Here is a 55300-nt window from a genome sequence, read left to right as displayed (position 1 = left end):
GTTCGGCAAGCTTCTCCGTGCCGCCGGTGAGATCGAGGGCCTCGAGCGCATCCGCTTCACGAGCCCGCACCCCGCTGCCTTCACCGACGACGTGATCGACGCGATGGCGGAGACCCCCGCGGTCATGCCGCAGCTCCACATGCCGCTGCAGTCCGGAAGCGATCGGATCCTCAAGGCGATGCGGCGCTCGTACCGCAGCGAGCGCTTCCTCGGCATCCTGGACCGCGTTCGGGAACGCATCCCGCACGCGGCCATCACGACCGACATCATCGTGGGCTTCCCCGGCGAGACCGAGGAGGACTTCGAGGACACGATGCGCGTCGTCGAGCAGTCCCGATTCTCCGGAGCCTTCACCTTCCAGTACTCGATCCGCGAAGGGACCCCCGCGGCCACCATGCCGGATCAGGTGCCCAAGGAGGTCGTGCAGGCCCGCTACGACCGGCTGATCGCGCTCCAGGAGCACATCTCGCTGGAGGAGAACCAGAAGCAGGTCGGCCGGGAGGTCGAGGTGCTCGTCTCCACGGGTGAAGGCAAGAAGGACACGGCGACCCGTCGACTGACCGGACGGGCTCAGGACAACCGGCTCGTGCACTTCGAGGTGACCCCGGGTTCGGAGCTGCCGCGTCCGGGTGACGTCGTCACCGTGAGGGTGACCCACGCCGCACCGTTCCACCTCCTCGCCGACGATCCGACCGGCGCGCCGCTGCGCATCCGCCGTACGCGCGGTGGAGATGCCTGGGATCGGGGACAGGCGGAGTCGTGCGCCGTGCCGGCTCCGAGCGACGGGGCACCGCGCGCCGTCTCCCTCGGCCTGCCGACTCTCCGCGTCGGAGTGTGACCACACCTCGGCTCTGGGCCGTCGTCGGCGCGACAGGTACCGGGAAGAGCGATCTGGCGCTCGATCTCGCCGAGGAGCTCCGGCGTCGCGGCAACCCGGCGGAGATCGTCAACGCGGATGCGATGCAGCTCTACCGCGGCATGGACATCGGAACGGCCAAGCTGCCCGTCTCCGAACGACGCGGCATTCCGCACCATCTCTTCGACGTGCGAGAGGTGACGCAGGATGCCGCTGTGGCCTGGTATCAGCCGCTCGCACGCGAGGCCGTGCAGAGGATTCACGCGGGGGGCGGCGACGCCATCCTCGTCGGCGGATCCGGACTCTACGTGTCCAGTGTCGTCTACGAGTTCCACTTCCCGCCTCGAGACCCCGTGATCCGCGAGCGTCTGGAGCAGGAGCTGGATCGGGATGGCGTCGATGCCCTCCTCCAGCGGCTGCGTGTGCGCGATCCGGAAGCCGCAGCCCGGGTGGACCCGCGCAACGGCAGACGAGTGATCCGTGCTCTCGAAGTCGTCGAACAGGGGAGCGCGACGCACGGCGCGACACTGCCCGAGAAGCCGACGCTCTGGCATCCGCGCACCCGGCTGATCGGTCTGCACGTGGATCGCTCCGATCTCGTCGCCCGACTGGATGCTCGTGTCCGGCGGATGTGGGAGCACGGCCTCGTGGCCGAGGTCGCGCGGCTGCGCGACGAGGGTCTGGAGCGCGGGACGACGGCTCCCCGGGCCATCGGGTACGCGCAGGCGCTCGCACAGCTGGAGGGACGCTCCACCGCCGAGGAGGCGATCGCGGAGACGCAGGCACTCACCCGGCGCTACGCGCGTCGTCAGGTGTCGTGGTTCAAGCGCTACCCGGAGCTCGAATGGATGGCGCCGCCGGTGGCCGTCGCCGACCTGCTGGCAGCCTGACCTGATGTCGGTGGCCCGTGCGACGATGCGCACATGGCTACTCATTACTTCACCGCGTCCAGCCTTGACGGGTACATCGCCACGACGGAGCATTCATTGGATTGGCTTCTGACGCAGGACATCGACATGGAAGGTCCCATGGCGTATCCGGCGTTCGAGAAGAGTATCGGGGCGCTCGTGATGGGGTCATCGACGTACGAATGGGTCATGCGCCACGAGGAGGGCCGGTGGGCGTATGAGCAGCCCACGTGGGTGCTCTCGCATCGTGAGCTCGCCGTGCCGACCGGGGCGGACGTCCGTGTGACGAGCGCGGCAATCGCCGACGTCCATGCCGCGATGCACGATGCGGCGGAAGGAAAGGACCTCTGGGTCGTCGGCGGGGGAGACGTGGCAGGACAGTTTGCAGACGCGGGCCTCCTGGACGAGGTCTGGGTGCAATACGCCCCGGTGACCCTCGGGGGCGGTGCCCCACTGTTGCCCCGGCGTCTCGACCTGGATCTGATCGAGGTGGCCCGCAACCGCAGCTTCCTCTGCGGGCGTTACCGCGTCGCGGGGCGGAGCGCCGGCTCGACGGCTCCCTAGACTGGTCCCATGGTCGCATTCACCAAGGGGCACGGTACCGGCAACGACTTCATCATCATCGCCGACCCCGACGGCCAGCTGGAGCTGACCGCGGAGCAGGTCGCGGTGCTCTGCGATCGCCATTTCGGCATCGGGGCCGACGGCGTTCTCCGAGTCGTGCGTTCGTCCGCGATCGCGGAGGGGGCAGCGGCCCTGGCGGAGGAGCCGGATGCCGAGTGGTTCATGGACTACCGCAACGCGGACGGCTCGGTCGCCGAGATGTGCGGCAACGGGATCCGGGTCTTCGCGCACTACCTCGTGCGCTCCGGTCTCGCCGACATCGAGGCCGGCAGTACGCTCTCCATCGGCACCAGGGCTGGCGTCCGTGACGTCACGCGCAGCGTGAGCGGTTACCAGGTCGACCTGGGCGCGTGGCGCCTGTCTCGCGTCGACCCGCTGGTGCGCGCGGACGGGCTGACCGTGACCCGGCCCGGACTGGGCATCGACGTCGGGAACCCGCACGTCGTGGTGGCGCTCGCCTCCGACGCGGAGCTCGGCCTGCTGGAACTCACCCGCACGCCTGAGCTGGAACCGGCTCCGGCCGCCGGGGCGAACGTCGAGTTCGTGGTGCCCGGCGAGCCCCTCGTGCGCGACGGCGTCGGCCACGTGCGGATGCGTGTGTTCGAACGGGGCGTCGGCGAGACCCTGAGCTGCGGCACGGGCGTGGCCGCCACCGCACTCGCGGTGCGCTACTGGGCCGGTGCCGAGGCCCCTGACAACTGGAAGGTCGAGGTCCCGGGTGGCACGCTCGGAGTCCGGATGTTCCCCGCCGAGGATGGGGAGCACGTCGCGCTGTCCGGACCTGCTCAGCTCGTCTACCAGGGCGAAGTCGATCTGGTCTGAGGCGGCGAGGGGGAGTCTCAGACGACGTCGATCGGTTCCGTCGGCGGCGTCCCGTGCTTCCTCACCTTGAGGATGCGGTAGCCCTTGCCTGTCGCCGTGCGGAAGACGCTGAAACCGGGGTGGAAGGTCGCCGCGATCCAGCGCTGCAGAGAGTCGGCGCCGAGGTTGCGCTGGACGACGAGCCACGCGTCACTGCGTTCGTCGAGCCGCGGGATCCACTTCTCCAGCAGGCCGTGCAGTTCGTTCTTCCCGACGCGGATCGGCGGATTGGACCGGATCGTGCGGAAGGTCACGTCGTCGGGAACATCTTCGGGCAGGGAGGCGTTGATATTGGTGAGGCCGAGGGCAGCCGCGTTGCGACGTACGAGATCCAAGGCCCGCTCGTTCACGTCCACCGCCCAGACGGTCGCGTGCGGCGAGGCCAGTGCCATCGACAGGGAGATCGGCCCCCACCCGCTCCCGAGGTCGAGAAGATGACCTCCGGGAGGAACGGGAGGCATGTTGGCGAGGAGCACTGCGGTGCCGGCGTCGAGTCGATCCGGGCTGAAGACACCACTCGCGGTGGTCACTTCGAGCTCACGGCCTGCAAGGGATACGCGGATCTTGCGCAGGTTCTCGGGGCTAGCCGGGGCCGCAGTGAAATAGTGGTCGGACCCCATACGGTGAGCGTACCGGACAGCGCGGGCTAAGGTTAAGGCTCGCGAGGAAACCAGAGACAGGAACGGATGACGGAGACGAAGACACCCTCCACCGACGACCAGACGGTCGACCGCGTGCTGGCGAACGCAGAGAAGCGCTCCGAGGTGCGCACGTTCGGCGCCGCGCAGGCACTCCAGGACGAAGCGACGGCCGCGCATTCGACGGCCGACGGCGAACAGTGGGACCTCGAAGATCGGCACGCGCTGCGGCGCGTGGGTGGTCTGTCCACGGAACTCGAGGACGTCACCGAGGTCGAGTACCGCCAGCTCCGGCTGGAGAACGTCGTGCTCGTCGGGGTGTACCCGCAGGGTGCCCAGGAGGACGCGGAGAATTCGCTGCGCGAACTCGCGGCGCTCGCGGAGACAGCGGGCGCGGTCGTGCTCGACGGCGTGCTGCAGCGCCGCCCGCACCCGGATGCCGCCACCTACCTCGGGCGAGGCAAGGCCCAGGAGCTGAAGGACATCGTCGCGGCGGTCGGCGCCGACACCGTCATCGCCGACACCGAGCTGGCGCCCAGCCAGCGTCGAGCGCTCGAGGACGTCGTGAAGGTCAAGGTGATCGACCGGACCACCGTGATCCTCGACATCTTCAGCCAGCATGCCAAAAGCCGGGAGGGCAAGGCCCAGGTCGAGCTCGCACAGCTCGAGTACCTGCTGCCGCGCCTGCGTGGCTGGGGTGAATCGATGAGCCGTCAGGCCGGTGGACAGGTCGGCGCCGGCGGCGCCGGTATGGGTTCGCGCGGTCCTGGTGAGACGAAGATCGAGCTCGACCGTCGACGCATCCGGACGAAGATGGCGCTGCTGCGCAAGCAGATCCGCGACTTCGCCCCGGCGCGCGAGGCGAAGCGCGCCGAGCGCAAGCGGAACACGATCCCGTCTGTCGCCATCGCCGGATACACGAACGCCGGAAAGTCCAGTCTGCTCAATGCGCTGACGAGCGCGGGCGTCCTCGTGGAGAACGCGCTGTTCGCCACCCTCGACGCGACCGTGCGGCGCTCGGAGACCGAGGACGGCCGCGTGTACACGCTGACCGACACCGTCGGCTTCGTGCGCAACCTGCCGCACCAGCTCGTCGAAGCCTTCCGTTCGACGCTGGAGGAGGTCGGGGACGCAGACGTCGTCCTCCACGTGGTCGACGGCTCGCACCCCGATCCGGCCGGACAGCTGCAGACCGTGCGTGACGTGATGGGCGACGTCGGTGTGCGTGACATGCCGGAGCTCGTCGTCTTCAACAAGGCCGATCTGATCCCCGAAGACGAGCGGCTGGTTCTCCGCGGCCTGGAGCCGCGGGCGCACTTCGTGTCGTCGCGGTCGGGTGAGGGCATCGCCGAACTCCGTGCAGCGATCGAGGAGGCCCTGCCGAAGCCCGCGGTCGAGCTCCACGCCGTGATCCCTTACGACCGTGGAGACCTTGTCGCCGCGATCCACGAGACCGGGATGCTGCTGTCGGTCGAGCACGAGGAGGCGGGTACCGCCGTCCACGCGCACGTGTCGGAGCGCCTCGCCGCCGACCTCGCCCCCTTCGTCGTCGCCGACTGAGGGCGCGGGTCAGCGAGCGAGGAACCGCGCCTCGACGGTTGCCGTGAGCACGATATCCTGCGGCTCGTACTCCATGGCCGGGGCGGCATCGGCCGCGAAGGCGACGGCGTCGCGTGCCTTCCCGAGCGGAGCGCCCGGCGCCGGCGTCGTGGAGGAGAGCAGGCCGGTGTCAGCGATCTCCACGGGAGTCACCTGGGCGAGACCGAGAGCAGCGGCGTAGGCCTCGGCCCTCGTCACGGCCACGCCGACGGCCTGTGCGGCGACCTCTCGTTCCACGCGGACGCGGGTCTCCGGGGTGAGATGCCAGTCGACCCAACCGATCTCGACACCGTCCCACGCGGAGATGTCGGAGATCCAGAGGGAAAGCTCCGAGGCCTCCGCGAAGGTCGCGGTCACGTCGATGCTCGCGTAGTACACCGGGGCGAGACGCTTCCCCTCGGCGTTCCACGGGCGCTCGGCACGCACCGAGAGTCGCGTGCTGCTCCAGTCGAGGGCGGTGCCGGCATCCACACGTCCCACGATGCTGCTGCGGACGGGTTCGGTCAGACGCAGGACGTGGTCGACGACGGTCGCGCGCTCCGGACCCTCTGCGCGCACCGTGACGCGGATGGTCGCCCGTTCCGGCGACAGACGCGCCTCGTGTTCGCCGCGGACGGTGACTGTCACATCGCTCATGGGCCGACTCTACGCGACGGGCATCGGCGGCGGGGAATGGCGGCCGAGGCGCGAACGTTGTAGTCTGAGATGCTCGGGTGCTCGTCGCCCGGGAGTGACAATTCCACAGTGTGACAGCGGCTCCTTCGAGAGAAGGACCACGGGGCTGATCGGTTTCGACAGCGCCTGTGAATCCACGAGAAGCGGGCCGAGGATGCAGAGTTATCTCGTAAACGCTCTCTGCAAAACAATAGTTGCCGAAACCAAGCGCAACGACTTCGCCCTCGCTGCCTAAGCGAGCCCGATAGTCCGTCAGACCGTATGTGATTCCGATACGGATCCTGGCGTCATCTAGGAATCTTGCTGCGTGACGGCGTCTGGACGTCACGTGGGACTCTTCCCAGGCTGGGCTCGTCGACTTAGGTGTCTGTGACAAAGGTCGGAGCCGAGCAGAACGCTTCCACAGACTGCGCCCGGAGAAGGCGTGGAGACTCAGCGTTGGACGGGGGTTCGATTCCCCCCAGCTCCACCAGGTCGCTGTCACCAGAAAGAAGCCCCGGTGGCTCGGACTCTCGTCCGGGACACCGGGGCTTCTCCTATGAGGTCACCCAGCGGACGCCGTCGGCGTCCGGAGGGAAGCGGTGTGCGGCGTCCGTCTCCAGCTCCTCCATGAGGGGGACGATGACGCTCCACAGCGCCCAGTGCTCTGATGTCCCCTCTCCGCCCTGGACACGACCCTCCCACCGCGCGGCATTCGGAAGCGCCACGCGCATGCCGAATCGCGAGCCGGCGGGGTCGGCCACCTGAGCAGTCAACGATCCGGCATCGACCGTCACCTCCGTCAGCTGGAATCCCGAGGGCACGAGGATCGTTCCCCGCGCCCTGGCCCACGCCTCGCGGACTGCTGCCACCAGCGGCTCCGCAACGACATCGATCGTCATGAGAAGTCCTTCCGATCATGAGCGCCGGGCGATGATCGGCGTGACCGGCCATCGACGCTCGCACCTCTCGCATCTCGCACGAGTCCCCTGATCCGGCCAGAGTATCGACGTATGCCAGGAGCCGTCTGTCCCCTCTTCGGGGGACGTCACTCAGCGGTGGGCGCTCATACAGACATGCTCGCGCTCAGATCTCGGCGGCCATGAACCCCCAGAGGACCTGACTGCCTCTGGTGAGGGATGGAGCACGGGCCTACCATTCGCACATGGGGTTCATCATGTACGACGGCACGAGCCAGCTCCACATCGAAGACCGAGCGCTCGCGCACCTCAAGGTCGTGATCGCGACGAAGCTCCGACGCAACGAGAGCTTCACGGTGTCCTGGACCCACCCCGAGGGAGAGTCCTACGGTCGCTCCACGATCTGGCTGCATCCGGCGATCCCGCTGCGCTTCACGTTCGAAGGGCGGGAGCCGCCGAAACTGAATCCGCAGTGGATCGAGGATCTGATGCAGTCGGCCAACTCGACCGGGGGGATCCACCTCGTCGACGAGATCGTCCAGGGGTCGACGCCCGGACGAGACGACAGGAGCCCCGCCTCGTCATGAGGCGGGGCTCCTGTGTTCGACAGGCTCAGTGCGAGCGGTCCGGATCCTCCGCGAGGACGTCGTCCCCGTCATCGTCGGACCCATCCATGGGCGGAACCGTGCGCGGCTCGCCCTTGTTGTCCTCGGCGCCGAGGTTGTCGTTCTCCTCCGGGCCGGGGGAGGGCTCGGTGCTGATGTCGTTGCGGTCGCTGTCGTTAGCCATGCGCGTTCCTTTCCTCGACGAATACCTCCAGCATGCTCTCTTGGCAGCGCCGATCCCAGACGCTTGACAACGTCGTCGGGATGGTGCGCTGCTCAGTCCCGGCCTTCGACCAGGAGCAGCCCCTGTTTGGTGTCGGCGACCTTCACCCAGCCGTCGCCGAAGAGGTAGGTCATGCCATAGCCGTCCTCGTCGGTGCTCATCGCGTACTGAGGGTCCTCCGTGACGTAGACGCCCTGGGCGCTCTCCTCGCTCCGCCACCCCTCGTCCTCGAGGCCCTCCCGCGCCCGTTCGGCGTCGGCGGGGGAGAGCGCAGACCAGCCGTACATCTGACCGTGATCGGACGGGACGGTGAAGTCCGCCCAGAAGCACAGGAGTCCCTCGGAGAGCTCGACGCCGCCGACGCGGAATTCCCGCGGCTCGGCGGTCCATCCGGCTTCGGTGAGGGCGGCGACCGTGCCCTCCGAGATCATCGACTCGCACGTCAGCTCATCCGTGGCCGCCGGCGTCGCCCCGGCGTCACCCGCGGCGGACGTGGGCTCCTGCGAGGGCGACGGGTCGGGTGTGCCGTCGTCGGTACACGCCGTGAGGAGCGCCCCGATCAGTACGAAGCCGGTCAGAGCCGCGAGTCGTCGGGGGTTCATGGTGCCTCGGGGTATCAGTCGTGCAGAAGACGGAGGAAGTCGTCGTGAAGGATGCCGTTGGTGGCGAGTGTCGAGCGCGCCGAGATCGTCTCGGAACCGTCGAAAGCCGTCATGCGCCCACCCGCCTCGTTCACGATGGCCACGGCGGCGGCGATGTCGTATTCCTTCACATCGAACTCGGCGACGGCTTCCAATCGCCCCTCGGCCAGGAGCATGTACGCATAGACATCGCCGTACGCCCGATCGCGCCAGACGTGCTCGCTCAGACGCAGCAGGGCGTCCAGCTGCCCGGCGTCGCGCCACTGTGCGATGCTCTGGAAACTCACGCTGGCCTCATCCAGCGCCGAGACGGAGGAGGTGGCGAGACGTCGCTCCGTGCGGTCATCGACGGTCCAGGCGCCGTGTCCCGTCGCCGCCCACCACCGTCGACCGAGCGCCGGCATGCTGACCACGCCGACCCGCGGCACACCGTCGATCGCGAGAGCGATCATCGTGCCCCACAGCGGGACGCCCCGGAGGAAGTTCGCCGTACCGTCGATCGGGTCGATGATCCACTGCCGCGCGGTGCTGCCCTGGGCGCCGAACTCCTCGCCGAAGATGCCGTCGTCGGGTCGTTCGTCTTCGAGGACTCGGCGGATAGCGCGTTCCGTGGCGAGGTCGGCGTCGGTCACGTGCGAGTGATCCGCCTTCGTGGAGATCTCCAGATCGGCAGCGTCGAACCGGGGGAGCGACTGCGCGTCTGCGGCGTCGGCAAGGCGAAGGGCGAGCTGGAGATCGGCGCGCAGGTCAGCGGCGTCGGAAGTGGCGGTCACGCTCTCAGAATAGTCGCCGTCATCGACGCAGCCGCAGAGACCATCGGCCAGGATCGGCGGGCGAAACGCCCGAGCCACGCCCGGGTCGCCGTGGATTTCGTCTCAACGCCAACCGCTGGTAATGTAATTCCTCGGTCGGGGTTATCCCGGGCCACGCACCTCTAGCTCAATCGGCAGAGCAACTGACTCTTAATCAGTGGGTTCAGGGTTCAAGTCCCTGGGGGTGCACGGAATAAGCCTCAGAGATCTCGCCATCTCCGAGGCTTTTTCTTTTGCCTGTACGAACGAGACGCTCGCCGCATCCACGGTCGCGTCCATGCCGGCCGCCAGGGCGCTCTTAGCGGGATCGAAACCGCACCTCTGCGGGCTCGGGCAGGAGCATTTTCGAGCCCGCACGGAGCGTGCGGGTCGACCTGCGCGACGCGGGATCGTAGACGTGCGCTCGGGTGGGCGGGTCGCGCGTCAGGCGCGGCGGACCGACAGCAACTGCCAGCCCTCGGGCACTTTGGCCTCGATGCCTGCCATGTCGTCGGCCTCGATTTGCTCGACGCCGTCGATGCGATGGAACGTTCCCGTCGCCTCCATCTTCGCCTCGCCCTTGAGCATGCGCACCGGGGCGGACGTGAGCGCGTACCCCGGCTCACGATGAGCATCGAGCTGGGTGTGGACGTCTTCGAGGGATGTCCCGGTGACGTCGACGGTCATGGATCCTCGGGGGCGGATGAGAGCGACGAGCATCGGTCCAGTCTACGAGCGGGCCGTTCTCCTCAGAGATCCCAGTCGAGCGTCGAACGGACGTCGATGGGGGCATCCTGCCCCGTGTCCTCGCGGATCAGGTAGACGATCACCCGGGATTGGGCGGTGATGAGCACGCTCGTCAGCGCATCGCCCGTCGCCAAGTCGACGAAGGTCGGTTGCGAGCGGGCGGCCGCTTCGATCCGAGACATGAGGTCCGCGACGTCCGTGCTGCGAGGCAGGAGGAAGTCGTGCCCATCGATCTCGATGTGCGTCGTCGTCATTCCCGTATGGTTCCCCATGGCTCCACGGTACGAAGGGACAGGACCGATACGAAGGGGGGTTGAACCCGCTCCGTCGGCGTGTTAGGAGCGCGTGAGAGCGCTCTCGCGCTCGTCCGGCTGCTGCTGATCCGCGGGCTCGGGGACGAGATACAGCCCGCTCGGGGCGTTCGCTGTGAATGCGAGAGCCTCGATCCAGGCGCGGTTCACGCTGGGCTGCCGGCTGCCGTGGTACTTGTACACGAGTGAGCTGCCGGCATGGATCCAGACCGTCGTCCGGCCGCCGCCCATGCTGACGTCGTCCTTCCACGTGAAGCCGAAAGGCTCGCCACGGCGGAGCTTCGCGGTCATGACCAGCTGGATGTGAGTGAGAGCGCGGTCTTCGATATCGACCTTGACGCTGTTCTCGTAGATGAACTTGCCCATTGCAAGATTCCCTTCTCGCCACGGGAACCTGTGCCAAGAGGCGCGGACGCGATGACCGCTGGTGTGGGGTGTGCTCAGCGTTTCACACTTCTGCCCATTCTCCTACCGGACCGGGGTGTCGTGCGTCGTCGCGTGTCTCCTCGTTTCAGGCCACCGGATCGAGAAGCGTGGGATCGGACGGGTCGACGGTGCGGGTGTTGCTCACCTTGCGGTCCACGACGTGGCCGCGGAGCGTCGCCGCGACGTCGGCGGAGGTGTGATCGAGCATTGCCAGCGTGTCCAACTTGGTCTGCCCGGTGAGCTTCTCCGGCGTGAGCCAGGCGTCCCAGGTGTCGGGGGTCAGGAAGGCGGGCATCCGGTCGTGGACCTCGCCGCCGGCGTCGCGCGCCTCCCTGGTGACGACGACGAAGCAGCGCACCTTCTCGCCCTCGTGCTCCATCGACCAGGTGAGGCCGGCAGCGGCGAGCAAGCCGTCCCCGTGCAGGAAGTGCGGCGTCTTGTGGCCCTTCTCGCCCGTCCACTCGAAGTACCCGCGCATGGGCACGAGGCAGCGAGCTGCGGAGAACGCCGGCGCCCAGAATCCGGCGGCGAGCTTCTCCATCCGTGCATTGATCAGCGGGGCGCGCTGGGGACGGTTGGGGGGACTCTGCCAGTCCCACCGCACGAGTTCGAGGATGCGGCCCTCACCCCGGTCCCGGACGATGGGGGCGCTCTCGGTGGGCGCGATCGAGTAGGCGCCGTGCCAGGACTTCCACCAGTCCTCCGGTCGGCCGCCCTCGGCGACGAACTCCCGGATCAGCTCGTCCGTCGTCGCGTCGTTCGCGAATCGCCCGCACATGTCATCGCCTCCCTGTCGCCGGTCACCCGACGGCGGCCGGTATCGCCTCCATCATGGGGCATGGCGCGGACATCCGGGATCAGTCGACTTCGATCACCGTGCCGGCGGTGAGGCTCGACAGCTGGGCGAAGGTCAGCGGCATGACGGTGTGCGGATGGCCCGCCGCCGCCCAGATCGCGTCGTGCTGCTGCAGGGCGCTGTCGATGAAGGTGGGGAGGGGTGCGGGATGGCCGACGGGCGCCACTCCGCCGATCGCCTGTCCCGTGGCCTCACGGACGTCGGCGGGCGGCGCCATGGCCACCGCACGCGCCCCGATGCTCCGCGCGAGAACGGCGAGATCCGCCCGGTGCCCGCCGCTGGTCATGACGAGGACGGGGCGGCCGTCGGCGAGGAAGACGAGACTGTTGGCGATCGCGGCGACGTCGCAGTCGATGGCGGCGGCCGCCTCCGCAGCGGTGCGTGCCGAGTCCGGCAGGACCCGGATCTCGGTCTCGACACCGGCCGCAAGGAGGTGCTCCTGCACCCGTCGGCTGCGCTCGGGGAGGGGAGAGGGGTCGCTCATGCCCCCCACGGTAGTCGAGCGTGTCAGCCGGCGTCACCGACGAGGATCGCCGCCGCGTCCTCCGCGGTCGCGTCGGTAGGTTCGTCGTCGATGTGCGCGAGGACCTTCCGGCCGAGGAGGATCGTCAGCGCTGCCAGAAGGACGGCGGCGGCGGCGAAGAGGTACGGCACGGTCGCGCTGAACAGGTGCCACAGGAGCGCCGCGATCGGCGGGGCCATCGCGCCGCCGAGGAAGCGGACCGCGGAGTAGGCCGAGGAGGCGACGGAGCGGGGGAGGTCGGTCGCCTCCATCACGGCTTCGGTCAGCACGGTGTTCATGACGCCGAGGAGCAGGCCGCCCACGATGATGCACACGACGAGAGCGGCAGGTTCGGCGACCACCAGCCCCGCGACGACGAGGTCGACGGCGAGCAGCGGCAACACGGTGAGGATGACGTGGGTCCTCGGCATCCGGCGCATCAGCACGGGCGCGACCCACACGCTGGTGACCGCGAGGGCGACGCCCCAGCCGAAGAACGTCAGGCCGATGCCCATGGCCCCGAAGCCCAGGGGGAACGGCGAGAACGCCAGCAGCACGAAGAAGCCGATGTTGTAGAACAGGGCGGCCACGGCGAGGATCGCGAGAGCGGGACGGCGCAGGGCGGTGAAGGGGGCGGAGAACTTCACGGGGGTGCGCTTCTCGCCCGGCCCTCGCAGCAGCACCAGGACGGCGATGAACGCGATGGCCATCAGGGCGACGACGCCGAAGAACGGTCCGCGCCAGCTCTGCTCGCCGAGGATGCCGCCGAGCAGCGGGCCCACGGCGATGCCGAGGCCGAGAGCAGCCTCGTACAGCACGATCGCCGCACTGCTGCCGCCGGATGCCGCGCCGACGATGGTGGCCAGCGCAGTCGAGATGAACAGCGCGTTGCCCAGACCCCAGCCGGCCCGGAATCCGATGACGGCGTCGACGCTGCCGCTGATCGCACAGAGGAAGGCGAACACCACGATCAGTCCGAGTCCGACCAGGAGCGTGGCCTTCGCGCCGATCCGGCTGGAGATCCAGCTCGTGACGAGCATCGCGAGGCCGGTGACCAGGAGGTAGCTGGTGAACAGGAGCTCCGTCTCGACCGGCGTCGCTTCGAGGGACTCTGCGATCGCCGGGAGGATCGGATCGACGAGGCCGATCCCCATGAAGGCGACGACGCACGCGAAGGCGACGGCCCACACCTGGGCGGGCTGCTTCCAGACCGATGGGGTGCGGGATGCGGGGGCGGTGTTCAACGGATCTCTCCTGTCCGGTCTGCGGAGGTGCGGGCGGCGAGGATCTCTGCCGCACGGGTGAGGGCGTGCCAGTCATCGTCGTCGAGGTCGGCGAACCGCGGCGCGATCGTCTCCCGGAACTCGGAGCGCCAGGCAGTCAGGGCCGCCGTCCCGTCCCGGGTCACGGCGACGACGGTGGCACGGGAGTCGTCGGCATCGGGGGAGCGATGCACGAGACCCTCGCGTTCGAGCGTGCCGAGCAGCCGGGTCATCCCGGGCTGCGTGGTGCGAGCTGCTGCGGCGAGCTCGCCGACACGGCGGGGACCGGACTGATCGAGCAGGCTGAGCACCCGCCACTGCGCCGCGGGGGCGTCGTTCCCCGCGTCCTGGGCGGCGATGCGACCCAGCGCGTACCCCGACAGGACGAGCGACGGGATGACCTCCGAGCGATTCATACCAGAAAGTATATACCTATTGATATGTATCGAGGTCACCGCCGGGCGTGGGCGATCCTCGCCGAGAGCTGATGGGCGTGGGCGAGGAGGATTCGGCCCAGCTCGGCCTGACGCTCCGGGCCGAAGCGGAAGGCGACGCCGGTGAGGCTGAGCGCCCATTCCGGGCGCCCTGCACGGTCGAACACCGCCGCGCCGAGGCCCCAGCTCCCCTCGACGATCAGGCCGGGGTTGACGGCGAACCCGCGTTCCTTCGTCTCGGCGAGGCGCTTCCGCAGCGGGCGCTCGCCATGAGCACGCCCCCAGTTCTCGACGAGCTCAGGATGGCGCTCCAGATAGGCATCCACATCATGGTCGGGGAGGAAGGCGAGGATCGCGAGGCCGGCGCTCGCCACGCCGAGCGGGAAGCGCACCCCCTCGCTCAGCACGAACGAGCGGATGGGGAACGAGCCCTCTTCCCGCAGCAGGCAGACCGTCTCGTCGGCGCGCCGGACGGAGAAGAATGCGCTCTCCTCGGTCTTCACGGCGAGCGACCGCACGATGTCCCGGGCCAGGGCCGTCACGTCGTACCGGGCCGCGGCCGCGGATCCCATGAGGAACAGTTCGGGTCCCGGCATCCAGCGGGTGCTGTCGGCGTCCCGGTCCACGAGCCCCTCCACGCGCAGAGCACTGAGCAGGCGATGCGTCGTGGGGCGGGAGAGACCGGCGCTGCCGGCGAGTTCCTGCAGGGTGGCGCCGTCGGTGCCGGCGGCCGTCACCAGTCGCAGGAGCCGCGCCGCCCGCGCGACAGCCTGAGTGCCGGGGACGGGGTTCGTCGCAGTGTCCACATCGTGGACGCTAGTGGCGCGGGCGTCCACATCGCAAGAGGGCGCTGGCCGTGACTCCGCCGGGGCGGGAGGCTGGAGAGGACACGGAACCGAAGGAGCAGACGTGATCGACAAGCAATGGGAGTCCGCTGCCGCCGCAGTCGCCGATATCCCGGACGGCGCCTCACTCGCGGTCGGAGGCTTCGGGCTCTCCGGCAACCCGATCGCCCTCATCGAAGCGCTTCTCGCGCAGGGCACGACCGACCTCAGCGTGGTGAGCAACAACTGCGGGGTGGACGACTGGGGGCTCGGCGTGCTGCTCGCCGCGCAACGCATCCGCAAGATGACCTCGTCGTACGTGGGGGAGAACAAGGAGTTCGAGCGGCAGTTCCTGTCCGGGGAGCTCGAGCTGGAGCTGACGCCGCAGGGCACGCTCGCCGAGAAGCTGCGAGCGGGAGGATCCGGGATCGCCGCGTTCTACACCCAGACGGGCGTCGGCACCCAGGTGGCCGACGGGGGCCTGCCTCGCCGGTATCACCCCGACGGATCGATCGCGGTGGGCTCACCGCCCAAGGACGTGCGCACGTTCGCGGTGCACGGCGAGCCCCGCGAGTTCGTGCTGGAGGAGGCCATCACCACCGACTTCGCCCTGGTGCATGCGGCGCGCGGCGACCGGCACGGCAACCTCGTGTTCCGGAAGGCAGCCCGGAACTTCAACCCGCTCGCCGCGATGGCCGGACGCGTGTGCATCGCGCAGGTGGAACGGCTCGTGGGACCGGGGGAGCTGGATCCGGACACGATCCACCTGCCCGGGGTCTTCGTGCACCGGATCGTCGAGGTCGGCGAGGACATCCCCAAGCGCATCGAGCGGCGGACCGTCGCCGCGGAAGGAGCCTGACATGGCGCTCACCAGAGATCAGATGGCCGCGCGCGCTGCGGTCGAGCTCCCGGACGGCGCGTACGTGAACCTCGGCATCGGCCTGCCCACGCTCGTCCCGAACCACGTCCCGTCCGACGTGACCGTGGTGCTGCAGTCGGAGAACGGCATCCTCGGGGTCGGGCCCTACCCGCGGGAGGACGAGGTCGACCCGGATCTCATCAACGCGGGGAAGGAGACGGTGACCACGCTCCCCGGAGCGGCGTTCTTCGACTCCGCCCTCAGCTTCGGCATGATCCGCGGCGGGAAGATCGATGCCGCCATCCTCGGGGCGATGCAGGTCTCCGCCTCCGGCGACCTCGCGAACTGGATGATCCCGGGCAAGATGGTCAAGGGCCCCGGGGGCGCCATGGACCTCGTGCACGGCGCCGGACGGGTGATCGTGCTGATGGAGCACGTCGCCAAGGACGGCTCGGCGAAGATCGTCGACGCCTGCACGCTGCCGCTGACCGGTCGCGGCGTCGTGGACCGGATCATCACGGACCTCGCGGTGATCGACGTGACGCGGGAGGGCCTCGTGCTGGTCGAGGTTGCGCCCGATGTCACTGTGCAGCAGGTACGGGAGGCCACCGAGCCGCCCCTCCGCCTCGCCCCGGAACTGGAGAACGGAAGGACCGAGAGCAATGAGTGAGAACGATGTCGTCATCGTCGCCGCGGCGCGCACCCCGCAGGGCCGGCTGAAAGGACAGCTCGCCGCCTTCACCGCGCCGCAGCTCGGATCGTTCGCGATCCGCGGCGTGCTGGAGCAGGGGGGAGTGGATCCGGCAGACGTCGACGCGGTGATCGTGGGACAGGTGCTCGCCGCCGGATCCGGGCAGAACGCCGCCCGTCAGGCGGCGATCGGCGCAGGGATCGGCTGGGACGTGCCCGCGCACTCCGTGAACAAGGTGTGCCTGTCCGGGCTCACCGCGGTGATCGACGCGGCGCGCATGATCCGGACCGGGGACGCCGAGGTGGTCGTCGCCGCCGGCATGGAGTCCATGACCCGCGCGCCGCACCTGCTCATGGGATCGCGCGACGGCTGGACCTACGGCACCGTCGAGGTCCTCGACCACATGGCCTACGACGGGCTGACGGACGCCTACGACCGGGAGAGCATGGGCGCGTCGACGGAACGGCACAACGCGCGATACGAGCTCACCAGAGAGATGCAGGACCAGGTGGCGGCGCTCTCGCATCAGCGGGCCGCCGCCGCCCAGGAGAGCGGGGTGCTGGATGCCGAGATCGTCGCCGTCGAGGTGCCGCAGCGTCGGGGCGAGCCCGTGCGGGTGACCCGAGACGAGGGGGTGCGCCCCGAGACCACGGTGGAGACCCTCGCGGGACTGCGTGCCGCCTTCGCCGAGGGTGGGTCGATCACCGCAGGCAACTCGTCCCAGATCTCGGACGGCGCCTCCGCCGTGGTCGTCACGACGCGCGGGACGGCCGAGGCCAAAGGCTGGCCGGTGCTCGTGACCGTCGGGGCGAGCGGCCAGACCGCCGGCCCGGACAACTCGCTCCAGGCGCAGCCGGCGCGGGCGATCGAGCAGGCGTGCCGGAAACAGGGGATCACCCCGCAGGACCTCGATCTCGTGGAGATCAACGAGGCGTTCGGGGCCGTGGTCGCCCGCTCGCAGACCGAGCTCGGGCTGCACGGCGACATCGTCAACGTGCACGGCGGCGGCATCGCGATCGGTCATCCGATCGGCGCCTCCGGCAACCGTCTCGTGGTGCACGTCGCGCACGAGCTGGCCCGCCGGGGTGGCGGAACCGCGGCGGTCGGCCTGTGCGGCGGCGGCGGTCAGGGCGAGGCGCTGATCCTCACCCGTTGACGCGGGAGGCGCGGGGGTGCGTCAGGACCGCTTGTCCTGGGCGTGCCCCTGCGCATCGGCGAGGGCCTTCTGCGAACGGAACTGCAGACGCTGCGCCTTCTTGGACTTCTTCACCGACTGCGGGGAGTCGGCGTCCACCGGCACGCCGTGGCGTTCGCGGCGCATGTCGACGACCGCGCCGACCGCGAGCGCCATCGTGATGCCCCAGCTCACCCACGACAGGAGCGAGCGCCAGGTGATGGGTTCATTGCGGGTGCCGCGCAGCAGCGAGATCCCAGCCGAGATCGCGGCGACGAGTCCGGTGCTGAAGAGGTAGCGCATGCCCCTACGGTACCCGCAGCCGGGGCGCGGGGGCCGGAGCCTTGACAAGCCGGGGGAGAGGCTGGCAGGGCGTCCGTCCAGGGCCACCGGATATCATGGGAGGGTCGCGGTTCACCCGCGGCCGCAGAAACCGTGTATCTACCGGCCGTCGGCGTCTCCGGCGGACAGCGGCGGCACCCGACACGCGTCATCGACGCGCGAGAGCCATGACACACACCAGCACCACGCCTGACACCGCCGAGCCGAGCCTCTTCCGCCTCGCCGGGCTGCCGTACTTCCTCATCGCGTTCATCGCGCGACTGCCGTTCGCCATGATGGTGGTCGGCGTCCTCACCGTCGTCGTGTCGGCGCGGGGGTCGCTCTCCCTCGGCGGACTCACTTCGGCTGCGGTCGGTCTCGGTACCGCCTGCTTCGGACCGCTCCTGGGCGCCGCCGCCGACCGCTTCGGTCAGCGCACGGTCCTCCTCGCGCTCGCCGTGGGCAACGCGGCGATGCTCCTGCTCTTCACGGCGGTCGTCTACGGCCCGGCCGCTGACGGGTTCGTGCTCCTCGCCGCGATCGGCATCGGCGCGACCGCGCCCCAGGTGGCGCCGCTCTCGCGCTCCCGGCTGGTGACGATCATCGGCGAGCGGATGCCCGCGGAGCGCCGCGCGCGCACCGTCTCCGGCACGATGGCGTACGAGTCGGCCGCGGACGAGACCGTCTTCGTCTTCGGGCCCTTCCTCGTGGGTGTGCTCGCCTCGGCGCTCGCGCCGTGGGCCCCGCTGGTCGGGGCCGCCGCGCTGACCCTGGTGTTCGTCGGAGCCTTCGCCCTGCACCCGAGCGGGCGGCACGTCTCCCAGGACCGCACCGACGACGGTCGGGCACCGTCCGCCGTGTCCGAGCTGTTCCGTCCGCAGCTCCTCATCGTCGTCCTCGGCATCCTCGGCGTCGGGATCTTCTTCGGCACCATGCTCACCTCGCTCACCTCGTTCATGGCCGACCTCGGAGCCCCGGAGCAGGCGGGGCTGCTGTACGGCGTGATGGGCGTCGGCTCCGCGGTGCTCGCCCTCGGCGTCGCCTGGCTCCCCGTCCGGTTCTCCCTGCGCGCGCGCTGGCTCGTGTTCTCGGGGATCCTGCTCGCCGGATCGCTGCTCCTCGGCATCGTCGACTCCCCGGGGGGCATGATGCTGGCCCTGGCCATCATGGGCATCGGCATCGGTCCGACCCTCGTCACCCAGTACAGCTTCGGAGCCGCTCGAAGCCCGCGTGGCCGGTCGGCGACGGTGATGACGATGCTCGGCTCCGGCGTGATCGTCGGTCAGTCGATCGGCGCCGCGGTGGCGGGGGAGATCGCGGAGAGCCTCGGCACCTCCGCTGCGCTCGTCCTCCCGATGATCGCGGCCGGCATCGCGTTCGCGGCGGGCCTCGGGAACTGGGCTCTCAGCGGTGTGCACCGCGCGGCGTCCGCTGTCAAGGCCTGAGGGAGGACCGGCGGTCGGCGCGCATCCTCGATAGGTTGGAAGCTACTGGACCGAGGAGTGCCCCTGTGACCGCTGCTGATTTCGTCGTCGTCGCCAACCGCCTCCCGGTGGACCGGGTCGTGGGCCCCGACGGCGAGGAGACGTGGCGGACGTCGCCCGGCGGCCTCGTCGCCGCGCTCGAGCCCATGATGCGCCGTGTACACGGTGCCTGGGTCGGCTGGCCGGGCCAGCCCGACGTGGAGCTCGAGGCCTTCGATGCCGACGGCATCCACCTGATCCCGGTGGCGTTGAGCTCCGACGAGGTCGCCGACTACTACGAGGGCTTCGCCAACGACACGATCTGGCCGCTGTACCACGACGTCATCGCGCCGCCGCAGTATCACCGCGAGTGGTGGGACGCCTACGTGCGGGTGAACCGTCGCTTCGCGGAGGCGGCAGCGGCCGCGGCGGCGCAGGACGGCACCGTCTGGGTGCACGACTATCAACTCCAGCTGGTGCCGCAGATGGTCCGCGAGCTGCGCCCCGACGTCACGATCGGCTACTTCCACCACATCCCCTTCCCGGCCCACGGCCTCTATGCCCAGCTTCCCTGGCGGGACCAGGTGCTGCGCGGACTGCTCGGCGCCGACGTCATCGGCTTCCAGCGGGCGCAGGACGCGACCTACTTCCTCACCGCGGTCCGGCGCCGGCTGCGCTACGAGGTGAAGGGGTCGAGCATCGCGGTCCCGGATGAGGGGGGCTCGCGGACGGCCATCGCCAAGGCCTTCCCGATCTCCATCGACACCGCCCCGTACCTCGAACTCGCCGCCCGCGAAGACGTCAGGGCGCGGGCCGCGGAGATCCGCGCCAGCCTCGGCAACCCCAAGCGCATCCTCCTCGGCGTCGACCGCCTGGACTACACCAAGGGCATCGGGCACCGGATCAAGGCATACGGCGAGCTCCTCGAAGACGGTCGCCTGGACGTGGAGGACGTCACCCTCATCCAGGTGGCGAGCCCGAGCCGGGAGCGGGTGGACGCCTACGCGCACCTCCGGGACGAGATCGAGCTCGCGGTGGCCCGCATCAACGGCGACCACGACACGGTCGGTCACTCCGCCATCCGCTACCTCCACCAGGGGTACCCGCGCGAGGAGATGGTCGCTCTGTACCTCGCGGCCGACGTCATGCTCGTGACAGCGCTGCGTGACGGCATGAACCTGGTGGCGAAGGAGTACGTGGCCACCCGGACCGACAACCGCGGCGTCCTCGTGCTCAGCGAGTTCACCGGCGCGGCGGACGAGCTCCGCCAGGCCGTGCGCGTCAACCCGCACGACATCGCGGGCCTCAAGGACGCGATCATGGAGGCGGTGGAGATGTCCCCCGCCGAGCAGGCGCGGCGCATGCGCTCCCTCCGCCGCCGGGTGCTGGACAACGATGTGAACGCCTGGTCGTCATCCTTCCTCGACGCTCTGGCCGACGTCCGCCGCCGCTGACCGCACTCCCTGCACACCCTTCTTCTTCTCGATCGGAGACACCGTGACGCGCCCCTGGATCCCCGGAACCGCCGACGCCGACCTCACCGCCCTCGCGACGACGCCGCGCTTGGTCGTGGCCCTCGACTTCGACGGCACCGCGTCCCCGCTCGTCGTGGACCCGATGGCCGCGCGGGCGCTGCCGGAGGTCGCCGTGCAGATGGCCCGTCTCGCGGCGATGCCCGACACGCTCGTCGCCTACGTCTCCGGTCGCAGCATGCACGACCTCAGAGAGATCACCGAGCACACCGAGGACTCCGTGGTCGTCCTCGCCGGCTCCCACGGCGCTCAGTACTGGTTCCCCGGAGAGGGTGCCGCCGACGCCCCGGGGGACACGACCGAGCCCGGGGCGCGCGAGGAGCTGTGGGCCGCCGCGCAGCCGATCATCGACCGCTACGAGGGCGCGGAACTGGAGCCGAAGACCTTCGGCATGGGCGTGCACACCCGGCGCGCGGACCGGGAGACGGAGGAGAGGGTCTTCGCCGAGATCGACGCCCTCGTCGCCGAGCGCTTCCCACAGTGGCGCCGGCGCGCCGGCCACCGGGTGCTGGAGTTCTCGTCGCGGAACGAGGGCAAGGACGCCGCGATGATCGCCCTTCGGGAGCGCTTCGACGCGACGGGCATCCTCTTCGCCGGTGACGACGTGACCGACGAGGATGCGATGCGTGTGCTGCAGGAGGGCGACCTCGGTGTGCGCGTCGGACCGGGGGAGAGCGCCGCGACCCTCCGTGTGGACTCTCCACAACAGATCGCCGCGCTTCTGGAGACGCTCGCGAACGAGAGGGCCGTCGCGCAGGAATAGACTCTCGTCATGTCCTCGCATGATCCCTCCACCAGCGCGCCCATCGACATCAAGCCCCGCAGTCGCGTCGTCACCGACGGCATCGAGGCCACGACCTCCCGCGGCATGCTCCGCGCGGTCGGGATGGGGGACGCCGACTGGGACAAGCCGCAGATCGGCATCGCGTCCAGCTGGAACGAGATCACACCCTGCAACCTGAGCCTCGACCGGTTGGCGCAGGGGGCGAAGGAGGGCGTGCACTCCGGCGGCGGCTACCCGCTGCAGTTCGGCACCATCTCCGTCTCGGACGGCATCTCGATGGGCCACGAGGGGATGCACTTCTCGCTCGTGTCGCGCGAGGTCATCGCCGACTCGGTCGAGACCGTGATGATGGCCGAGCGCCTCGACGGCTCCGTCCTGCTCGCGGGCTGCGACAAGTCGATCCCCGGCATGCTCATGGCCAGCGCGCGCCTCGACCTCTCCAGCGTCTTCCTCTACGCCGGGTCGATCGCGCCGGGCTGGGTCAAGCTCTCCGACGGCACCGAGAAGGACGTCACGATCATCGACTCGTTCGAGGCGGTCGGCGCCTGCCGCGCTGGCCTCATGAGCGAGGAGGACCTCAAGCGCATCGAGTGCGCCATCGCTCCCGGTGAGGGCGCGTGCGGCGGCATGTACACGGCCAACACGATGGCCTCCGTCGCCGAGGCGCTCGGGCTCAGCCTGCCGGGCTCCGCCGCGCCGCCCGCTGCCGACCGCCGCCGCGACTACTTCGCGCACCGGTCGGGCGAGGCCGTCGTCAACCTGCTCCGTCAGGGCATCACGACGCGCGACATCCTGACCAAGGAGGCGTTCGAGAACGCGATCGCTCTCGCGATGGCCCTCGGCGGCTCGACCAACGTCGTGCTCCACCTCCTCGCGATCGCCCGGGAGGCCGAGGTCGAGCTGAGCCTGCACGACTTCAACCGCATCGGCGACAAGGTCCCGCATGTGGCCGACATGAAGCCGTTCGGCAAGTACGTCATGAACGACGTCGACCGGCACGGCGGCATCCCCGTCATCATGAAGGCGATGCTCGACGAAGGGCTGCTGCACGGCGACGCGCTCACCGTCACCGGCAAGACGCTCGCCGAGAACCTCGCCGAGCTCGACCCGCAGCCGATCGACGGCGAGGTCATCCACACGTTCGACAACCCCATCCACGCCACGGGCGGCCTGACGATCCTGCACGGGTCGCTCGCTCCGGAGGGTGCCGTGGTCAAGACCGCCGGCTTCGACGCGGCCGTCTTCGAGGGTCCCGCGCGGGTCTTCGAGCGCGAGCGCGCCGCCATGGACGCGGTCGCCGAGGGGACCATCGAGCCGGGGACGGTCATCGTCATCCGGTACGAGGGCCCCAAGGGCGGACCGGGTATGCGCGAGATGCTCGCCATCACCGCGGCCATCAAGGGCGCGGGGCTCGGAAAAGATGTACTACTCTTGACGGACGGACGATTCTCAGGCGGCACAACCGGCCTGTGCATCGGACATATAGCACCCGAAGCGGTGGACGCAGGTCCCATCGCCTTCGTGCGCGATGGTGATCTGATACGGGTCGATATCGCAGCTCGCTCTCTCGACCTACTCGTCGACGAGGCGGAGCTCGCCTCCCGCCGCTCTGGCTGGGAGCCGCTTCCCCCGCGCTACACCCGAGGCGTTCTTGCCAAGTACTCGCGCCTCGTGCGGTCCGCCGCCGAGGGAGCGACGACCGGCTGATCCATCGACCGGCTCAGGAACCGCTCGATCGGAGCGCCGGTGTCCCGCACAGTTCATCAGAAGGAAAGTCATGACTGCTGACTCCGTCTCGGCCGTGCCGAGGCCGCCCGCCCGTCCATCCGCTCCGGAGATCACCGGTGCGGAGGCCGTCGTCCGCTCGCTCGAGCTTCTCGGTGTCACGGACGTCTTCGGCCTTCCCGGTGGAGCGATCCTCCCGGTCTACGACCCGCTGATGGATGCGTCGCAGCTGCGTCACATCCTCGTGCGGCACGAGCAGGGCGCGGGCCACGCGGCCGAGGGATACGCCTCCGCATCCGGCAAGGTCGGCGTGTGCATCGCCACCTCGGGCCCCGGGGCGACCAACCTCGTCACGGCGATCGCGGACGCCTACATGGACTCGGTGCCGCTGCTCGCGATCACCGGTCAGGTGTTCTCGACGCTGATGGGCACGGATGCGTTCCAGGAGGCCGACATCGTGGGGATCACGATGCCGATCACGAAGCACTCGTTCCTCGTGAAGGACGCCGCGGACATCCCCGGCGCCATCGCGGCTGCCTATGAGATCGCCGGCACCGGTCGCCCCGGTCCCGTACTGGTGGACATCACCAAGGATGCGCAGCAGGCGACCGCGCCCTTCGTGTGGCCGCCGAAGATCGAGCTCCCCGGGTACCGCCCGGTGACGAAGGCGCACGGCAAGCAGATCCAGGCGGCGGCCGCGCTCCTCGCGGAGGCGAAGAAGCCGGTGCTGTACGTGGGCGGCGGTGTCGTCCGCGGCCGGGCCGCGGCCGAGCTGCTCGAACTGGCCGAGTCGACCGGTGCGCCCGTCGTCACGACGCTGATGGCGCGAGGCGCTTTCCCCGACTCGCATCCGCAGCACCTGGGAATGCCGGGCATGCACGGCACGGTCCCCGCCGTGCTGGCGCTGCAGGAGGCCGACCTCCTCGTCTCGCTGGGCGCACGGTTCGACGACCGCGTCACGGGCAAGGCGGCACTGTTCGCGCCGCACGCGAAGGTGGTGCACGTCGACATCGACCCGGCGGAGATCTCCAAGATCCGCACGGCCGACGTGCCGATCGTCGGAGACGTGCGCGACGTGCTCACCGATCTCGACGCGGCCTTCCGCGGAGCGACGGCCGACACCAAGCCCGACATCGAGGAGTGGTGGTCGTACCTCGACGGCCTCCGGAACGAGTTCCCCCTCGGGTACGCGCCGACGACCGACGGCCTGCTCGCGCCCCAGTACGTGATCCAGCGCATCGGCGAGCTCACCGGACCGGAGGGCATCTTCGCCTCCGGTGTGGGGCAGCACCAGATGTGGGCCGCGCAGTTCATCAAATACGAGCGTCCGAACGCCTGGCTGAACTCCGGCGGTGCGGGCACGATGGGCTACTCGGTGCCGGCGGCCATGGGAGCGAAGGTCGCCGAGCCGGAGCGCCAGGTCTGGGCGATCGACGGCGACGGCTGCTTCCAGATGACCAATCAGGAGCTCGCCACCTGCGCGATCAACAACATCCCGATCAAGGTCGCGATCATCAACAACTCGTCGCTGGGCATGGTCCGGCAGTGGCAGACGCTGTTCTACGACGGCCGCCACTCCAACACCGACCTGAACACCGGACACGGCACGATCCGCATCCCCGACTTCGTGAAGCTCGCGGAGGCATACGGGTGCCTCGCGATCCGCGTGGAGAAGGAGGAGGAGGTCGACGCCGCCATCCAGCTCGCGCTGGAGACGAACGACCGCCCCGTGGTGATCGACTTCGTGGTGAGCGCCGACTCCATGGTGTGGCCGATGGTGCCGCAGGGGGTCAGCAACAGCTATGTCCAGTACGCGCGCGACCACGCGCCCGCGTTCGACGAGGAGGACTGAGCCATGTCGACCCACGTCCTGAGCCTGCTGGTGGAGAACACCCCCGGCCTTCTGACCCGCGTCGCCGGCCTGTTCGCGCGCCGCGGCTTCAACATCGACTCCCTCGCCGTCGGCGTGACCGAGGTGCCGGGGATCTCCCGCATCACGGTCGTCGTCGACGTGGAGGAACTGCCGCTCGAGCAGGTGACCAAGCAGCTCAACAAGCTGATCAACGTCATCAAGATCGTCGAGCTCGACCCGGCGTCGTCCGTGCAGCGCGAGCACATGCTCGTGAAGGTGCGCACGGACAACGCCAGCCGCTCGAACGTGATTGAGGTCGTCAACCTCTTCCGCGCGTCGGTCGTCGACTACGCCGCCGACGCCCTCGTCATCGAGGTCACCGGCGACAAGGGCAAGGTCGAGGCGCTGCTGCGCGCTCTGGAGCCCTTCGGCATCAAGGAGATCGCCCAGTCCGGCCTCCTCGCGATCGGCCGCGGCGGCAAGAGCATCACCGAGCGCGTCCTGCGCGGCTGACCCTTCGACAGACTCTGGGACCGCGCGTCCCGCACAACCACAACCAAGGAGAGAAACCAGTGAGCACCGAGATCTTCTACGACGACGACGCCGACCTGTCCCTGATCCAGGGCAAGAAGGTCGCGATCGTCGGCTACGGCTCGCAGGGCCACGCCCACGCCCAGAACCTGCGCGACTCGGGTGTCGAGGTCGCGATCGCCCTCAAGGAGGGCTCGAAGTCCGCCGCGAAGGCCGAGGAGGCCGGCTTCCCCGTGAAGACCGTCGCCGAGGCGACCGAGTGGGCCGACGTCATCATGATCCTCGCGCCGGACCAGCACCAGCGCACGATCTACAGCGAGTCCATCGCCCCGAACCTGACGGCGGGCAAGACCCTGGCCTTCGCGCACGGCTTCAACATCCGCTTCGGCTACATCGACGCGCCCGAGGGCGTCGACGTGATCCTCGTCGCGCCGAAGGCTCCCGGCCACACCGTGCGTCGCGAGTTCGTCGCCGGCCGCGGCATCCCCGACATCATCGCCGTCGAGCGTGACGCCTCCGGCCAGGCCTGGGACCTCGCGCTGTCGTACGCGAAGGCCATCGGCGGCACCCGTGCCGGCGTCATCAAGACGACCTTCACCGAGGAGACCGAGACCGACCTCTTCGGCGAGCAGGCCGTGCTCTGCGGTGGCATGAGCCACCTGGTGCAGGCCGGCTTCGAGACCCTCGTCGAGGCGGGCTACCAGCCGCAGATCGCCTACTTCGAGGTGCTGCACGAGCTCAAGCTCATCGTCGACCTCATGTGGGAGGGCGGCATCGCCAAGCAGCGCTGGTCGATCTCCGACACCGCCGAGTTCGGCGACTACGTGTCCGGCCCGCGCGTGATCGACGAGCGCGTCAAGGAGAGCATGAAGGGCGTCCTGTCCGACATCCAGTCCGGCGCGTTCGCGAAGCGCTTCATCGAGGACCAGGACAACGGGGCCGAGGAGTTCCTCGCTCTCCGCGCCAAGGAGGAGCAGCACCCCATCGAGGCGACCGGCAAGGAGCTGCGTTCGCTCTTCGCCTGGAAGCAGCAGGACGAGGACTACGTCGACGGCAGCGCCGCGCGCTGATTCGACTCGCGAACGAACGGGCGTCCCTCCGGGGGCGCCCGTTCGGCGTTCCGTACGGCATTCAGCGGCGCAGACATCCGATGTCTGTGCCAGGATGGACGCATGCGACAGGAATGGTTTGATGACGCCCGCTTCGGCATGTTCGTCCACTTCGGCCTCTACAGCGGGGCCGCGCGGCACGAGTGGGTGCAGAACTACGAACGCCTCACCGACGAGGAGTACCGCCCGTACTTCGACAACTTCGATCCCGACCTCTTCGATGCCGCGGCGCTGGCGAAGACCGCCAAGGAGACGGGGATGGGCTACGTCGTGCTCACGACGAAGCACCACGACGGCTTCTGCCTCTGGGACTCGAAGCTGACCGACTTCACCTCCGTCGCGGCGGTCGGGCGCGACCTGGTGCGCGAGTACGTCGACGCCCTCCGTGCCGAGGGGATCCGGGTCGGCCTCTACCACTCGGTCATCGACTGGCATCACCCCGACTTCACGGTGGACTGGAACCACCCGCGACGCGACGACGAGAACGCGCACGCCCTGAACGAGGGGCGCGACATGGCCCGCTACCGTGAGTACCTGCACGGTCAGGTCCGCGAGCTGCTCACCGGGTACGGCGACATCGACTACCTGTTCTTCGACTTCACCTATCCCGAGTCCAAGGACGGCTGGGAGGGGAAGGGGCCGCAGGACTGGGACGCCGAGGCGCTGCTCGCGCTGTGTCGGGAGCTGCAGCCGGAGATGCTCGTCAACGACCGGCTCGGCATCCCCGCGGACTTCGTGACGCCCGAGCAGTATCAGCCGACGGCTCCCATCGTCCGCGACGGCGTGCCCCTCGTGTGGGAGGCATGCCAGACCCTCAACGGCTCCTGGGGGTACCACCGGGACAACACCGACCAGAAGTCGCCGGTGCTGCTCGCGCAGATGCTCGTCGACTCGGTGTCGATGGGCGGCAACATGCTCCTGAACATCGGCCCGGACGGGCGTGGGGCGATCGCGCCCCGGGATGCGGAGACCCTCGCCGAGATCGGGGAGTGGATGCGCCTGCACGACCGCGCCGTGATCGGGGCCGGTCACGCGCCGTTCACGCCGCCCCGTGAGGGCGTGTACACGCTCCGCGGCGACCGGCTCTACCTGAGCCTGTTCAGCTGGCCGCTGGGCTTCGTGCATCTGCCCGGTCTTGCGGGCAAGGTCTCGTATGCGCGCCTGCTGAACGACGGCTCCTGGCTGCGTACGAGCGTCAGCGACCCGGACCAGCAGGCCGACCTGATGACGCCGGCGGGCGAGGCCGAGGGGACGCTCACGGTGCACCTCCCGGTGCGGCGTCCCGACGTGCTGATGCCGGTCATCGAACTGCGCCTCACGGGGGAGTGAGGCTGACGGTGGCGGCGGCTCAGGCCGTCGCCACCGGGATGTCCATGCCCTCGAGCGCGAGGCGGGCGGCGCCGTGCAGGATCGCGTCCGCGCCGGTGGCCGCGGCCTCGATCCGCAGGCGCTGGGTCGCGAGCGGGTGGCAGGCCTCGTAGACCCGGCTGCGCACCGCGGCGATGAACGGCTCGGAGGCGCTCATGCTCCCGGTGAGGAACAGGGCGTGCGGGTTGAAGAAGTTCACGACCCCGGACAGTGCCTGACCCAGGTGGGTCCCGGCGGTGCGGACGAGCGTCGTCGCCAGCGGGTCCGCGTCCCGTGCCAGTGTCAGCACGTCGGCCGTGGTGCGGACGTCGGTGTTGCCCCGCTCGCGCATCTGGCGGACGAGGCTCGCGCCGCTGGCCACGGTCTCCAGGCAGCCGGTGTTGCCGCAGGAGCAGGGGATGTCGCCGCTGCCGTCGATCCGCGTGTGCGTGATGTCGCCGGCTGCGGCGGTCGCTCCCCGATGGATGTGCCCGTCCACGATGATCCCGCTGCCGATCGCGGTGCCCGCCTTGACGGTGATGCTGTGCTGGGTGTGCCCGAGCTGGCGACGGTGCTCGCCGAGGGCGGCGAGGTTGGCGTCGTTGTCGACGACGACGGGGACGCCGTGGCGCTCCGCGAGGTGCTCGCCGACGCGGAACCCGGGCCACCCCGGCATCCGCGAGGGCTGATCCACGGAGCCGGTCGCGACGTCGACGGGGCCGGGCAGGCTCACGCCGATCGCGTGGACCCGTGTCTCGGCGAGCAGGCGCTCGAAGACCTCCGACACTCTCTCGAGCGTCGCTTCCGGGCCGTCCGCGACGTCGATCGCGATGGTCTCCGAGCGGAGCAGGCCGCCGCTGAGGTCGTGCCGGCCGATGCGGGCATGGCGTCCGCCGAGATCGGCGGACAGCACGATGCCGTCGCCCGCGATCCGCAGCACGCGCGGCCGTCGTCCGCCGCGGGAGGTGCCGGCCCCCGCCTCCTCCAGCACGCCGGCATCGAGGAGCGCCTGTACGCGCAGGCCGACCGTCGACGCGGCCACGCCGAGGGCGGAGGCGAGTTCGGAGCGGGAGCGCGCCTGTCCGCGGGCGACGAAGTCGAGGATGCGCCGCGTGTGCGGGTCGTCGACGGTGGTGTCGGCGGGGTTCGTCATGAAGGCCCTTCGTCTCGAGGCATCGTCAGCGTAGCGGGGGTGCCGCGTGTTTCAGGCGAGTGACGAATTATCACCACCCTATAAACATCGGATGTTCAGCTTGCGGCACCTTGCGAACTATGACAGCGTAACTTCATACGAAATCCTAATTGGTTAGTTCGAGTCTCGAAATAACCTATCCCTTCTCAGGAGGCATTCAATGAAGAAGTTGCGTGTGGGGGCTGTCGCCGCTGTCGCGGGCGTGGCCGTGGCGATGACCGGCTGTGCGAGCAGCGGGGGATCCGGGGGCTCGGCCGACGGCGACACCATCGTGGTGGACATGTGGGCCGGCAGCGAGTCGGACGTCGATGCGCTGGAGGCGCAGATCGAGTTCGCGCAGAAGCAGAACCCGGACATCAAGATCAAGCTGCAGACGTCGCCGTGGAGCGACTTCTTCACCAAGCTCACGACCAACATGGCCAGCGGCAACATGGCGTGCATCACCGGCATGAGCGGCGCGCAGCTCGGCGGCTACACGGCCGGCTTCCGCGAGCTCAGCGACGAGGATCTCAAGACCGCGGGCATCGACTGGTCGGAGTTCAACCCGAGCGCCGACGGCATCCTCAGCTTCGAGGGCAAGGTCTACGGCGTGCCGTTCGACGTCGCCACGATGCTCGTCTACTACAACCAGGACATGCTCAGCGCCGCCGGTGCCGCCACGCCGGAGATCGGCTGGACGTTCGACGACTTCGACACGATCGCCGCCGACGCCACGAAGGACGGCAAGTACGGGTTCGGCATGGGCATGGGCGGCTACCAGTGGATGTCGATGCCGATCGCGTACTCCGCCACGCAGCCCGCCTCCGAGGACGGCACGCTGCACATCGACGACGAGGACTTCGTCGACGCCGCGTCCTGGTACGCCGGCCTGGTCACGGAGAAGAAGGTCGCGGCTCCGGTCGCCTCCGCCTCCGACACCGGCTGGGGCGAGAACCAGTACACGGGTGGCAACGCGGCCATGGCCGTCGACGGCACCTGGAACGCCGTCAGCTACCTCAACAACGAGTCCGGCTTCGCCGCCGGGATGGTGCCGCTGCCCGCGGGCGTGGACGGCAACCCCGGTCCCATCCTCGGCTCCGGCTACGGCATCGCCGAGAACTGCAAGAACCCGGAGGCCGCGCTGAAGGTGCTCGGCTCCCTCGTCGGCGAGGACGCGCAGGACTACATCGCGTCGTCCGGCCGCTCCTACCCGGCCCGCATCTCGTCGCAGCCGCTGTACTTCGAGTCGATCGACGAGCAGTACCGCGACCAGGTCCAGTCGGTGTTCGAGGCCGCGTTCGGTGACACGGTGCCGCTGTACATGACCAAGAACTGGCAGAAGCTCGACAGCTACATCCAGCCCAACCTCGTCAGCGTCTACAACGGCCAGATGACGATGGAGGAGCTGCTGTCGAACGCCCAGGCGCAGTTCGGCGAGTGAGCCGGATCCGGCCCGCACAGCAGTAACAGAGAAAGACAACGAGATGACGATCACGACGAGACGTCGAGGATCGCTCGCCAAGGTCGAGGGCCGCCAGGCGCTGGGTTTCGCAAGCCCAGCCCTGGTGGGCCTCGCCCTGTTCACGATCGTGCCCGTGGGGCTCTCGATCGTGATGAGCGTCTTCGACTGGCCGACCTTCGGCGAACGCACCTTCAACGGGGTGGACAACTACGTCAAGCTGTTCACCAGCAGCCCGGACTTCTGGCCTGCGCTGCGCAACTCGGCCGTGTACACGCTGCTGTACGTGCCGTTGAGCGTCGCTCTCTCGCTCGTGCTCGCCCTCGGCCTCGGTCCCCGCATCCGCGGCCGGGGTGCCCTGCGCGTCCTCTTCTTCATCCCCGTCGTGACCCCGATGGTCGCGAACGTCCTGGTGTGGAAGATGATGCTGCAGCCGCAGGGGCTCTTCAACGGCCTCTCGGTCACCTGGTTCGGCATCGAGCTGCCGAACTTCCTCGCCGACCCCAACTGGGCGATGATCATGGTCGTCGTGATGAGCGTCTGGCAGGGACTCGGCTACAACATGCTGATCTTCTCCGCCGCCCTCGAACAGCTCCCGGAGAGCGTCCTGGAAGCGGCCAGTATCGATGGCGCACAGGGCATCCGGCGTGTGTGGAGCATCATCGTCCCGATGATCTCGCCGTCGATCTTCTTCGCGACGATCATGACGATGATCACCTCGCTCCAGGTCTTCGTCCAGCCGCAGATGCTCACCGGAGGCGGCCCCGGCAACGCCACCAAGCCCCTCGTGATGTACATCTGGGAGCAGGGCTTCACCTTCGGCGATCTCGGACTCGCCGCCGCCGCCGCGTGGATCCTGTTCGCGATCATCATCGCGATCACGGGCATCCAGTTCGCCGCACAGAAGAAGTGGGTGCACTATGAGCACTGAGACCCTCGTCCGGCCCACCGGCACCGCCCCGCGGCGTCAGCGCGAGCGGGAGAAGGCGCGCGGTGCGGCGACCACGCCGGGCGCGCGCGCACGACTGATCCTCGCGCACGTCACCATCTACGTCGCGGCGCTCATCTTCATCGCGCCGCTCGTCTACGCCTTCTTCTCGGCCCTCAAGCCGAACTCCGAGATGTTCTCGATGCCGCCGACGCTCGTGGGCTCCGAGCTCCGCTGGAGCAACTTCGTCGACGTCTTCGCCTACGGACCGTTCCTCACGTACATCATGAACTCGTTCATCGTGGCGATCGGCGGCACCCTGGTCGTGCTCGTGGTGTCCACGACCGCCGGATACGCGTTCGGGCGCCTGCGGTGGAAGGGCCGCGACGCGGTCTTCGTCCTCTTCCTGGCCACGCTCATGGTGCCCGCCGAGGTGCTCGTCATCCCCATGTTCCAGGTCATGCAGTGGTTCAACTGGGTCGACACCTATCAGGCGCTCATCCTGCCCTTCGCGTTCGGCGCCTTCGGCACGTTCCTGATGCGGCAGTTCTTCCGCGGCATCCCCTACGAGCTGGAGGAGGCGGCCCGTGTCGACGGCGCCGGCCCTGTCCGGTCCTTCCTGCAGATCATCCTGCCGCTGTCGAAGTCCGCGGTCGCGGTACTCGCGGTCTTCACGTTCCTGTCCTTCTGGAACAGCTACCTCTGGCCCCTCATCGTCACGGTCGACTACAACGCGCACGGCACGCTGCCGGTCGGTCTGGCGAGCTTCGCCGGTCTCACCGGCACCCGGTGGGACCTGCAGATGGCCGCCGCGATCATCTCGATGATCCCGACCACCCTGCTCGTGATCGTGCTGCAGAAGCACCTGGTCAAGGGCATCGCGATGGCCGGACTGGGCGGACGATGAGCGCGGTCGGGCAGCAGACGGACGACCCTCGACGAACGACCACGAGCCCCGAGTCCGACTTCGCGCTGGCGGGGGTGGACATCGGGGGCACGAAGATCGCGGCCCTCGTCGTGGACGCCTTCGGAGACGTCCTCGCACGCGGAAGCGTCCCGGCGCCCGCGAGCGTCGGCGGCTCGGCCATGGCGGACGCCGCGGCCGGCCTCGTCGCGCGGCTGGCGGCCGAGGCCGGTGTCGCCGTCGCCGCGGTAGGGGTGGGTGCCGCAGGCGTCATCGACCATGAGAGCGGAACCATCCGTGCCGCATCCGCCCTGTTCGCAGACTGGGCGGGCTTCCCGCTCGGCCCGGAGCTGGCGCAGCGCGTCGGCGTCCCGGTGCGGGTCGAGAACGACGTGAACGCCTTCCTCCTCGGAGAAGCCGCCGCGGCGGGTCCGAGCGTTCCCGATGTGCTCGGTGTGATGCTCGGCACGGGCGTCGGCGGCGCGCTGGTCATCGGCGGGGAGCTGCACCACGGCCCCCACGGCGCGGCCGGCGAGATCGGGCACACGCCCGGTTACAGCGACCTCGTCTGCACCTGCGGGCAGACCGGTCACCTGGAGACCCTGGCGTCCGGGACGTCGATCGCCCGGCGGTTCGAGGAGCGCACCGGTCGTCCGGTGCACGATGCCAGGGAGGTCGCGGAGGCCGCCCGGGACGGCGACGCCGACGCCCGCGCCGTGTTCGACGCCGCCGGACGGGCGCTCGCTCTCGCCTGCGCCAGTGCCGCGACGCTCCTCGACCTGCCGATCGCCATCGTCGGCGGCGGGGTCACGGCCGCCTGGGACCTCCTGGAGCCGTCGATCGAGCGGACGCTCGGTACCGATGCCCCGGTGTCGGGCATCGCGCTGCGCGTCGTCCCCGCCGTCCTCGGAGCCGACGCCGTCGCGCTCGGCGCCATCGAGAGCGCACGACGCGCCCTCGCCCCCGTTTCCTGACCACGACTGCGACCGCAGAGGAGAACACCACCGTGACCGCACGCCCGGAAGCCCACGAGATCTGGATGGGTCCGCTGCCGCCGCTCGCCGAGGGCGGGCTCTCGCGGCCCCGGATCGGCATCGGCGGCATCTCCATCGAGTCGAGCACCTTCTCCCCGCATATCTCCGGGGACGAGGCCTTCACGATCCGCACCGGCGATGCACTGCGGGCGTACTACCCGTTCCTCGACGCCCGACGCGAGCTCGCCGAGGCGGCGGAGTGGGTCCCGCTCACGCACGGCCGTTCGCTGCCCGGCGGTGCCGTGGACCCGGACACCTACCGCCGGATGAAGGACGCGATCGTCGAGGGAATCCGCACGCAGGGGCCGTTCGACGGATTCTTCTTCGACATCCACGGCGCGATGAGCGTCGTCGGGATGGACGATGCCGAGGGGGATCTGGCCCTCGCGGTGCGCGAGGCCCTCGGCCCGGACACCCTCGTCTCCACATCGATGGATCTGCACGGGAACGTCTCGGAGACCCTGCGCGATGCGGTCGATCTGCTCACCTGCTATCGGATGGCGCCGCATGAGGACTGGCTGAACACGAAGGAGCGGGCGGTGTGGAACCTGCTCGATCGTCTCCGGGGACCGCACGGCGGCGACGTGCAGGCGCGGCGGCCCTTCACCGCCTGGGTGCCCGTACCGGTGCTGCTGCCGGGGGAGAAGACCAGCACGCGGTTGGAGCCCGCGCGGAGCATCTATGCCGAGCTCCCCGAGATCGAGGCGCTGCCGGGCGTCGTGGACGCGTCGGTGTGGATCGGCTACGCATGGGCCGACGAGCCGCGCTGCCAGGCGTACGTCGTGGTCACCGGGGACGACAGGGAGGTCATCGCCCGTGAGGCGGAGCGCGTGGCCCGGATGTTCTGGGAGGCACGGAAGGACTTCGTCTTCGTCGCGAAGACGGGAAGCCTCGACGACACGCTGGAGGAGGCGCTGGCCCCCGGTGCCCCGCATCCGTACGTGATCTCCGACTCCGGGGACAACCCGACGGCCGGGGGAGCGGGCGATGTGACCTGGACCCTCGCCCACCTGCTGCAGCGACCCGAGCTCACCGACGGCACGCACACGACGCTGGTCGCCTCGATCTTCGATCCGCGGGCCGTCGCCGAAGCCGTGGAGGCGGGCGTCGGTGCGACGGTCACGCTGTCAGCCGGAGCTGCGGTCGATTCCGGGCCCCACGGACCGGTCGAGATCACCGGCACGGTGTTCTCCGTCACCGACGGCGACCCGGACGCCGGCACCCAGGTGGTGCTCGCGGTCGGCGGGCTGCACGCCATCCTGACCGAGCGCCGCAAGCCCTTCCACCACCTCTCCGACTTCCGGATGCTGGGGCTCGAGCCGACGACGGCCGACATCGTGGTCGTGAAGATCGGCTACCTGGAGCCGGAGCTGTACGAGCTGGCAGCGGGATGGACGCTGGCGCTCACCCCGGGCGGGGTGGACCAGGACCTGCTCCGCCTCGGACACCATCGCCTGCGCCCCGGGGTGTTCCCGTTCGACACGACAGGCGACCCCGATCTGACCGCGGTGGTCGTGCGCCGCGGGGCCGACGAGGAGGACACGGCATCATGATGAACTTCGAGAAGCGCACCGGCCCCGACTTCGGTGCGGCGTCCCCGGTCTACCCCGCGAACGGCGTGCCGGACTGGTACCGCGACGCCAAGCTCGGCTTCTTCGTGCACTGGGGGCTGTACTCCGTGCCGGCGTGGGCCGTGCAGCACGGGGAGGGCGTGAACATCCCCACCGAGGATGCCTATGCGTGGCACCAGTACGCGGAGTGGTACGGCAACACGGTGCGCATCCCGGGCAGCCCGACGTGGGAGCGCCACCAGCGCACCTACGGTCCTGGGACCTCGTACGAGGACCTCGCCGACCAGTGGGACGCCGACGCCTTCGATGCCGAGGCCTTCGTCGGTGAACTCGTCGCGGCCGGAGCGCGCTATGTCGTGCCCACGACCAAGCACCACGAGGGGTTCTGTCTGTGGGACACCGCCACGACCGGATTCAACGCCGTCGCGCGCGGCCCTCGCCGTGACCTCATCTCCGAGTTCCACGACGCCACGCGGCGGGCGGGAGCCAAGTTCGGCGTGTACTACTCCGGAGCGCTCGACTGGCACGTCAGCGACTTCCCGCCGATCGAGTCGGACACCGACCTGTTCCGGTTCCGTCGTAACGACGCCCACTTCTCCCGGTACGCCGCCGCCCAGCTCGAGGAGCTCGTGGAGCGGTTCGCGCCCGACGTGCTCTGGAACGACATCGAGTGGCCGGACGGCGGCAAGGGCACGGAGGAGTACGCCGTGGCCGCACTCCTGCAGCGGTACTTCGACGCCGTCCCGGACGGTGTGGTCAACGACCGCTGGGGTGTGCCGTACCACGGGTTCCTCACCCGCGAATACACGGACATCCCGGACATCATCCCCGAGCCGTGGGAGTCGACCCGCGGGCTCGGCTACTCGTTCGGGTTCAACCAGGCGGAGGACGAGCGCCACTCGCTCTCCGGCGCGGCCCTGATCCGGCTCCTCGTCGACGTCGTCGCGAAGAACGGCAACCTGCTCATCAACGTCGGCCCCGCGGCGGACGGATCCATTCCGGCGCTGCAGCGGACGGCGATGCAGGAGCTCGGCAGCTGGCTGGCCGTGAACGGCGGGGCGATCTACGGCACCCGGCCCTGGACGCGGATGGGGGAGCGGACCGGAGCCCCTCGCCGCTACACCACCTCGACGGACGCGGTGCACGTGCATGCGCTCGACCCGGCGGACGGCGAGTTCGAGCTGCCGTCCGAGCTCGCGGCCGCTGCGCTGTCGTGGGCCGACGGGACCCCGGCGGAGGTGTCCGCAGACGGCGGCTCGGCCCGCATCGTGATCCCGGCCGGTCTCCGCGAGGCTCCGGTCGCCGTGCTCACCGCGCACGGCGCCTGACACAGGCTCCGCAGAAGGGCCCCCGTCGGATCCGACGGGGGCCCTTCTGCGCTGGACTAGGGGCGCGTGCGCTCCTCGAGAACCTCGATCACGTGGCGGTACGGGCGGCCGGTGGCGCGGGTCATGCCGATCTCGCACGTGCGGTTGGCCGACACGAAGGCGTCGAAGCCGCCGCGGGCCGTATCGGCCGCGGAGACTTCGGCCGATTCCTGGGCTGTCGCGCTCGCGGTGAGCTCGGGGTGGAGCATGCCGCGGTCACCGGCGAACGCGCAGCAGCCCCAGCCGTCGGGCACGAAGACCTCGTCGGCGACGGCGGCGGCGATCGCCGTCAGCGCCCCGGTCGCGCCGAGCGCGGTCGTCGAACAGGTCGGGTGCACGGCGATCGAGGGGAGCTTCGCATCGACGGAGAGGCGCGGCAGCACCTCCCGCGCGACGAACGTGGTGGCGTCCTCGATGCGCAGACCGACGTACTCCGGATGGGCGGCGACGGCCTGGGTGAGCATGACGTGGAGGCCCTCGGTGCAGGAGGCCGCGTCGCAGACGACCGGGAGCTCCCCGTGGCGGCTGGCGTCCCAGAGCGAGGCCAGCACCCGGTCGGACATGAGGCGATAGCCGTCGAGGTGTCCCTTGGACTTCCACGGCGTCCCGCAGCAGAGCCCGCCGTTCTCCTCCGGGACCACGACGGGGATCCCGGCGCGGTCGAGCAGGGCGCGCAGGGCGTCGCGGGAGCCGGGACCCTCGTCCTCCGGACCGAACATCGTGCCGATGCAGGCGCCGAAGAAGACGGCCTGGGCGTCGGGAGGCGAGACCGGTCGAGGCGGCGCCGTGCCGCCGCGGGGGAGGCCGCCGTCGTAGAGGGGGACGGTGTCGGCGCCGAGCACCGCGCGCCCGACCCGCGTCGCGCCGCGCACGAGCGGGACGGGGAGAGCATCGGCGACCGTGAGGGCGACGCCGCCGGCGCGCGTGACGGTGCTCCAGTGCTTCGCCGCCGTTCCCCAGGCTGCACCCTCCACGGCGTTCTCCTGCTCGGCCCGGAGGCGGCGTACGAGGTCGCCGGTGTTGATGTCCACCGGACACGCGACGCCGCACATGCCGTCGACCGCGCAGGTCTGCACGCCGTCGTAGTCGTAGTCCGCGCGGAGGTCCCGCAGCAGCGCCGTGTCGCCCTGCTCCTCGGCCCAGGCCATGTCCCGGCGCAGCACGATGCGCTGCCGCGGGGTGAGCGTGATGCTCTTGCTTGGGCACGTAGGCTCGCAGTAGCCGCACTCCACGCAGCGGTCCACCTCGCGCTCCACCGTGGGCACGCGCTTCAGATCCTGCAGATAGGAGTCCGGGTCGTCGGAGAGCACGACGCCGGGGTTGAGGATCCCGTCCGGATCGAACAGCCGCTTGATCTCCCACATCATGTCGGTGAGCTCGTCGCCGTACTGACGCCGCACGAACGGCGCCATGATGCGTCCGGTACCGTGCTCGGCCTTGAGGGATCCCTCCTGCGCGAGGACGAGCTCGACGAGGTCGTCCGTGAAGCGGCGGTATCGCGCCACGCTCTCGGGGTCGTCGAAGCGCTCGTTGAGCAGGAAGTGGACGTTCCCGTCCTTCGCGTGCCCGAAGATCACGGAGCCCTCGTAGCCGTGCTCCGCGAACAGCTCGATCAGTCGTTCGCACGTGGCCAGCAGGCGGGGGACGGGGACGACGATGTCCTCGAGGAGCGCGGTCGTCCCGGACGGCCGCGCCCCGGCGACAGCGGTGTAGAGGCCCTTGCGGACGTGCCACAGTGCGGCGCGCTCGGCGGCATCGGTCGTCAGGCGTGGGGCGACGGCGAGGGGGAGGGCATCGAAGTGCGCCTGCGCTGATGCGCTCGCGACGGCGAGGGCGTCGTCATCCACGGCGTGCACCTCGACCAGGAGGGCGGCGTGGCCCTGGACGTCGATCTCGGAGATCGCGGCCGGGACGTCGCTCAGGCCCTGGGCGACGCGCAGTGAGGCGGCGTCCAGGAGCTCGATCGTCGCGAGTCCGAGCTCCGTGAGAGCGGGGAGCGCGGTCATCGCCGCCGACAGCGTCTCGAAGACGAGCAGACCGGTGGCGATCGCGGGGCGCACCTCGATGGTGCGGAAACGGGCCTCCGCGACGAAGCCGAGGGTCCCTTCCGATCCGATGAGGAGGTGCTCCAGGATCTGCACCGGGTCGTCGAAGTCGAGCAGGGCGTTCAGGCCGTAGCCCATCGTGTTCTTCATCGAGAACTGCTGCCGCAGGAACGCGACGTTCCCGGGCGAGGCGAGCAGACGCTCCCGGAGCGACGACAGCCCGGCGAACAGGGCGGGTTCCGCGGCGCGGAGCACGTCCGCGGCGTCCGCGCGTCCGGTGTCCAGGACGGTGCCGCTGGGCAGCACGACGACCATCGAGGTGATCGTCTGGTACGAGTTCTCCGTGATGCCGCAGGCCATGCCGCTGGAGTTGTTCGCGACGACGCCGCCGATCGTGCAGGCGATCTCGCTGGCCGGATCCGGCCCGAGCTTGCGGCGATACCGGGCCAGCCGCGTGTTCACCTGCCGGACGGTGGCCCCGGGGCCGACCCTGACCGCGGCGCCGTCGTCCTCGATGTGGATGTCGCGGAAGTGGCTGCGCGTGTCGACGAGGATATCGCCGCTGATGCCCTGTCCGGAGAGGCTGGTGCCGCCGGAGCGGAACGTGAGCGTGCGCCCGGCCGCCCGGACCGCCGAGAACGCGCGGGCGACGCCCTCGGCGTCCGCGGGGGACAGCACCGCGTCCGGGACGAGCAGGTAATGCGAGGCGTCGTGGGCGCGGGCGAAGCGGTCGATGGATCGGGCGTGGACCTGCGTCTCGGGCCCCAGCAGTGCGGGATCGAGGGGGTGGTCGAGAGTGGTGGGCACGGTGCTCCTCTGCTCCGCTCGAAGATTGTCTGACAAGTGTACTGAACGACGGACGCCTCACTAGACTGTTCCGCATGACCTCGATCGCGGAGCGCCCCCTTGGCGTGGTCGGCGTGGTCGACGCCGTGACCGGACAGCTGCGCAGCCGGATCCTCTCCGGCGAGATCCGCTCGGGGGAGCCTCTGACCGAGGCGGCCGTCTCCCAGACCTACGGCGTCGCCCGTCCCAGCGCCAAAGCGGCCATCGAGCAGCTGGTGGCCAGCGGACTGCTCGTGCGGACGGCCCATCGCACCGCGCGCGTGGTCGGCATCGAGGCGGAGACCGTCCGCGACGTCTACCGCACGCGGATCCGGCTGGAGAGCGCGGCACTGCGCGAGCTCGCGGAGAGCGCCGCCGTGCCGGCGGCCGCCGTGGCGGCGAACGCCGAGCTGCAGGCGATGGCACCTGGCCCCGATCCCGCGACGGTCGATCCCGACCTCCGTTTCCACACGGCGCTCATCGACGCCCTGGGCAGCGAGCGGACCAGCCGCATGTACCGGAGCGTGCTGGACGAGGTGCGGCTGTGCATGGCGCAGGTGCAGGGGCGGCGTCTCCTCGATGCCGAACTCATCGCCGCGCAGCACGCGGAGATGCTCGAGGCTGTCGCCACCGGGGGCGCGGAGCGCGCCGCCGCGGTGCTGCGCGCCCACCTCGCCTCGGCGGAGGACCGTCTCGTCGAGGCCCTGAGCGCCTCCTGACGTCAGCCTTCGTCGGCCGGGGCGTCCTGGATCTCGATGGGTGCGTCCGTCGGGTCGGCCCAGACGGGAGCGGGCAGAGGCGTGTCGACCTGACCGGCCTGGATCGCGCGGAGGGCCTCGGTGATCTCGTCGGCGTTCTCGGGTACCGCCAGGCCGCAGGTGCGCAGCTCGGACGCGAACTGCAGGGTGAGCCGGATCTTCCCCGCCTCGATGGCCTCGGAGGTGGTGCCGGTGCGGATCTCGCTGCCGGTCTGGATCGCGGGCACCTCGTCGCAGACGTGGTAGACCTTGCCGCCGTCGACCCACACGACCTCATCGGCCCCGAGGAGCTGGATCACGGCCGACTGGTCTGCGGTGTACTGCTCCACGGACGGCGGGGCGAAGCTCGTCCCGACGATCGCGGCGAGGACAGCCAGGACGATGCCGACGATGCCGGCGGTCGCCTTCTGCCCCTTGTCCATGTCCTTGTTCAGGAAGATGAGGATGACCAGGGGGAGGAAGGCCACGACCGCGATGATCGCGCCGAGCTGGTTCTGGATGAAGAACCGCGTCTTGTCCGCGCGCCGCGCCGGGTCGAGGGTGTTGGCCTTCTTCCACAGGATCGAGCCGATGATCGACAGCGCCGCGATCACGACCAGCAGGACGAGCAGGGCGATGAACGCCCACTGCGGGAACTGCGCCGTCGCTCCCTGCTCTTCCAGGAGGCCGGTGTCCGGATCGCGGAGCAGCGCGCCGCCCTCGTCGACGAACTCGCGCTGGCGCAGGAGCCAGAAGATGCCGACGGCCTCGCCCGCGATCGCGAGCGCCCAGAGGACCGCGGCGATGATGCGGAAGCGCGTCGCGGAGGCCTTGGCCTCCGGGCTCGGCGTCCAGCCCGCGGGCGGTTCGCCGGTCGTGGACCGAGGCGGCGCGGCGGAAGACGTCTGCTCGTTCTCGGCCATGGTTGTCCTTTCCCCCGAAAGTCCCCGACGACCCCGCCGAGGCATCCCCGAGCCTAGTGGTCGGGGTGTCCTACTCTGGAGAGATGACATCCGATTCGGACGACGCCCTGAGCTGGGACGGCGACGACAGCGCGGAGCAGCGCCCCTGGGACGCCGCACGGCGTTCCACGCCTGCTGCTCCGGAACCGACGCCGGCCGAGGCCGTCGCACCCTCGGCGTCCGCACCCGCGTCGGGGGACGAGGAGACCGCAGCGCCCTCCGGTCTCAGCAATGCGATGCTGGTCCTCGTCGGCGTCGTCGGGGGCGTCTACCTGCTCTACACCGTGGGGTGGATCGCCGGCGGTCTCCGCCTGCAGCCGCTCGCCTCGTTCCTCGTCGCGGATTTCATGTTCCTGCCCTGGTTCGTGCTGGCGATCGCCGCCCCCGCGCTCTGGTTCCTCGCGACGTGGGTGCTGACGCGGGGCCGGGCCTCCTGGATCCGCGCCGCCGTGCTCCTGGCCGGCGTCGTGCTGCTCGTGCCGTGGCCGTTCGTGACCGTGGGGGTGATCGGCGCATGACCGCTCCGAAGACACCGTCCGCCGTGGCGACCGGTTCGCCGCGCTGGCTCGTGTGGACCGTCATCGCCCTCGCCGGGCTCTTCTACGCGTATGCGGTGTGGAACGCGGTCGCGCACCTCATCACCATGGCCCAGACCGGCCTCACCGGCACCGGATGGGCGACGCTGCTGTTCGGTGTCGTGTTCCCCGTCATCGTGTTCGGGTTCGCCTTCGCGATCGGCCGGCGGCGGCGGGTGGGCGAGCTCGCCCTGACGTTCCTCGCCGGACTCGGGATCGTCGCGGTGTTCTGGATGAGCCTGCTCGCGCTGAGTCTGACGCTGCCCAGCGCCTGAGCCGGATCCGTCGCGCCGTCACACGGCACGGAGCGCCCCCGGGGCTCCGGTAGAGTTGTCGCGATCGCGCCCCCGACGGTGTGCGGCGCATCGGCCCCTCCCGCCTGTCGCGCTGCCCCGAAGGATCCACTGTGCCGAAGCCTGTCGTGCTCATCGCCGAAGTACTCTCTCCCGCCACGATCGAGGCGCTCGGCCCCGACTTCGACGTCCGCCACGTCGACGGCACCGATCGCGAGGCGCTCTTCGCCGCCCTCGCGGAGTCGGACGCGGTGCTCATCCGCTCCGCGACCCGCATCGACGAGGAGGCGCTGTCGCACGCGCCGAAGCTCAAGGTCGTCGCGCGGGCCGGTGTCGGCCTCGACAACGTCGACATCAAGGCTGCGACCGCGGCCGGCGTCATGGTCGTCAACGCCCCGACGTCGAACATCGTCTCCGCCGCCGAGCTGACGGTCGGCCACATCCTCAGCCTCGCCCGCCGGATCCCGGCCGCGCACGCCTCGCTGTCCGCCGGCCAGTGGAAGCGCAGCTCCTTCACCGGCGCCGAGCTCTTCGAGAAGACCGTCGGCATCGTCGGCCTCGGCCGGATCGGCGCTCTCGTCGCCGCCCGCCTGGCCGCCTTCGACATGCGCGTCGTCGCGTACGACCCCTACGTCACCTCGGCGCGCGCCCAGCAGCTCGGCGTGCAGCTCCTCTCGCTCGACGAGCTCGTCGCCGAAGCCGACTTCCTCACGATCCACATGCCCAAGACCCCGGAGACGACGGGCATGATCGGCGCCGAGCAGTTCGCCGCCATGAAGCCGACCGCCTTCGTCGTGAACGTCGCCCGCGGTGGACTCATCGACGAGGAGGCGCTGCACGAGGCGCTCGTCGCCGGCGAGATCGCCGGGGCGGGCCTGGACGTCTTCACCTCCGAGCCCCCAGCCGAGGGTGGCAGCGCCCGTGCCCTGCTCGACCTCCCGAACGTCGTCGTCACGCCGCACCTCGGTGCGAGCACGGAAGAGGCACAGGAGAAGGCCGGCGTCTCGGTCGCGCGCTCGGTGCGGCTCGCGCTCGGCGGTGACCTCGTCCCGGATGCGGTCAACGTCGCGGGCGGCGTCATCGACCCGTACGTGCGTCCCGGCATCTCGCTCGTGGAGAAGCTCGGTCAGATCTTCGCCGCACTGGCCACGTCGCCGCTCACGAGCCTCGACGTCGAGGTGCACGGCGAGCTCAACGACTACGACGTGAGCGTGCTCAAGCTCGCGGCCCTCAAGGGTGTCTTCACGAACATCGTGAGCGAGACCGTGTCGTACGTGAACGCGCCCCTCCTGGCGGAGCAGCGCGGTATCGCGGTGCGCCTGCTCAAGGACGACGTGAGCGAGGAGTACCGGAACGTCATCACCCTCACGGGGGCGCTGTCCGACGGATCGCAGCTCTCGGTGTCGGGCACGCTGACCGGACCGAAGCAGGCCGAGAAGCTCGTCGGCATCAACGACCACGCCCTGGAGCTGCCGATCGAGAAGCACCACGTCGTGATGCTCTACACCGACCGCCCCGGCATCGTCGCCGTCTACGGGCAGAAGTTCGGCGAGGCCGGGATCAACATCGCCGGCATGCAGATCTCGCGGCTCGCGGCGGGCGATCAGGCGCTCAGCGTGCTGACGCTCGACTCGCCCGTGTCCGAGGAGCTGCTGGACGACGTGCGCGGTGCCATCGACGCCGACCTCTTCCGTCCGATCGAGATCACCGAGGTCTGACACCGCAGAGCGGGGGAGAAGGGCGGGAGCGCGAGGCTCCCGCCCTTCTCCGTACCCGCAGCCTTGTCCGGCGTCAGGCGGTGGCGCGCAACACGAGGGCGATGAGATCGGCGAGCTCGTCGCTGCGCGGGACCAGGCGCTCCGGCCCGTGCACGTCGAGCGAGTTGTTGAAGTAGAGGCCGTCGCTCACGAGCATCACGAGGTCGAGGCTGGCGGTGTCGCGGACGTGCGGACGGATCGTCTCCGCCCAGCGACGCCGGGTATCCCGGAGCATGTCGGACGCGGCGGTAGAGCCGCCCTGGGCCAGCCGAGTCGTGGCGATGAGCGCCCGATCGAGGGCGTCGTCCTCCATCACCGAGGTCCGCACGTAGTACGCGACGGGGCCCTCCTCGGCGGCGCGCATGCGCTCCAGGTCGAGGGTGGTCAGGTGGTCCAGGCGCTCCAGGAGCCCGGTCTCCAGGTCGTCCTTGGAGCGGAAGTGGTAGAGCAGGCCGCCCTTCGACACGCCGGCGGCCTTCGCCGTGGCCTCGAGCGTCGCGGCGCGTTCGCCGTCGTCGATGAGGATCGCCTCGAAGGCGTCGAGGACCTTCTCACGGGCGAGGGGAGGGCGGGGCATCTGTCATCCTCTGAGCGGGATCGGGAGGGCTGCATCTGTTACTATACCAGCCGGACGGTTTAGTAACGAGCAGTCCACAGGAAGGAAAGGTGTTCCATGACCCGTACTGCGTCGATCCCGACGACAGAGACGGAAGCTCCCCGCGTCGGGGCTCGGGGGTGGGCGGCGCTCGTCGTCCTCATGCTCCCGGTGCTGCTGGTGTCGGTGGACAACACGGTGCTGAGCTTCGCGCTGCCCGAGATCTCGATCTCGCTCGCGCCGAGCGGGGCCGAGCAGCTCTGGATCATCGACGTCTACCCGCTCGTGCTCGCCGGACTCCTGGTGACCATGGGGACGCTGGGCGATCGCTTCGGGCGCCGCCGCCTGCTCCTCATCGGAGCCACGGGGTTCGCCGTGGTCTCCGCTCTGGCCGCCTTCGCGCCGACCGCGGGCCTTCTCATCGCGGCGCGCGCCCTGCTCGGCTTCTTCGGCGCCATGCTCATGCCCTCGACTCTCTCGCTGCTGCGGTCGATCTTCCAGAACCGCGACCAGCGCCGCATGGCCATCGCGGTCTGGGCGTCTGCGTTCTCCGCCGGATCCGCGCTCGGCCCCATCGTCGGCGGCTTCCTCCTCGAGCACTTCTCGTGGGGCTCGGTGTTCCTCATCGCCGTCCCCGTCCTCATCCCGCTGCTCATCGCCGCGCCGCTGCTCGTGCCGGAGAGCCGTGACCCGAACCCCGGCCGCATCGACCCGCTCAGCATCGTGCTCTCGATGGCCGCGATGATCCCGGTCGTCTACGCGATCAAGTCCTTCGCGGTCGACGGCCCGTCGCTGTACGCCGGAGGATGGGCCCTGCTGGGTCTCGTGATGGGGGCGCTGTTCGTGCGCCGTCAGCTCCGCGCCGACACCCCGATGCTCGACATGGCGCTGTTCCGCCGCGGGTCGTTCTCGGGGGCGATCCTGGTGAACCTGCTCAGCGTCGTGGCCCTCGTCGGGTTCCTGTACTTCGTCTCGCAGCACCTGCAGCTCGTGCTGGGGCTCTCGCCGATGGTCGCGGGCCTCGCGCTCGTGCCGGGGATGGCGGCGATGATCGTCGCCGGACTCACGGTGGTGCCGATCTCGCGGCGGGTGCCGCCGCACGTGCTCATCCCAGCGGCGCTGGTGTTCTCCGTCGCGGGGTACCTCATCGTCGCCTTCACGACGCACGAGCACGGCGTGGCGCCGCTCATCCTCGCCTTCGTCGTCCTCGGCATCGGCATCGGCGCGGCCGAGACCATCTCGAACGAGCTCATCCTGTCCAGCGCCCCCGCGGCGAAGGCCGGTGCCGCGAGCGCGGTGTCCGAGACGGCGTACGAGCTCGGCGCCGTGCTGGGGACCGCGATCCTCGGCGGCATCATCACCGCGTTCTACCGCGGCGCGCTGGTGCTGCCCGAGGGGCTTCCGGCCGAGGTGGCCCGCGCTGCGCAGGAGACGCTGGCCGGCGCGTACACCGCCGCCCACGAGCTCCCGACCGCGCTCGGCGACGCCCTGTGGCAGGCAGCGGCCGACGCGTTCGGCTCCGGCGTCACCGTGACCTCGCTCATCGGGGCGGGCCTCGTCGTCGTCGCGGCGGTCATCGCGGCCGTCACACTGCGCAAGGCACCCACGCACTGACCACTACGCTGGGGGGACCGGCCCGTTCGACCCGCGGTCGCGCCGCGGCCGGTCCACCCCCGTGCAGTGCGCAAGGAGTCTCATGTCGCGTGTCGTGAAGCTGGCCGTCATCCCGGGTGACGGCATCGGTCCCGAAGTCATCGCCGAGGCGGAGAAGGTGCTCGACGCCGTCACGGCCGACAGCGACGTGACGTTCGACAAGACCCGCTTCTCGCTCGGTGCCGACCGGTACCTCGAGACGGGCGACACGCTCACGGACGACGACCTCGCCGCGATCGCCGCCCACGACGCGATCCTTCTCGGCGCGGTCGGCGGGACGCCGGGCGACCCGCGACTGAAGGACGCGAACATCGAGCGCGGACTGCTGCTGAAGCTCCGGTTCACTCTCGACCACTATGTGAACCTGCGCCCCTCGAAGCTCTTCACCGGAGCTCCCGGTCCGCTGTCCGACCCGGGCGAGGTCGACTTCGTCGTCGTCCGCGAGGGGACGGAGGGTCCCTACGTCGGCAACGGCGGAGCGATCCGGAAGGGGACGCCGCAGGAGGTCGCGAACGAGACCTCCGTGAACACGGCGTTCGGCGTCGAGCGGGTCGTCCGCTATGCGTTCGCCCTCGCGGAGCGCCGCCGTCAGAAGCTCACCCTCGTGCACAAGACCAACGTGCTCGTGCACGCCGGCGCGATCTGGCAGCGCATCGTGAACGAGGTCGCCGCCGAGCACCCCGACGTCGCCGTCGACTATCTGCACGTCGATGCCGCCACCATCTTCCTGGTCACCGATCCCTCGCGCTTCGACGTGATCGTGACGGACAATCTCTTCGGTGACATCCTCACCGACCTCGCCGGCGCCGTCACGGGCGGCATCGGCCTCGCCGCCTCGGGGAACATCAACCCCGATGGCGCCTTCCCGTCGATGTTCGAGCCCGTGCACGGCTCGGCTCCGGACATCGCGGGTCAGCAGAAGGCCGACCCGACCGCCGCGATCCTCTCCATCGCGCTGCTGCTCGACCACCTCGGCCTGACGGCCGAGTCGGCGCGTGTGAGCGCCGCGGTCGAGGCGGACATCGCCGCCCGCAGCGGTGCCCGCACCACCGCGGAGATCGGCTCCGCGATCACTGCCCGTCTCTGAACGGCGGGCGTAGGCTGACAGGGCGCGAGGATGCGCCCACCCCACGAGGATTGGATGACGACATGACGACGATCGACGCCGAGACGAGCGTGGCTCCCCTGGAGTTCGCCGTGACGAAGAACCTGAACGCGGCCTCGCCGGCACGCGTAGCCGAAGTGCTGGAGAACCCCGGTTTCGGGGTCGTCTTCACCGACCACATGGTCGACATCTGCTGGTCGGCCAAGGGCGGCTGGCACCGTCCGCGCGTGCAGCCCTACGGTCCGATCCCGCTCGACCCCGCCGCCTCTGTGCTGCATTACGCGCAGGAGATCTTCGAGGGCATCAAGGCCTACCGGCACGCCGACGGCTCGATCCACACCTTCCGCCCCGACCGCAACGCCGCGCGCCTGCAGGCCAGTGCCCGCCGCCTCGCGCTGCCGGAGCTGCCGACGGAGTACTTCATCCAGTCGCTGCGGGAGCTCATCGCCGTCGACGGCCGGTGGGTGCCGTCCGGTGCCGACCAGAGCCTGTACCTGCGTCCGTTCATGTTCGCCAAGGAGGCCTTCCTCGGCGTGCGGGCCGCGCAGAAGGTCGCCTACTACGTGATCGCCAGCCCCGCCGGCGCCTACTTCACCGGGGGCGTGAAGCCGGTCCGGATCTGGCTCTCCGAGGACTACGCCCGCGCCGGCCGCGGTGGCACCGGCAAGGCGAAGACGGGGGGCAACTACGCCTCCAGCCTCCTGCCGCAGGCCGAGGCCAGCGCGAAGGGCTGCGACCAGGTCGTGTTCCTCAACGAGAACCGCGACGTCGAGGAGCTCGGTGGCATGAACGTCGTGTTCGTCTTCAAGGACGGCCGCATCGTCACGCCGGAGTCCGACAGCATCCTCGAGGGCATCACGCGGGATTCGTTGCTGCAGCTCGCCGAGGACCGCGGCTACACGGTCGAGAAGCGACCGATCTCGATCGACGAGTGGCGCGAGGGTGTGGCCTCCGGCGACATCGTCGAGGTGTTCGCCTGTGGCACGGCCGCGGTCGTGACACCGATCGGCGCGCTCGTGGGCGAGGGCTTCGACGAGCCGCAGCCGCTGGGCGAGCTGGCGCTGTCGCTCCGCGAGGAGCTCACCGACATCCAGTACGGCCGCCGCGAGGACAAGCACGGCTGGCTCCTCCGCCTCGACGCCTGATTCCATTCCCCGAGACCCCGTCTTCCCGCCGACACCCCGCCGTGTCGACGCGTGGTAGGCGGGGTCTCGGCGTGTAACCGGGGTCTCGCGCGCCGGGGGCGTTCCTGCACAGTGCGGGGGGAGTGGGAAGAGGGGGGTGGGGGGTGTGGAGAACGGGGGGAGGAGAGGGTGAGCGGGGGAGAGTGAGGGGATGTCGCGGCGCCTCTCGTTCTCTGAAGCCTGGGATCTCGTGCGGTCGCGGGAGGAGGTCCTCGACGCGGGCGTCACGGAACGAGAGCTGGCGGCGGCGGTCGCGCACGGCAGGCTACGGCGCGTGCACCGCGGGGCGTATGTCGACGCGGAGGTCTGGGACGAGCTGTGGCCGGAGGGGCGGCAGCTCGTGCGGGTGTGCGCCGTCCGTCGAGCCAGTCCCGGTGGGGGCCCGGTGTTCTCGCACCTCTCCGCCGCCGCGCTCTGGGGGCTGCCGCTCGTGGGGCCGATCCGGGACGACGTGCACACCGCGATCCGCAGCCGTCGGCACACCAGGACCGAGGCCGGGGTCGTCCGACACCAGATGATGCTCGACGAGGGGGATGTCGTCCGGCGGCACGGGCTCCGGTGCACGTCGCTGGCCCGCACCGTGTTCGATCTCGCCCGACTGCTGCGACCGGAGGCCGTCGTCGCTGCGGGTGATGCGGCCCTACGGATGGTCTCGGTCGACGGGCATGAGGTCGACCCGGATGCCGTCGCCGCCTGGCGGGCCGAAGTCGAAGGCCTGTGTGCGCCCGGGCTTCGGGGCGTGCGGCGCGCGCGATGGATCGGAGTCTTCGCGGATGGGCGAGCCAAGCTTCCCGGCGAGAGCGTGAGCCGCCTCCAGTTGCATCGACTCGGGTTCCGAGACATCGATCTGCAGGTCCCCCTCGTGGGCTCCGACGGCGCGCGGTACTTCGCCGACTTCGGGTTCCCGCGGTCCCGGGCCTTCGGAGAGTTCGACGGGGAGGACAAGTACCGGGATGCGGAGCTGCGGACGATGCCCACGGCGGCCGATGCGGTGATGGCGGAGAAGCACCGCGAGGACGAGATCCGCGGGGTGACCGGCTGGCGGGTGGTGCGCTGGGGCTCCCGGCACATCCGCACCCCCGAGGATCTCGGACGACGGCTCGCCGCGTTCGGCATCCGTCCTCCCGGTTGAGTTCCACCGGGGCCCTGGGCTTCCGTCGAGACCCTGCCTCTCCCGCGCAAGCGAACTGGGGTCTCGACGACAAACCGGGGTCTCGACGACAAAGAGGGGGATCTAGGCTGGAGGCATGAAGATCGCCCGGTTCAGCCACGACGACGCCATCATGTACGGGATCATCGACGACCGCGAGCTCGTGGTCCTCGCCGGGGACCCGATGTTCTCCGGGTACGAGACCACCGGCGCCCGCGTCCCGCTGACCGAGGTCACGCTGCTCGCGCCCGTCATCCCGCGCTCCAAGGTCGTGTGCGTCGGCAAGAACTACCACGATCACGCCGCCGAGATGGGCGGAGTGGCCCCCGAGGAGCCGCTGCTGTTCCTCAAGCCGAACACCGCCGTGATCGGCCCGGATGACGCGATCGTGCGTCCCACCGCGCTGTCCGAGCGCACGGAGTACGAGGGCGAGCTCGTGGTCGTGATCGGACGGATCGCGAAGAACGTGAAGGCGGAGAACGCCCTCGACCACGTGCTCGGCTACACGATCGGCAACGACGTCACCGCACGCGACCTGCAGCGCAAAGACGGGCAGTGGTCGCGGGCGAAGGGCTTCGACACGTTCTGCCCGCTCGGACCCGTGATCGAGACGGACTTCGACCCCGCGCAGGCCACGATCGAGACGCGGGTCAACGGCGAGGTTCGCCAGCACGCGCCGCTCACCGACATGATCCACTCGGTCGCCGCGATCATCGAGTACGCCTCCGCGGTGTTCACGCTCCTTCCGGGCGACGTCATCATGACGGGGACACCCGCGGGCGTCGGCACGTTCGAGGCGGGCGACACCGTCGAGGTGGAGATCTCCGGACTCGGCATCCTGCGCAACCCCGTGCGCGACGCCGCTCCCGCGTCATGACCGACGTCGCCCTCACGGCGACGCAGCAGCAGGCGGTCCAGCGCCGCACCGTGCTCGTGCTGTCGCTGGGGCAGGTGCTGGGCGGCATCGCCTTCGGCGCCACCGTGTCGCTCGGTGCGCTGCTCGCCGCGGACATCTCCGGCAGCGACGCGCTCTCCGGGCTCGCGACGGCATCGGTGACCCTGGGCGCCGCGCTCTGCGCGATCCCGCTCGCCCGGATGGCCGCACGGCTCGGACGCCGCCGCGCCCTCACCCTCGGCAATCTCTTCGCCCTCGTCGGCATCGCCGTGGTGATCCTCGCGGCGTCGGTGCGCGTCTTCCCGCTCCTGCTCGTCGGCATCCTGCTGATCGGTGCGGGGAACGCGGGCAACCTGCAATCCCGGTTCGCGGCCACGGACCTCGCGGCGCCGCAGCACCGCGGGCGTGACCTCTCGATCGTCGTCTGGTCCACCACGATCGGCGGCGTGGCGGGACCGCTGCTGCTCGGCCCGGGGGAGATCGTCGGACAGGCGATCGGGATGCCTCCGCAGACGGGTTCCTACGTCTTCTCGTTCGTCGCGCAGTGCGCGGCGCTCGCGCTCTACCTCGTCGCCCTCCGCCCCGATCCGCTGCTGGCCGCGCAGCGACTCGCTCAGGCCGCCGCCGCGACGACGAGCGCCGTCGTGGCGGACCGCCCGCGCGTGGCCCGCTACGCGATCTTCGCCATCGCGGGGTCGCACGTGGTGATGGCGTCGGTCATGGCGATGACCCCGGTGCATCTCTCGCACATGGCCCACGGCGCTCACGGTGCGGCGGCGACACCGGCGGACGTCTCAGCGCTCGTCGGCATCACCATCGCGCTGCACGTCGGCGGCATGTACGCGCTCTCGCCGGTGTTCGGCGTGCTGGCCGACCGCTGGGGGCGGCTGCGCGTGGTGCTGCTCGGGCAGGCTCTGCTCGGCGGCGCCCTGGCCTTCGCCGTCTTCGCGGGCACCGAGGCGTGGGGCGTCATGGTCGCCCTCATTCTCCTCGGCCTCGGCTGGAGTGCCGCGACGGTCGCCGGTGCCGCGCTGCTCACCGAAGCCTCCGCGCCCGAGGTGCGCACTCGTCGTCAGGGACGCAGCGACTCGCTGATGAGCCTGTCCGCCGCCGCCGGGTCCGTCCTCGCCGGCATCGTGCTGTCGAACTTCCAGTACGCCGGGCTCGGCATCGCGGCCTCGGTGCTCGTCCTCGCGATCGTCGCGCTGTCACCGCTCACCCGGAGCAGCGCGCGGTGAAGGCCTGGGACGGCGTCGGAGAGGCCTATGCCGCTTCGTACGCCGCCCTGTGCGCCGGGACCTTCGAGCCTCTCACCGCCGCACTCGGCCCGGCGAAGGGTCGTGGCCTGCTGGACGTCGGCGCGGGGGAAGGCCGTCTCGCGTCCCGCTTCGCACGCCGGGGATGGGACGTCACAGCCTGCGAGCCCGAGCCGACGATGCGTGCCGTCGCCCACCGGGAGCACCCGACGCTGCGCATCGTCGAGGGCGGGCTGCCGACGCTGCCCTTCGGCGACGGGTCCTTCGATGCCGCCGTGGCGAACTTCGTGCTGAACCACGTCTCCTCCCCGCGGATCGCCGCCCGCGAGCTGGGTCGGGTCGCGCGTGGTCCGGTCGCCGCGACGATCTGGACCCGTTCCCCGTCGTGGTTCTGGGCGGAGGTCGTCGAACGCGCGGGGTTGCCGCCGTACGCGGGGGAGAGGCTCCCCGCCGAAGAGGACTTCGCACGCACCCCGGACGGCTTCGCGGACGTGCTCATCGAGGCCGGGCTCCCGGAGGTCGTGGTCACCGAGCACACCTGGACGTGGGAGGCCGACCCCGGCGCGCTGTGGACCTCCGTCGAAGGGGGCGTGGCCGGCGCCGGCGCCCAGTACGCCCTGCTCTCCACGGCCGAGCGCCGCCGGTTCCGCGCGGGGTTCGAGGAGACGGTCGCGGCGCATCGGGTGGGAACAGTGCTGCCCCTGGAGCACCGCGCGGCGGTGGCGGTCTCGCGCCGGGGCTGACCCGCCCGCACCCGTAGAATCGAAGGGCTATGGCTACTCCGCACCCCCTCACCACGACCGCCGCCGGCGCCGACGTCCGCGTCCGCTTCTGCCCCTCTCCGACGGGGCTGCCGCACGTCGGCATGGTCCGCACGGCTCTGTACAACTGGGCATATGCCCGTCACAACGGCGGGAAGATGGTGTTCCGCATCGAGGACACCGACGCCGCACGCGACAGCGAGGAGAGCTTCCGCCAGCTCGTCGACGCGCTCACGTGGCTGAAGATCGACTGGGACGAGGGTGTCGAGGTCGGCGGCCCGCACGCCCCGTACCGGCAGTCCGAGCGGCACGACATCTACCGCGAGGTGATCGACAAGCTCCTCGCGACCGGTGCGCTCTACGAGAGCTACTCGACGGCCGAGGAGATCGACGCCCGCAACCAGGCCAACGGCCGCGCGAAGCAGCTCGGCTACGACAACTTCGACCGTGACCTCACCGACGAGCAGAAGGCCGCCTTCCGCGCCGAGGGCCGGCAGCCCGCCCTCCGCCTGCGCGTGCCGGACGAGGACCTCACGTACGTGGACCTGATCCGCGGCGAGGTCACCTTCCCCGCCGGCTCCTTCCCGGACTTCGTCGTCGTGCGCCCCAACGGCGTGCCGCTGTACACGTTCGTGAACCCCGTCGACGACGCGCTGATGGGCATCACCCATGTCCTCCGCGGCGAAGACCTCATGCCGTCCACCGCGCGCCAGCTCTCGCTCTACGCCGCTCTCATCGACGCGGGTGTGACGACATTCGTGCCGCGGTTCGCCCACATGCCGCTCGTGCTGGGGGAGACCGGCAACAAGAAGCTCTCCAAGCGCGACCCGCAGGCCGATCTGTTCCTGCACCGGGAGCGCGGCTTCATCCACGAGGGCCTCCTGAACTACCTCGCGCTCCTGGGCTGGTCGATCGGCCCGGACCGCGACGTGTTCTCGCTCGACGAGTTCATCGCCGCGTTCGACATCGAGAACGTGAACCCGAACCCCGCCCGATTCGACCAGAAGAAGGCCGAGTCGATCAACGGCGACCACATCCGCATGCTCGACGTGACGGACTTCGCCGAGCGCACGGTGCCGTACCTCGCCGCTGCCGGTCTGTTCGACGAGCCGACCCACGAGCAGCTCGTCCTCGCCTTCCGCGCGGCGCCGCTGGTGCAGGAGCGCGTGCAGCTGCTGGGCGAGGTCCCGGGCATGCTCGGCTTCCTGTTCCGCGACGAGGTGTCGTACGACGCGGACGCGCTCAAGGGTCTGCCGGCCAACGCGGCCGCGGTGCTGGACGCCTGCGTCACCGCCCTGGAGCCGGTCACGGACTTCACCCCGGAGAAGATCCAGGAGGTGCTGTCGACGGCGCTCGTGGAGAACTTCGAGCTCAAGCCGCGCGTCGCCTACGGGCCGCCGCGTGTGGCCATCACCGGCCGCCGCGTCTCGCCGCCCCTGTTCGAGTCGATGGAGCTGCTGGGCAAGGACGAGTCGCTGCGCCGCTTGCGCGCGCTCTCGGCGTTCCTCGCGAACTGATCCGCGACGCGCCCGAGCGGCGACACGGCACCGGTGGTTTTGGTGATCGGTCGCCGCTCGGGTAAGCTTGACTCTCGGTGCGAGGCTCCGGTTTCGCCCTTGGGGTATGGTGTAATTGGCAACACGGCTGATTCTGGTTCAGTTGTTCTTGGTTCGAGTCCAGGTACCCCAGCACTTCGAAAACCCCCGCTCCGGCGGGGGTTTTCTCGTTTCCCCGGCGGGAACCTCAGTGCTCACGCAGCTTCGAGGAAGGGCTCGTACCGGTAGCCCGCCTCGTCGAGGATCGAGACCGTGGATTCGGGGACCTCTTCGAACGCACCGGGCAGATCGTTCAGCGGCTCGGAGACGATCACGTGCGCCCGGCGACCGAAGATGCGAAGACGTTCCGCATCGGGGTACATCCGACGAAGAGTCTCGATGTCGGTGGAGTGGAAGAGGGAGCGGGAGCGTCCGGCGGTCGAATAGCGGATCGCCCACACGGTGGTGCCGTCGGACACCGCGAAGGTGCCCTGCACCGGGAAGCGGATGCCATGCTCGTGGCCCACTCGCTCGGCCTCCCGGATGGCCGCCCGCATCCCCGCGATCGGATCGTCCTGCAGGCCGAGTGTCAGGGCGAGGTGGAACAGCACCTCGGAGTCGGTGGTGCCCTGGATCTCCGGGTAGAGGGAGGGATCGACGGCGAGAGTGAGGTCGCGTTTCACCGTCAGGAAGTCCGTCAGGCCGCCGTTGTGCATGAAGAGCCAGTTCGCGTGCCGGAACGGGTGGCAGTTGGTCTGCTGGACCGGCGGCCCGGCGGCGGCTCTCACATGGCTGAAGAACAGCGGGCTGCGGATCATGCGGGAGATCTCGCGCAGGTTCAGATCGTTCCAGGCGGGCTCCATGCTCCGGAACAGCGCGGGCCCCGGCGGCTGCCCCGAGTCCTCACGGTTCGACACCGGATACCAGCCGAGGCCGAACCCGTCCCCGTTCACGGTCTCCGCGCCGAGTGGCGAGTCCAGGGACTGCGCCACGAGCGAATGTCGCGCGTCGAGGATCACCTCCGACGGGTGCAGCGGTTCTCCCACATACGCCAGCCACCGACACATGTCGACACCTCGTCCCCGACCCGATCAGGTCTGTGCCCGACGATACGCTCGGTCGGCCTCCCCGGCGAGACCCGCGGATGGTGAAGCGCTACTCGCACTCTCCCAGGAACCCCAGATAGCACACGGCCTCGTGCGTGACGGCCGGCTCGGCATCGTCGTTCGAGACCTGGCGCGTCGCCGTCTCGGGCGTCCGGGTGAGGTGTCCGAAATCGCCGAGGGAGGCCACGTACATCCCGTCCGCGTCCTCCGCGATCATCCGGTCGATCTCGGCGCGGTGCTGCGCGCACAGATCCGCGGCGGTGGGGACGAGGTCGACCCCGGCGCAGGCGCCCGCGTACTCGGCCTCCATGAGGCCGATGCAGTCCGTCCAGTCCTGGTCCACCGCGCACGGGCTCACGCCG

General features: G+C 69.9%; 56 protein-coding genes, 2 tRNA genes and 1 other RNA gene (2 of these 59 running past the window's edge). 38 read left to right on the top strand and 21 right to left on the bottom strand.

Features of this window, described 5'->3' with window-relative positions; all coding sequences use genetic code 11:
- The 4 genes in view from miaB to dapF are tightly spaced (at most 33 nt apart) and all read left to right on the top strand, a layout consistent with a single transcriptional unit that may run on beyond the window.
- Positions 1–838, top strand: partial view of a tRNA (N6-isopentenyl adenosine(37)-C2)-methylthiotransferase MiaB gene (miaB, locus tag AB0P08_RS09000; protein ID WP_363589461.1) — the 3' portion only. It extends 707 nt beyond the left edge of the window; 838 of the gene's 1545 nt are visible here — the last part of the coding sequence; its start codon lies beyond the left edge, outside the window; it ends in the stop codon at positions 836–838.
- Positions 835–1746 (top strand): tRNA (adenosine(37)-N6)-dimethylallyltransferase MiaA, encoded by a 912-nt coding sequence (gene miaA / locus AB0P08_RS08995; protein WP_363589459.1) that lies wholly within the window; start codon positions 835–837, stop codon positions 1744–1746. Before miaB ends, miaA begins: the two co-directional genes overlap by 4 nt.
- Positions 1747–1779: 33 nt before the next feature.
- Entirely contained in the window at positions 1780–2328 is a 549-nt protein-coding gene (locus tag AB0P08_RS08990) for a dihydrofolate reductase family protein (protein ID WP_363589457.1), read from the top strand.
- A 9-nt stretch (positions 2329–2337) separates the two neighbouring features.
- On the top strand, positions 2338–3210 hold the full coding sequence (gene dapF / locus AB0P08_RS08985; RefSeq protein WP_363589455.1) for a diaminopimelate epimerase: 873 nt from the start codon (positions 2338–2340) through the stop codon (positions 3208–3210).
- Positions 3211–3227: 17 nt separating this feature from the next.
- Here the strand turns inward: dapF and AB0P08_RS08980 are convergent, their stop codons facing one another.
- Positions 3228–3869, bottom strand: coding sequence for a class I SAM-dependent methyltransferase (locus tag AB0P08_RS08980; protein WP_363589453.1), 642 nt, complete (start codon positions 3867–3869; stop codon positions 3228–3230).
- A 66-nt stretch (positions 3870–3935) separates the two neighbouring features.
- Between AB0P08_RS08980 and hflX the strand changes: the two genes are divergently transcribed.
- Positions 3936–5447: a GTPase HflX gene (gene hflX, locus AB0P08_RS08975; RefSeq protein ID WP_187663899.1), complete on the top strand. Its 1512-nt coding sequence runs from the start codon at positions 3936–3938 to the stop codon at positions 5445–5447.
- Positions 5448–5456: 9 nt separating this feature from the next.
- On the opposite strand, the gene AB0P08_RS08970 is transcribed toward hflX, so the two are convergent.
- Positions 5457–6122, bottom strand: coding sequence for an SIMPL domain-containing protein (locus tag AB0P08_RS08970; protein ID WP_363589451.1), 666 nt, complete (start codon positions 6120–6122; stop codon positions 5457–5459).
- Positions 6123–6263: 141 nt separating this feature from the next.
- Between AB0P08_RS08970 and ssrA the strand changes: the two genes are divergently transcribed.
- Positions 6264–6633: a transfer-messenger RNA gene (ssrA, locus tag AB0P08_RS08965) on the top strand.
- A gap of 64 nt (positions 6634–6697) precedes the next feature.
- On the opposite strand, the gene AB0P08_RS08960 is transcribed toward ssrA, so the two are convergent.
- Complete coding sequence (locus tag AB0P08_RS08960; protein WP_363589449.1) at positions 6698–7042, bottom strand: hypothetical protein; 345 nt, start codon at positions 7040–7042, stop codon at positions 6698–6700.
- Between the two features lie 263 nt (positions 7043–7305).
- Between AB0P08_RS08960 and AB0P08_RS08955 the strand changes: the two genes are divergently transcribed.
- Complete coding sequence (locus AB0P08_RS08955) at positions 7306–7647, top strand: DUF7882 family protein (protein ID WP_363589447.1); 342 nt, start codon at positions 7306–7308, stop codon at positions 7645–7647.
- A 25-nt stretch (positions 7648–7672) separates the two neighbouring features.
- Here the strand turns inward: AB0P08_RS08955 and AB0P08_RS08950 are convergent, their stop codons facing one another.
- The 3 genes from AB0P08_RS08950 to AB0P08_RS08940 form a co-directional block, all read right to left on the bottom strand.
- Entirely contained in the window at positions 7673–7849 is a 177-nt protein-coding gene (locus tag AB0P08_RS08950; protein WP_363589445.1) for a hypothetical protein, read from the bottom strand.
- A 92-nt stretch (positions 7850–7941) separates the two neighbouring features.
- Positions 7942–8490, bottom strand: a complete 549-nt coding sequence (locus AB0P08_RS08945) for a hypothetical protein (RefSeq protein ID WP_363589443.1) — start codon at positions 8488–8490, stop codon at positions 7942–7944.
- A gap of 14 nt (positions 8491–8504) precedes the next feature.
- A complete protein-coding gene (locus AB0P08_RS08940) occupies positions 8505–9302 on the bottom strand; it encodes an inositol monophosphatase family protein (protein ID WP_363589441.1) in 798 nt (265 codons plus the stop codon).
- Between the two features lie 155 nt (positions 9303–9457).
- On the opposite strand from AB0P08_RS08940, the gene AB0P08_RS08935 reads away from it, so the two are divergent.
- Positions 9458–9530, top strand: a tRNA-Lys gene (locus AB0P08_RS08935).
- Positions 9531–9764: 234 nt separating this feature from the next.
- Here AB0P08_RS08935 and AB0P08_RS08930 read toward each other — a convergent pair.
- From AB0P08_RS08930 to AB0P08_RS08895, 8 genes are all read right to left on the bottom strand, one after another.
- Complete coding sequence (locus AB0P08_RS08930) at positions 9765–10007, bottom strand: hypothetical protein (RefSeq protein ID WP_363589439.1); 243 nt, start codon at positions 10005–10007, stop codon at positions 9765–9767.
- Positions 10008–10069: 62 nt separating this feature from the next.
- Complete coding sequence (locus AB0P08_RS08925; RefSeq protein ID WP_363589437.1) at positions 10070–10321, bottom strand: hypothetical protein; 252 nt, start codon at positions 10319–10321, stop codon at positions 10070–10072.
- Between the two features lie 81 nt (positions 10322–10402).
- The gene (locus AB0P08_RS08920) at positions 10403–10744 is read right to left on the bottom strand and encodes a DUF7882 family protein (RefSeq protein WP_363589435.1); all 342 of its coding nucleotides are present in this window, start codon (positions 10742–10744) and stop codon (positions 10403–10405) included.
- A 145-nt stretch (positions 10745–10889) separates the two neighbouring features.
- Positions 10890–11582: an SOS response-associated peptidase gene (locus AB0P08_RS08915; protein WP_280566397.1), complete on the bottom strand. Its 693-nt coding sequence runs from the start codon at positions 11580–11582 to the stop codon at positions 10890–10892.
- Positions 11583–11661: 79 nt separating this feature from the next.
- A complete protein-coding gene (locus tag AB0P08_RS08910; RefSeq protein WP_363589433.1) occupies positions 11662–12144 on the bottom strand; it encodes a YbaK/EbsC family protein in 483 nt (160 codons plus the stop codon).
- A gap of 23 nt (positions 12145–12167) precedes the next feature.
- A complete protein-coding gene (locus AB0P08_RS08905; protein WP_363589431.1) occupies positions 12168–13406 on the bottom strand; it encodes an MFS transporter in 1239 nt (412 codons plus the stop codon).
- Positions 13403–13840, bottom strand: coding sequence for a MarR family winged helix-turn-helix transcriptional regulator (locus tag AB0P08_RS08900; RefSeq protein WP_259953925.1), 438 nt, complete (start codon positions 13838–13840; stop codon positions 13403–13405). Before AB0P08_RS08900 ends, AB0P08_RS08905 begins: the two co-directional genes overlap by 4 nt.
- A 35-nt stretch (positions 13841–13875) precedes the next feature.
- Complete coding sequence (locus AB0P08_RS08895; RefSeq protein ID WP_363589429.1) at positions 13876–14664, bottom strand: IclR family transcriptional regulator; 789 nt, start codon at positions 14662–14664, stop codon at positions 13876–13878.
- A gap of 103 nt (positions 14665–14767) precedes the next feature.
- Here AB0P08_RS08895 and AB0P08_RS08890 point away from each other — a divergent pair, with 103 nt between their 5' ends.
- The 3 genes from AB0P08_RS08890 to AB0P08_RS08880 are packed head-to-tail and all read left to right on the top strand — an operon-like array spanning position 14768 to position 17388.
- Entirely contained in the window at positions 14768–15541 is a 774-nt protein-coding gene (locus AB0P08_RS08890) for a CoA transferase subunit A (RefSeq protein ID WP_363589427.1), read from the top strand.
- A 1-nt stretch (position 15542) separates the two neighbouring features.
- The gene (locus AB0P08_RS08885) at positions 15543–16211 is read left to right on the top strand and encodes a CoA transferase subunit B (RefSeq protein ID WP_363589425.1); all 669 of its coding nucleotides are present in this window, start codon (positions 15543–15545) and stop codon (positions 16209–16211) included.
- Entirely contained in the window at positions 16204–17388 is a 1185-nt protein-coding gene (locus AB0P08_RS08880) for an acetyl-CoA C-acetyltransferase (protein ID WP_363589423.1), read from the top strand. Before AB0P08_RS08885 ends, AB0P08_RS08880 begins: the two co-directional genes overlap by 8 nt.
- A 21-nt stretch (positions 17389–17409) precedes the next feature.
- Here the strand turns inward: AB0P08_RS08880 and AB0P08_RS08875 are convergent, their stop codons facing one another.
- The gene (locus AB0P08_RS08875; RefSeq protein WP_025103262.1) at positions 17410–17709 is read right to left on the bottom strand and encodes a hypothetical protein; all 300 of its coding nucleotides are present in this window, start codon (positions 17707–17709) and stop codon (positions 17410–17412) included.
- A gap of 206 nt (positions 17710–17915) precedes the next feature.
- Between AB0P08_RS08875 and AB0P08_RS08870 the strand changes: the two genes are divergently transcribed.
- The 8 genes from AB0P08_RS08870 to AB0P08_RS08835 all read left to right on the top strand — a co-directional run bounded on the left by AB0P08_RS08870 (position 17916) and on the right by AB0P08_RS08835 (position 28052).
- Positions 17916–19172 (top strand): MFS transporter, encoded by a 1257-nt coding sequence (locus AB0P08_RS08870; protein WP_363589421.1) that lies wholly within the window; start codon positions 17916–17918, stop codon positions 19170–19172.
- 65 nt (positions 19173–19237) lie between these two features.
- Positions 19238–20644 carry an alpha,alpha-trehalose-phosphate synthase (UDP-forming) gene (locus AB0P08_RS08865; protein WP_187663918.1) on the top strand — a complete coding sequence of 469 codons (1407 nt, stop codon included), beginning with the start codon at positions 19238–19240 and terminating at the stop codon, positions 20642–20644.
- A gap of 43 nt (positions 20645–20687) precedes the next feature.
- Positions 20688–21485 (top strand): trehalose-phosphatase, encoded by a 798-nt coding sequence (otsB, locus tag AB0P08_RS08860; protein WP_363589419.1) that lies wholly within the window; start codon positions 20688–20690, stop codon positions 21483–21485.
- Positions 21486–21494: 9 nt separating this feature from the next.
- A complete protein-coding gene (ilvD, locus tag AB0P08_RS08855; RefSeq protein WP_187663920.1) occupies positions 21495–23213 on the top strand; it encodes a dihydroxy-acid dehydratase in 1719 nt (572 codons plus the stop codon).
- A 70-nt stretch (positions 23214–23283) separates the two neighbouring features.
- Positions 23284–25083: an acetolactate synthase large subunit gene (locus AB0P08_RS08850; protein WP_259953916.1), complete on the top strand. Its 1800-nt coding sequence runs from the start codon at positions 23284–23286 to the stop codon at positions 25081–25083.
- A gap of 3 nt (positions 25084–25086) precedes the next feature.
- The gene (gene ilvN / locus AB0P08_RS08845; protein WP_025103268.1) at positions 25087–25596 is read left to right on the top strand and encodes an acetolactate synthase small subunit; all 510 of its coding nucleotides are present in this window, start codon (positions 25087–25089) and stop codon (positions 25594–25596) included.
- Between the two features lie 59 nt (positions 25597–25655).
- Complete coding sequence (gene ilvC / locus AB0P08_RS08840; RefSeq protein WP_025103269.1) at positions 25656–26684, top strand: ketol-acid reductoisomerase; 1029 nt, start codon at positions 25656–25658, stop codon at positions 26682–26684.
- A gap of 102 nt (positions 26685–26786) precedes the next feature.
- Entirely contained in the window at positions 26787–28052 is a 1266-nt protein-coding gene (locus AB0P08_RS08835; RefSeq protein ID WP_187663922.1) for an alpha-L-fucosidase, read from the top strand.
- A 19-nt stretch (positions 28053–28071) separates the two neighbouring features.
- Here the strand turns inward: AB0P08_RS08835 and AB0P08_RS08830 are convergent, their stop codons facing one another.
- Entirely contained in the window at positions 28072–29223 is a 1152-nt protein-coding gene (locus AB0P08_RS08830) for an ROK family transcriptional regulator (RefSeq protein ID WP_363589416.1), read from the bottom strand.
- A gap of 199 nt (positions 29224–29422) precedes the next feature.
- Between AB0P08_RS08830 and AB0P08_RS08825 the strand changes: the two genes are divergently transcribed.
- From AB0P08_RS08825 to AB0P08_RS08800, 6 genes are all read left to right on the top strand, one after another.
- Entirely contained in the window at positions 29423–30682 is a 1260-nt protein-coding gene (locus AB0P08_RS08825; protein ID WP_060920976.1) for an ABC transporter substrate-binding protein, read from the top strand.
- 43 nt (positions 30683–30725) lie between these two features.
- Positions 30726–31631 (top strand): carbohydrate ABC transporter permease, encoded by a 906-nt coding sequence (locus AB0P08_RS08820; RefSeq protein WP_363589414.1) that lies wholly within the window; start codon positions 30726–30728, stop codon positions 31629–31631.
- Positions 31621–32535: a carbohydrate ABC transporter permease gene (locus tag AB0P08_RS08815; protein WP_060920974.1), complete on the top strand. Its 915-nt coding sequence runs from the start codon at positions 31621–31623 to the stop codon at positions 32533–32535. Before AB0P08_RS08820 ends, AB0P08_RS08815 begins: the two co-directional genes overlap by 11 nt.
- Positions 32532–33506 carry an ROK family protein gene (locus tag AB0P08_RS08810; RefSeq protein WP_363589412.1) on the top strand — a complete coding sequence of 325 codons (975 nt, stop codon included), beginning with the start codon at positions 32532–32534 and terminating at the stop codon, positions 33504–33506. The genes AB0P08_RS08815 and AB0P08_RS08810 overlap by 4 nt, the downstream gene beginning before the upstream one ends.
- Before the next feature lie 65 nt (positions 33507–33571).
- Positions 33572–35119: a M81 family metallopeptidase gene (locus AB0P08_RS08805; protein WP_363589682.1), complete on the top strand. Its 1548-nt coding sequence runs from the start codon at positions 33572–33574 to the stop codon at positions 35117–35119.
- The gene (locus tag AB0P08_RS08800) at positions 35116–36465 is read left to right on the top strand and encodes an alpha-L-fucosidase (protein WP_363589410.1); all 1350 of its coding nucleotides are present in this window, start codon (positions 35116–35118) and stop codon (positions 36463–36465) included. Before AB0P08_RS08805 ends, AB0P08_RS08800 begins: the two co-directional genes overlap by 4 nt.
- A gap of 56 nt (positions 36466–36521) precedes the next feature.
- Here the strand turns inward: AB0P08_RS08800 and AB0P08_RS08795 are convergent, their stop codons facing one another.
- Complete coding sequence (locus tag AB0P08_RS08795) at positions 36522–39356, bottom strand: FAD-binding and (Fe-S)-binding domain-containing protein (RefSeq protein ID WP_363589408.1); 2835 nt, start codon at positions 39354–39356, stop codon at positions 36522–36524.
- Positions 39357–39430: 74 nt separating this feature from the next.
- On the opposite strand from AB0P08_RS08795, the gene AB0P08_RS08790 reads away from it, so the two are divergent.
- On the top strand, positions 39431–40093 hold the full coding sequence (locus tag AB0P08_RS08790) for a GntR family transcriptional regulator (RefSeq protein ID WP_363589406.1): 663 nt from the start codon (positions 39431–39433) through the stop codon (positions 40091–40093).
- 2 nt (positions 40094–40095) lie between these two features.
- On the opposite strand, the gene AB0P08_RS08785 is transcribed toward AB0P08_RS08790, so the two are convergent.
- Complete coding sequence (locus AB0P08_RS08785; RefSeq protein ID WP_363589404.1) at positions 40096–41034, bottom strand: hypothetical protein; 939 nt, start codon at positions 41032–41034, stop codon at positions 40096–40098.
- A gap of 83 nt (positions 41035–41117) precedes the next feature.
- On the opposite strand from AB0P08_RS08785, the gene AB0P08_RS08780 reads away from it, so the two are divergent.
- From AB0P08_RS08780 to serA, 3 genes are all read left to right on the top strand, one after another.
- On the top strand, positions 41118–41591 hold the full coding sequence (locus tag AB0P08_RS08780) for a hypothetical protein (RefSeq protein WP_363589402.1): 474 nt from the start codon (positions 41118–41120) through the stop codon (positions 41589–41591).
- Positions 41588–41923, top strand: a complete 336-nt coding sequence (locus AB0P08_RS08775; RefSeq protein ID WP_268776403.1) for a hypothetical protein — start codon at positions 41588–41590, stop codon at positions 41921–41923. The genes AB0P08_RS08780 and AB0P08_RS08775 overlap by 4 nt, the downstream gene beginning before the upstream one ends.
- A 131-nt stretch (positions 41924–42054) precedes the next feature.
- Positions 42055–43659: a phosphoglycerate dehydrogenase gene (serA, locus tag AB0P08_RS08770; protein WP_363589400.1), complete on the top strand. Its 1605-nt coding sequence runs from the start codon at positions 42055–42057 to the stop codon at positions 43657–43659.
- Between the two features lie 73 nt (positions 43660–43732).
- On the opposite strand, the gene AB0P08_RS08765 is transcribed toward serA, so the two are convergent.
- Positions 43733–44275 (bottom strand): TetR/AcrR family transcriptional regulator, encoded by a 543-nt coding sequence (locus tag AB0P08_RS08765; RefSeq protein WP_187663933.1) that lies wholly within the window; start codon positions 44273–44275, stop codon positions 43733–43735.
- Positions 44276–44371: 96 nt separating this feature from the next.
- On the opposite strand from AB0P08_RS08765, the gene AB0P08_RS08760 reads away from it, so the two are divergent.
- The 9 genes from AB0P08_RS08760 (at position 44372) to AB0P08_RS08720 (ending at position 53986) form a co-directional block, all read left to right on the top strand.
- Positions 44372–45907 (top strand): MFS transporter, encoded by a 1536-nt coding sequence (locus tag AB0P08_RS08760; RefSeq protein ID WP_363589398.1) that lies wholly within the window; start codon positions 44372–44374, stop codon positions 45905–45907.
- An 82-nt stretch (positions 45908–45989) separates the two neighbouring features.
- Positions 45990–47033: a 3-isopropylmalate dehydrogenase gene (locus AB0P08_RS08755; protein WP_363589396.1), complete on the top strand. Its 1044-nt coding sequence runs from the start codon at positions 45990–45992 to the stop codon at positions 47031–47033.
- Between the two features lie 62 nt (positions 47034–47095).
- Positions 47096–48196: a branched-chain amino acid aminotransferase gene (locus tag AB0P08_RS08750; RefSeq protein WP_363589394.1), complete on the top strand. Its 1101-nt coding sequence runs from the start codon at positions 47096–47098 to the stop codon at positions 48194–48196.
- A gap of 190 nt (positions 48197–48386) precedes the next feature.
- The gene (locus tag AB0P08_RS08745) at positions 48387–49367 is read left to right on the top strand and encodes a type IV toxin-antitoxin system AbiEi family antitoxin domain-containing protein (RefSeq protein ID WP_363589392.1); all 981 of its coding nucleotides are present in this window, start codon (positions 48387–48389) and stop codon (positions 49365–49367) included.
- A gap of 115 nt (positions 49368–49482) precedes the next feature.
- Positions 49483–50262 carry a fumarylacetoacetate hydrolase family protein gene (locus AB0P08_RS08740; protein ID WP_187663938.1) on the top strand — a complete coding sequence of 260 codons (780 nt, stop codon included), beginning with the start codon at positions 49483–49485 and terminating at the stop codon, positions 50260–50262.
- On the top strand, positions 50259–51518 hold the full coding sequence (locus AB0P08_RS08735; RefSeq protein WP_363589390.1) for an MFS transporter: 1260 nt from the start codon (positions 50259–50261) through the stop codon (positions 51516–51518). Before AB0P08_RS08740 ends, AB0P08_RS08735 begins: the two co-directional genes overlap by 4 nt.
- Positions 51515–52279, top strand: coding sequence for a class I SAM-dependent methyltransferase (locus tag AB0P08_RS08730; RefSeq protein ID WP_363589388.1), 765 nt, complete (start codon positions 51515–51517; stop codon positions 52277–52279). Before AB0P08_RS08735 ends, AB0P08_RS08730 begins: the two co-directional genes overlap by 4 nt.
- A gap of 29 nt (positions 52280–52308) precedes the next feature.
- Complete coding sequence (gltX, locus tag AB0P08_RS08725; RefSeq protein ID WP_363589386.1) at positions 52309–53814, top strand: glutamate--tRNA ligase; 1506 nt, start codon at positions 52309–52311, stop codon at positions 53812–53814.
- Positions 53815–53914: 100 nt separating this feature from the next.
- A tRNA-Gln gene (locus AB0P08_RS08720) sits at positions 53915–53986 on the top strand.
- A 61-nt stretch (positions 53987–54047) separates the two neighbouring features.
- On the opposite strand, the gene AB0P08_RS08715 is transcribed toward AB0P08_RS08720, so the two are convergent.
- Positions 54048–54899: a class II glutamine amidotransferase gene (locus AB0P08_RS08715; protein ID WP_363589384.1), complete on the bottom strand. Its 852-nt coding sequence runs from the start codon at positions 54897–54899 to the stop codon at positions 54048–54050.
- Between the two features lie 88 nt (positions 54900–54987).
- Positions 54988–55300, bottom strand: the end of a protein-coding gene (locus tag AB0P08_RS08710) for a hypothetical protein (RefSeq protein WP_363589382.1). It continues 509 nt past the right edge of the window; 313 of the gene's 822 nt are visible here — the last part of the coding sequence; its start codon lies off the right edge, out of view — the gene reads right to left on this strand; its stop codon occupies positions 54988–54990.

Source organism: Microbacterium meiriae, from assembly GCF_040686935.1.
GTDB lineage: Bacteria > Actinomycetota > Actinomycetes > Actinomycetales > Microbacteriaceae > Microbacterium > Microbacterium meiriae.
The sequence above is the reverse complement of the archived record's forward strand: the minus strand, read 5'-3'. Positions and strand labels throughout refer to the sequence as shown.

Excerpts from the sequence above, each read along its gene's own strand:
- AB0P08_RS08990 (WP_363589457.1), top strand. The coding sequence starts at position 1,780 with ATGGCTACTCATTACTTCACCGCGTCCAGCCTTGACGGGTACATCGCC.
- dapF (WP_363589455.1), top strand. The coding sequence starts at position 2,338 with ATGGTCGCATTCACCAAGGGGCACGGTACCGGCAACGACTTCATCATC.
- AB0P08_RS08980 (WP_363589453.1), bottom strand. The coding sequence starts at position 3,869 with ATGGGGTCCGACCACTATTTCACTGCGGCCCCGGCTAGCCCCGAGAAC.
- hflX (WP_187663899.1), top strand. The coding sequence starts at position 3,936 with ATGACGGAGACGAAGACACCCTCCACCGACGACCAGACGGTCGACCGC.
- AB0P08_RS08970 (WP_363589451.1), bottom strand. The coding sequence starts at position 6,122 with ATGAGCGATGTGACAGTCACCGTCCGCGGCGAACACGAGGCGCGTCTG.
- AB0P08_RS08960 (WP_363589449.1), bottom strand. The coding sequence starts at position 7,042 with ATGACGATCGATGTCGTTGCGGAGCCGCTGGTGGCAGCAGTCCGCGAG.
- AB0P08_RS08955 (WP_363589447.1), top strand. The coding sequence starts at position 7,306 with ATGGGGTTCATCATGTACGACGGCACGAGCCAGCTCCACATCGAAGAC.
- AB0P08_RS08950 (WP_363589445.1), bottom strand. The coding sequence starts at position 7,849 with ATGGCTAACGACAGCGACCGCAACGACATCAGCACCGAGCCCTCCCCC.
- AB0P08_RS08945 (WP_363589443.1), bottom strand. The coding sequence starts at position 8,490 with ATGAACCCCCGACGACTCGCGGCTCTGACCGGCTTCGTACTGATCGGG.
- AB0P08_RS08930 (WP_363589439.1), bottom strand. The coding sequence starts at position 10,007 with ATGACCGTCGACGTCACCGGGACATCCCTCGAAGACGTCCACACCCAG.
- AB0P08_RS08925 (WP_363589437.1), bottom strand. The coding sequence starts at position 10,321 with ATGACGACGACGCACATCGAGATCGATGGGCACGACTTCCTCCTGCCT.
- AB0P08_RS08920 (WP_363589435.1), bottom strand. The coding sequence starts at position 10,744 with ATGGGCAAGTTCATCTACGAGAACAGCGTCAAGGTCGATATCGAAGAC.
- AB0P08_RS08915 (WP_280566397.1), bottom strand. The coding sequence starts at position 11,582 with ATGTGCGGGCGATTCGCGAACGACGCGACGACGGACGAGCTGATCCGG.
- AB0P08_RS08910 (WP_363589433.1), bottom strand. The coding sequence starts at position 12,144 with ATGAGCGACCCCTCTCCCCTCCCCGAGCGCAGCCGACGGGTGCAGGAG.
- AB0P08_RS08900 (WP_259953925.1), bottom strand. The coding sequence starts at position 13,840 with ATGAATCGCTCGGAGGTCATCCCGTCGCTCGTCCTGTCGGGGTACGCG.
- AB0P08_RS08885 (WP_363589425.1), top strand. The coding sequence starts at position 15,543 with ATGGCGCTCACCAGAGATCAGATGGCCGCGCGCGCTGCGGTCGAGCTC.
- AB0P08_RS08880 (WP_363589423.1), top strand. The coding sequence starts at position 16,204 with ATGAGTGAGAACGATGTCGTCATCGTCGCCGCGGCGCGCACCCCGCAG.
- AB0P08_RS08875 (WP_025103262.1), bottom strand. The coding sequence starts at position 17,709 with ATGCGCTACCTCTTCAGCACCGGACTCGTCGCCGCGATCTCGGCTGGG.
- AB0P08_RS08870 (WP_363589421.1), top strand. The coding sequence starts at position 17,916 with ATGACACACACCAGCACCACGCCTGACACCGCCGAGCCGAGCCTCTTC.
- ilvD (WP_187663920.1), top strand. The coding sequence starts at position 21,495 with ATGTCCTCGCATGATCCCTCCACCAGCGCGCCCATCGACATCAAGCCC.
- AB0P08_RS08850 (WP_259953916.1), top strand. The coding sequence starts at position 23,284 with ATGACTGCTGACTCCGTCTCGGCCGTGCCGAGGCCGCCCGCCCGTCCA.
- ilvN (WP_025103268.1), top strand. The coding sequence starts at position 25,087 with ATGTCGACCCACGTCCTGAGCCTGCTGGTGGAGAACACCCCCGGCCTT.
- AB0P08_RS08835 (WP_187663922.1), top strand. The coding sequence starts at position 26,787 with ATGCGACAGGAATGGTTTGATGACGCCCGCTTCGGCATGTTCGTCCAC.
- AB0P08_RS08830 (WP_363589416.1), bottom strand. The coding sequence starts at position 29,223 with ATGACGAACCCCGCCGACACCACCGTCGACGACCCGCACACGCGGCGC.
- AB0P08_RS08825 (WP_060920976.1), top strand. The coding sequence starts at position 29,423 with ATGAAGAAGTTGCGTGTGGGGGCTGTCGCCGCTGTCGCGGGCGTGGCC.
- AB0P08_RS08820 (WP_363589414.1), top strand. The coding sequence starts at position 30,726 with ATGACGATCACGACGAGACGTCGAGGATCGCTCGCCAAGGTCGAGGGC.
- AB0P08_RS08815 (WP_060920974.1), top strand. The coding sequence starts at position 31,621 with ATGAGCACTGAGACCCTCGTCCGGCCCACCGGCACCGCCCCGCGGCGT.
- AB0P08_RS08810 (WP_363589412.1), top strand. The coding sequence starts at position 32,532 with ATGAGCGCGGTCGGGCAGCAGACGGACGACCCTCGACGAACGACCACG.
- AB0P08_RS08805 (WP_363589682.1), top strand. The coding sequence starts at position 33,572 with ATGGGTCCGCTGCCGCCGCTCGCCGAGGGCGGGCTCTCGCGGCCCCGG.
- AB0P08_RS08800 (WP_363589410.1), top strand. The coding sequence starts at position 35,116 with ATGATGAACTTCGAGAAGCGCACCGGCCCCGACTTCGGTGCGGCGTCC.
- AB0P08_RS08790 (WP_363589406.1), top strand. The coding sequence starts at position 39,431 with ATGACCTCGATCGCGGAGCGCCCCCTTGGCGTGGTCGGCGTGGTCGAC.
- AB0P08_RS08785 (WP_363589404.1), bottom strand. The coding sequence starts at position 41,034 with ATGGCCGAGAACGAGCAGACGTCTTCCGCCGCGCCGCCTCGGTCCACG.
- AB0P08_RS08780 (WP_363589402.1), top strand. The coding sequence starts at position 41,118 with ATGACATCCGATTCGGACGACGCCCTGAGCTGGGACGGCGACGACAGC.
- AB0P08_RS08775 (WP_268776403.1), top strand. The coding sequence starts at position 41,588 with ATGACCGCTCCGAAGACACCGTCCGCCGTGGCGACCGGTTCGCCGCGC.
- AB0P08_RS08765 (WP_187663933.1), bottom strand. The coding sequence starts at position 44,275 with ATGCCCCGCCCTCCCCTCGCCCGTGAGAAGGTCCTCGACGCCTTCGAG.
- AB0P08_RS08760 (WP_363589398.1), top strand. The coding sequence starts at position 44,372 with ATGACCCGTACTGCGTCGATCCCGACGACAGAGACGGAAGCTCCCCGC.
- AB0P08_RS08755 (WP_363589396.1), top strand. The coding sequence starts at position 45,990 with ATGTCGCGTGTCGTGAAGCTGGCCGTCATCCCGGGTGACGGCATCGGT.
- AB0P08_RS08750 (WP_363589394.1), top strand. The coding sequence starts at position 47,096 with ATGACGACGATCGACGCCGAGACGAGCGTGGCTCCCCTGGAGTTCGCC.
- AB0P08_RS08745 (WP_363589392.1), top strand. The coding sequence starts at position 48,387 with ATGTCGCGGCGCCTCTCGTTCTCTGAAGCCTGGGATCTCGTGCGGTCG.
- AB0P08_RS08740 (WP_187663938.1), top strand. The coding sequence starts at position 49,483 with ATGAAGATCGCCCGGTTCAGCCACGACGACGCCATCATGTACGGGATC.
- AB0P08_RS08735 (WP_363589390.1), top strand. The coding sequence starts at position 50,259 with ATGACCGACGTCGCCCTCACGGCGACGCAGCAGCAGGCGGTCCAGCGC.
- gltX (WP_363589386.1), top strand. The coding sequence starts at position 52,309 with ATGGCTACTCCGCACCCCCTCACCACGACCGCCGCCGGCGCCGACGTC.
- AB0P08_RS08715 (WP_363589384.1), bottom strand. The coding sequence starts at position 54,899 with ATGTGTCGGTGGCTGGCGTATGTGGGAGAACCGCTGCACCCGTCGGAG.